Here is a 54,589-nt window from a genome sequence, read left to right as displayed (position 1 = left end):
ATTCATGATTTGGCGCACGACCCCAAGGGAATTCAAAGGCTATTGTCTGCCCACAAGCTTTCATTGGTGAGTTACACGATCGATACGGTGAAGATTCCTCGTAGGCGACTTTCGATGAAAGTGCCAGAAAAGCTGAAAGTTGAGCTCCAACGTCTTGAGAGTGAAAGCGAACTGAACACAACAGATTTATTGAAGTCGGTTGTGTTTGACATTCAGCGTGACGTATTGCAGAAACCCAAACCACTCAAAATTAAGGCCTTACAGTACTTGGCGATGGTTGCTGGTTAGGGTTTATTGGCCAATACCGGGCACAACACCAGGCTTGATTTTTCCAGTGGGTGTTCGTTCAGTACCCTGAACCAGCCTTCTTGCCAGGCCCAGTAAGGCTTGTCTTCGCGTATGGCAGTTTCAGCCGCATCGCAATTCAATTCACGCACCTGTGCTTCAGCGGGAATGCCTTCGCTGCCTTTTATGGTTTCGGGTTGTAATTCAATCAAACCCTCCGATGCCATGTAGTTCATGTTGAAGGTCCAGGCTTGGGCATCCTCGTGGGTGTAGGTCCATTCGGCTTTGTTCAGGGTCCAGTTTTGCGCGGGCAGGCCACCCTCAAATTGTTGGGCAGAAAATGCGGCCTGGTGTGTTTCAGGCAAGTCATCTCGACGCACATAGGTACGAAGGTTTTCACCATGCAACTTGATAAAAGGCGCACCTTCACCGTTGTTGGCCTGCGCAAGGCGCAACACCAGCAGGTCTTGCTCGGCAGTGCCGGTCCATGGGAAGCCGTTCCATTGGCCGTCAATGTCTACTTTGAATTGTTTGAGTGAAACTTCGCGCATGGGGCCAGCCTCGGTTTGCGCATTCATGGCGATGTACAGTTGCTTGTTTTCCTGCGGGGTTTTAATACCCAGGCGCCAACCCAGGTTGAACTGATTGTCTGGAGTGTTGTTGCCCACTTTAAACTTGAACTGCTCCAGTTTGCCGCTCAGCTCTTGTTGGGCTTCAGTGTTGTTCACCATGAACTGTGCCTGTTCAAGTTCCAGTGAATTCAAAGCAAGTTCGGGTGTAAAAAAACCGGGGTTGGCCACTTGCGTGCTTTGCCAGGCCCGTGCGGCCAGCGCCACTGGCAGCACGGGTGTACAGCTCAAGCTGGGTTGGCCGCAGTCGGCTTCTTTCTCGGCTCGAGCAGCCAGGCCTTTGATGGTCAGAGACTCAACTTGAATTCGGCCTTGCTTGATCGACTCGACGGCGTTCATGCCCAGCCTGATCAAGGCCAGTTGAAGGTTTTCCTTGCGGGTGGGGTCATCCACTTCTATTTCAGAAATGATCAATTGCGGTTTCAGGGAAAGCGCAAGCACCACACGTTTTACATCAATACGCTGGTCGGGGTACTGATTGCGAACACTGTTCAGCTTGGGTTCCCAGATGAAGCGCGGCACTACAACGCCATGAGAAAAAATAACGCCGGTAAGAACGATCACAAAGGCAAGAATTGACCACTTCAGGGCTTTGGACATGGTTGGTGCAGCGAGTGAATACTGACATTACCGTAGCACAAAAAGACGACAAGCAAAAAACAAGGCCCCGAAGGGCCTTTGTTTTAAACCAGGCTTGCAGCTTGTTTAAACATTGAACAGGAAGTTCAGCACGTCGCCGTCTTTCACCACATACTCTTTGCCTTCAGCGCGCATTTTTCCAGCTTCCTTGGCACCGTTTTCGCCCTTGAACTGAATGTAGTCATCGAACGCAATGGTTTGGGCACGAATAAAGCCGCGCTCAAAATCGGTATGAATCACGCCAGCGGCTTTGGGTGCAGTGTCGCCAATGTGAATAGTCCACGCACGCACTTCCTTTGGGCCTGCGGTGAAGTAGGTTTGCAGGCCCAGCAATTTGAAGCCCGCACGAATTACTCGGTTCAGGCCAGGCTCGGTCATGCCCATGTCGGCCAGGAATTCCATTTTGTCGGCGTCTTCCAGGTCGGCTATTTCAGCTTCAATGGCGGCGCACACGGCAACCACCGGGGCATTCTGCTTTGCTGCGTATTCCTGCAAACGCTCAAGGAACGGGTTGTTCTCGAAACCAGTCTCGGCCACGTTGGCCACGTACATGGCTGGCTTTGCAGTGATCAAGCCAAAGCTTTTGATGGCGAACAGTTCTTCTTCATCCAGGCCCAATGCGCGCACGGGTTTGGCTTCGTTCAGTTGCGCCTCACAACGCTGCAAAATGGCCAGAATTTTTGCTGCTTCTTTGTCATTTGCACGCGCCTGTTTGGCATAGCGGTGTACGGCCTTTTCAACGGTGCCCATGTCAGCCAAACACAATTCGGTTTCAATGGTTTCAATGTCGGAAAGAGGGTCAACCCGTCCATTGACGTGAATGACGTTGTCGTCTTCAAAACACCGAACCACATTCACAATCGCATCGGTTTCGCGAATGTGAGCCAGAAACTGGTTGCCCAAACCTTCGCCTTTCGAGGCACCTGCCACCAGGCCTGCAATGTCTACAAATTCAACGGTGGCGGGCAAAATACGTTCGGGTTTTACAACATCAGCCAGCTGTTGCAAACGTGCGTCGGGCACTTCGACCATGCCCACATTGGGTTCGATTGTGCAAAAGGGATAATTTTCAGCCGCAATGCCCGCTTTGGTCAGCGCGTTGAACAGGGTGGATTTACCGACGTTGGGAAGGCCAACGATGCCGCATTTGAGGGTCATGAGAATTCGCTAAGTGCTTAATTGAATGGGGTGAATTGTACCGCGCCTAGCGATTCACGTTCGCAAGCCAGGTTGAAAAGTCTTCTGCCATGCGTTCGCTTTCGCGAATAGCCGCTTGCCACAGCGGTATGCGAATGCGGTGATCAAAGTTGTAGCGCTTAAAATCACTGCGGTCTGGAATTTTCTTCGCGGGCAAACGCTTTACAAATTCTGGCGAAGGGCACACCAGAATCACATTACTCATCCAATCCGGGTTGGCTTTGCGCAGTTTTAAAAACTTGTCCAGCCAACCTGGTGTAACCGTAGGCGCAAAGTGGGGGTAAAGTACCAGGCCATCGAGTCGGTGATAGGGCAAGGCCAAGTGGTAGTCGGTCAAGCCGCCATCCCAGAACGGGCCCTCGTGGTATTTCACTTCTGGGTGATCTTCGCGCAGGGCATGGGCTATTTTGTGTACCGGGTTCAGCACAAACGGAATACTGCCACTGGCCAGCAAGGCGTCGTGAACGTTCAATGCATCCAGGTCTTCGATCCTGGTGGGAATTCGATCAAAGGGCTGCTTGAGCCAATCGGTATGCGCCCCCGGGCTTTGAAATACCCATCGCTCGAAGTAGCTGGAAAGGCGATTGCGGTTTACGCTATTGGCCAATACCGCACTGGCGAAACCACGCTTGCGGGCACGCTGCTGTTGCGCATGGTGCAGCGGGGTCAACCCTTTGTTCACCCACACCAGCAATTCTTTGCCCAAAGGTTTCACCATATGTTGTGCTTCATCGGCCACCACGGCCTGCACCATGTTTTTGCATACACGGCTAATCTCGAATCTGTCCACACCTTTGTCGTAGTTTTGCGCTTCCACATATTGTTGGGCAAGGCGCTTTAAGGTGGCTGCCGGGTTACTGCTCGCGGCTGCGGCCATGCGCCAGGCACCGATTGAGGCACCAATCAGTTGCAGTGGCTTCACCCCCTGTTCAGCTCGTTTTTGTAGATGATCAGGCCCCAGCCAGTCGTTGAACAAATACTGATCAAGCCCCTGCAAAATCAAACCTTTCGGGCCGCCTGCGGCGGCGGGAATGGCGCAAATGTCTTCCGGCTTTAGGCCTTTGTTGGCAATGTGCGCTTTGGCGCGATCGCCCAAAATAATTTGTATGCTGCTTCTCATGCGCACTCCGTGTGAATGTGCGTGGTGGCCTGGCCAATTTGACCCTTCAAAATCAGCTCGGTGTGTTTCAGCAACACGTCGATTGACTTGTCGATGATTTGCTGTTGCTCGTTGCTGGGGCGGTGCAATACAAAGTCGGCCACACCTTGTTGCAGGTTCAGGCTGCGAGGGTGGCCAATGCCAATGCGTGCGCGCCAGAATTCGTTGCTGCCCATGTGTGCATGAATGTCTTTCAAACCATTGTGGCCGGCATGGCCGCCACCTTTTTTCATTTTGATTTGACCGGGTAGCAAGTCCAGTTCATCGTGCGCGACTAGAATTTCTTCAGGCTTGATTTTGAAGAATTTTGCCAAAGCGCCAACAGCCTGACCAGAGCGGTTCATGAAGGTAGTGGGGAACAGCAGCCACACGTCTTCACCTGCAAACTTGATGCGCGCCAGGTCGCCAAAAAAACGCTTGTCGCTTTGTAAAAACACATTGTGTTTGCGTGCCAATGCTTCCAGATACCAAACGCCCGCGTTGTGGCGTGTGTCTGCATACTGCGGGCCAGGGTTGCCAAGGCCAACGATCAGCTTGATGGGGGTGTTGCTGGACATGAAGTAAAATACAGCCCTGTGGATCACAAGGCTGTATTTTCGCTGATAGTTCGGCTGATTCCAAACAATCGCAGTGATTATTTCAATTCGACTGGCATGGGCGTTTCAACCCTGCGCCATGCACTGACCAGCGCCATCAAGCTGGCGGTGGTGATGTTGTCGTGAAAGCCCACACCAAATTTGCTGCCAGGCACATTGGGCACGCTTACTTCAATAATCGCCATAGCCTTTGATTTTGCGCCTTGGCCTACGCTGCGCTCCTCGAAGCCAACTATGTCCATGGGCACACCAAGGGCTTGCACCGCGGCATCCAGCGGGCCATTGCCCACGCCTTCAAGGCGCATAATTTCGCCGTGTTGCTGTACTGTAATCTCAATGCCTTGGCCGCCTTCGGCATCAAACACTTTGTGGCTGATGTAGCGCGGCTGGCTGTCGTCGTTTTGCAAATAGGTTTGCTCAAACAAAGCCCATAGGGCGGGCGATGTCATTTCAGCAGCCGTGCTGTCGCTCACCTTTTGCACAACGCTTGAAAACTCCACTTGCATGCGGCGTGGCATGACCACGCCATGTTCGCGTTCCAGAATGTAGGCAATGCCTCCTTTGCCAGACTGGCTGTTCACACGGATCACGCTGTCGTAGGTGCGGCCTACATCAACAGGGTCGATTGGCAGGTAGGGCACTTCCCAAATGGCATCGGGCTTTTGAATGTCAAAACCTTTCTTGATGGCATCCTGATGTGATCCGGAAAACGCGGTGTACACCAAATCGCCCACATACGGGTGGCGTGGGTGAATGGGCAGTTGCGTACAACTTTCCACCACTCGGGCCACAGCATTGATGTCGGAAAAATCAAGGTTCGGGTGCACACCTTGGGTGTACATGTTCAAGGCCAGCGTCACGATGTCGACGTTGCCACAGCGTTCGCCATTGCCGAACAAGCAGCCTTCAACACGTTGCGCACCAGCCATCATGGCCAGTTCGGCGGTGGCCACACCCGTGCCACGGTCATTGTGTGGGTGCACGGACAGCACCACATGTTCACGACGATTCAGGCGCCTGTTCATCCACTCGATTTGATCGGCGAACACATTGGGTGTGCTCCATTCCACCGTGGTGGGCAGGTTGATGATGATCTTTCTACCTGGCCCGGCTTCCCAGGCTTCAATGGCGGTGTTGCAAGCCTGCAAAGCCACGTCCAGTTCAGTCATGTTGAAACACTCGGGCGAGTACTGCAAAACCCACTGGGTTTCAGGGTGTGCATCGGTGAGTTCTTTCACTTTTTGCACGCGCTTTTTCACCATGTCGATCACTTCAGGCACAGTCATGCGGAACACCGTATTTCTCCACACGGGTGCGGTGGAGTTGTAGATGTGGACGATGGCGCTTTTGGCACCAATCACCGATTCCACTGTTCGCTCGATAAGATCATCACGAGCCTGGGTCATGACCATGGGGGTGACATCGTTCGGAATTAAATCGTTGTCGATCAAATGCCGAACCACGTCGAAGTCGATTTGAGAGGCAGCCGGAAAGCCTACCTCAATTTCCTTAAAGCCAATGCGCACCAATTCCTTGAAGAAGTCCAGTTTGGTGGCCACACTCATGGGTTCAAAAATCGCTTGGTTGCCGTCGCGCAAATCGGTGCTTAACCAGATTGGCGCATGTTCAATGGCCTTGTTGGGCCATGTTCTGTCGGGCAGGTCCACTTTGTAAGCGGGGCGATATTTGGTGGCGGGGTTCTTCAACATACTGCGTTGGCCTGAAAGGTGGATCGATTGAAAATAGTGTAGGTGTTTTGGGGTGAAAGATGATTGCGTTTATTGCTTGGATAATCTTGTTAATTGGCAGATAATTGCGAAAATAGTTTATTTAAAGGCATTGAAAGCCAAATGCAAGAACTGGACCGCTACGACAAACGAATTCTGACCCTGTTGCAAGCCGATGGGCGAATGAGTAACCAAGACCTGGCCGATGCCATTGGATTGTCGCCTTCGCCGTGTTTGCGCCGAGTGAAAGCCCTTGAAGACGCGGGCTTGATTACCGGTTACCGCGCCTTGGTGGATGCGAAAAAACTGGGGTACAGCCTGATGGCGCTAATTTATATTTCCATGGATCAGCACACGCCGGAACGCTTCGCCAGTTTTGAAGGCGCGATTGAAGCAATTCCCGAGGTGCTGGAGTGTTTGCTGATTACCGGTCAGCAGGCCGATTACCAGTTAAAGGTGATTGTTGCCGACATGGACGGCTACCAGAATTTGCTGTTGAACAAAATTACCCGCATTAAAGGTGTAACTGGGGTGCACACCAGTTTTGTATTGCGCAGGGTGGTGGATAAAACGGAGGTGCCAGTAGATTAACTTGCAAACTCAGTTTTGCAACATGTTTTGAATCATCATGCCGCCGCCGCCGATCAGTACGCCGAAGTACACAATTGAGGCCACATTGGCCAAATGCCCCAGCAGCACGGCTGCGCCGTCGCGTTGAATCAGGCCCACTGCCAGAAAAAGCAGGGCGATACCCGGCACGGTGTTGGAGAACGGAATGAAGCCAAAGGGTGCCATCAGCAACACGGCGCCCAGAATCAGGCCACCATCATTGATGATGTTCATGCCTCGGCCTGTGGTCAGCCAAGCCATGCGGTGGGGTTTGCTGATTTTTTCAAGGCGTGGAATCCACACCAAGCCTTTTTCAAGTGCATTGCGCAGCTTGTCTGCTGGCAGGGCGCGTTCTTTGAAGCGCTTGGGTAGCCACAAGGTTCGACCGAAAATTCTGCTGACGCCAATCAGTAAAATGGCTGCGCCAAAAATGGTGCTGACCCCCGGAATTGATACTGGCACCATGAACACCAGTGTGAGAAATGCCACCAATAGCAGCATGCCGTCGCGGCCCACCAGGTCTAGAATTTCACCAAGGCTGACCGTGCTTGTGGGCAGTTGTGCGATCACTTGTTTGATTTGATCGCCCAATGGCAATTCATCGAAATTGGGTGTGTTGTTCACTTCGGGTTTTGTGCTTGATTGATGAATGAGCCCACATTGTGCCCATAAAAAAAGCCGCTGAACTTCAGTGCAGCGGCTTTTTCGGTACTAAATGGACTTCGAGAGTTTACTCGTCGCCGCCCTTAGCCGCACCAGCCTTGATTTTCACTGTAACCAGTGACAGGTCTTGCTGACCGTGGTTGGGGATGCTTACACCTTCAGGGAACTGCAGATCAGTCACGTGGATTGAGCGCTTGGTCACGTCCAGCACGCTGCAATCGACGGCGATGAATTCTGGCAGGTCTTTGGGCAAGCATTCGATTTCGATCTGGTTGGCCACGAAGGTAACCTGACCGGCATACAGCTTGACTGCTGGGCTTTCCAGGTGACCTGAATAGTGCAAAGGCACGTTCATGTGGATCTTCTGGTTACCGTCGATGCGCTGGAAATCGATGTGCAGCAACTGTGGCTTGTAAGGGTGTGACTGGAAGTCGCGCAGCAACACTTGCTGTGACTTGCCGTCAATTTCCAGATCCAGAATACTGGAGTGGAATTTTTCCTTTTGAATTGCGTGCCACAGGGGGTTGTGTTCAATTGACACAGCCTGAGCTTCCTGATTTGCGCCATAAACAATGCCAGGTACCTGGCCAGCACGACGCAGGCGGCGGCTCGCTCCGGAACCCTGCTCTGTGCGGGATGTTGCAACTACTTTCATGTTGATTCTCCAAATTTGACTTCACCGCGACCAGTGAAACCAAGTTATGCGGCACTTGAAGGCGTCCGCAAAAAAGCCCAAAACAACTTGTTACCTAAAACTTAATCAATAAACAGCGAGCTGACCGAGTCAGAGCGAACGATGCGGCGAATTGTTTCGGCCAGCAGTTCATCAACACTCAGAACACGAATGGTTTTGCTGTTGTTGGCTTCCTCAGACAAAGGAATGGTGTCGGTCACTACCAGTTCGTCCAGATCAGATTCTTCTACACGTTGAATGGCACCACCCGACAACACGGGGTGGGTACAGTAAGCAACTACTTTTTTCGCGCCGTTGGCTTTCAGGGCCGCGGCGGCTTTGCACAGGGTGTTGGCGGTGTCGACCATGTCGTCCATGATCACGCAGGTGCGGTCTTTCACATCGCCAATAATATTCATCACTTCTGCCACGTTGGCGCGGGGGCGACGCTTGTCGATAATGGCCAAATCGCAATTCAGGCGCTTGGCCAGCGCGCGGGCACGAACCACGCCGCCTACATCGGGCGACACAACCATCAGGTTGTCGAGGTTTTGCTTCCAAACATCGCCCAGCAACACTGGCGATGCATAAATATTGTCTACGGGAATGTCAAAGAAACCCTGAATTTGGTCGGCGTGCAGGTCCATGGTCAGCACGCGGTCAACGCCTACAACCTGCAGCATGTTGGCCACTACTTTGGCAGTGATTGCCACACGTGAAGAGCGCACGCGGCGATCTTGACGGGCATAGCCGAAGTAAGGAATGGCTGCGGTAATACGGCCAGCTGATGCGCGCTTGAGCGCGTCGATCATGACCATCATTTCCATGAGGTTGTCGTTGGTGGGGGCGCATGTGGATTGCAGTACAAACACGTCTTTGCCGCGCACGTTCTCGTTGATCTCGACCATGACTTCACCGTCTGAGAAACGACCTACGGTAGCCTTGCCCAGCGGAATGTTCAGCTGTTTGGCCACTGATTCGGCCAATGCAGGGTTCGCATTGCCGGTGAAGATCATTAGACTGCTGTCGGTTGCCATTGTTTACCCCAGGGCTTGACGTGTGCGTTGGCGAAATAAAAAAAGGGCCAACCGGTGGCTGGCCCTTTGGTTTTGGCAGAGGAGGAAGGATTCGAACCTTCGAATGCCGGAATCAAAATCCGGTGCCTTAACCAACTTGGCGACTCCCCTAAAACTTTTATCGATTCAGCTTGGTTTGATTTTGCATTCAAACAACTGCCCACGCTGTAATTCAGGCGCATCGGCGACTGCTGCCACTGCGGTGCTAAGTTGGCTTGGGCTGGCAAACAAAGCAAACATGGCGGAGCCGGAACCTGACATTCGAATCAATTGCGGGTTGAGCTTTGCAACACAGTTTGAAAAAACACCAAACTGCTGTTCCCATTCCGGGTAGTTGCGTGACACAACAGCTTGCAAAGCATTCTGTGTGTTGGCTTGCAGGCAAGCCATCAACTCACTATTCATTCGGCGGGCCGAATCGAAGACCGCTATTTTGACGTCACTTGAGTTGCGTGTCAATTGCGGATCGCTAAATATTTTGGGCGTGGGGCAAGAAAGTGGCGGTTTGTAGACAATTAAATGCCCTGAAATGCCCTGAATTGGTGTGATTGCCTCGCCAATGCCTTCGACAAAAGCACTGCTGTCCTGAAGAAAGAAGGGCACATCAGCCCCAAGCGTCAGGCCGATCGCAGCCAGTTGTTCAGGTTCAATCGGGTTTTGGTGGTGCTGTTGTAGCAGGCGCAGTACAGTGGCAGCGTTGCTGCTGCCGCCACCCAAACCCGCCTGTTCCGGAACTTGCTTGTCGACATGAATGGTCACTGCGTAGCCCATTCCAATGTTGGCGTGGGCATAAAAGGCCTTGCAGGCGCGAACTGTCAGGTCAATTTGTTCAGGAATGTGAACAAGGTCACCACTTCGCTGAATGACCAATTCACGGCTTGAATTGGTTTGCACTGACACGGATAGTTGATCACCCAGCGTGATTGGGCAAAAAATACTTTGGAGCAGGTGGTAACCATCAGCCCTTCGGCCTGTGATGTGCAAAAACAGATTGATTTTTGCAGGCGAAAAGGCCGAGAGTTTGGCCGGGCTGGGAACGTTCACGCTTTATTTGCCCAGGGTGCCTTGCGGAATCAGGTCGATACGGCCTGACGTGTTGTTCTCAATAAACACCACGCGGTATCGGCCATTCTGGTTTTCCCAAGCCCAGTTGGTGGGCAGTGTGGGTAATTCATTGGGGTTCGGGTTTTCCATCCACTGCACCAAGGCTTCAGCAGGCAGTTCAACCGGAAACATCAAATCGAACAGGCTTTGCCAGTCTTTGGCCAGATACACCCGGCCATCTGCGGCCCGGACTTCGTAAAAATTACCCAAGCGTTTTGCGCTGCCCAGCGAAGGGCCCAATGTGGAGCTGACTTCCAGGTAGGCAATTTCAGGGGCTTGGCTTGGCCCAGTGCGGCCCGAACGCCATTCATAGGTGCCCGAAATAGAATCAGCTTCAATTTTCCCGTCGGCTTGTTCAACTTTCCAAATCAACCCAAAACGTCCGTAGTGGCAGCTTGACTGGATCGACTTGCAATCCACTTCAGTGCTTGGGTTTTGACCCAAAGTGCTGCAGGCAGCCAGGCTTGCGCCGATCAAGCCGATACAGGCCAGGCGCAATGTTGATAAAGCCATGAACTTAAATTCCCTCAAGCTGTTGAACCAGTTTTTTCAATGCTTTGCTGTCTGGGTAACGAACGGTCAAGCTGTTTCCGAGTTGACGTGCTTCTTCTTTTTTTCCGGACTTGAGCAACACTTCAAGCAGGTGCAGACCGATTTCTTCGTCCTGGCGCAGACCAAACGCTTTTTGCAACGTTGCTTCAGCACTGTCCAGCTTGCCCAAGCGGTAATGTACCCAGCCCAGTGAATCGAGAATGAAGGGGTCGTTGGGAGCCAGTTCCACTGCCTTTTTAATCAACTCGTAAGCTTCTTCCAGCCGAATATTATTCTCGGCCCAGGTGTAGCCCAAAGCGTTGTAGCCGTGTGGGTTTTCAGGGCGAACTGCGATAAGGCGCTTTAGGAACTGCTCCACACGCGGCAGGTCGTCTTGCCGCTCAGCCACCATGGCACGCTCGTAAAGCAGGTCGGGTTGGTCCGGGAAGTTCAGCAAGGCCAGTTCAAGTTCGGTGGCGGCTTCAGCAGGTGCTTTTTGCGATTCCGCCAATTGCGATTTCGCCAGTGCCAGTCGCACAGACTCATCTTCATTCTTGGGTTTGAATTGATTCAGTACCCGCTTGGCGGACAATGCATTGCCCTGTTTTTCGAACAAGGCTGACTTTTTCAGTTGTACATCCAGATTGTCGGCTGCATTGGGCGTGGTGTCCAACCACTTCAGGGCGGCCACATAGTCTTTGCGTTCAAGTGCCATGTCAGACAGCGTGGCGTGTATCAGCGATTCGTTCTGGCGTTCTGCCGGTGTGGTTTTGTCCAGATAAATCTTGAAGTGCTGCTCGGCGGCTTTGTAGTCTTTGAGCTGTGTAAGTACAAAGCCCTGGCTGGAATACAGGGGAATGTTGTCGGGTTGAAGCTCGATCATTTCCGCAAACCGTTGCCGTGCTTGCGCCCACTGCCCAAGCTGCGTGTGGTTGCGAGCCAGGTAAAGGCGCGCACCAAACCAGTTGGGGTGCAGTAGCGCCTGCTCGTTTACCAGTTGCATGGCGGCATCCAGGTTGCCGTCGCGTTTTTCCATGAACTGAGCCATCAGCACATAAAAACGTTCTTGTGGCGATTTGCGCAATACGTTTTCCATGTGGCCCACAGCCTGTGGGTACAACTCGGAATTGTTGGCAAGCTGGGCGAGCAAGGTTTGTGCTTCCAGATCATCGGCATTGTTGCCGAACAGCTCGATACCGGTTTGGTACGCTTTGTTTTTGTCGGGAATGCGCTGAAGCATGTCCAGCGCAACTTTCTCGGTGCTGGAACCCCCAAGCCCCGGGTTTGCGGTCTCGGCGGTTTGCACATCGGCCAAGAAAGCCTTGAGTGCAGGCATTGCCTGATCGACCCGGTTGGTGCCCAGTTGCAGCAGCATGATGGAGCGGCTGGCCTGTTTGTCGCCGGGTGACAATTCTGACCACACTTGGGCTGCGCTCAAGGCCAGGTCCAATTGGCCTTCAGCCAGGCTGATTTCGACCGCCCTTTTTGCAAGATCGGGATCGCGCTGTTGTTTTGCCGCCTCGGTGTATGCCAGCGTGGCAGAATACGTGTCGCCGCGTTGGCTGGCAATTTCAGCGGTAAGCAGGGCAAACAGTGGGTCTTGTTTTACCATGTCGGCCACACGGGCCTCATAGGCTTTTTGCTCGGCAGACATTTTCTGTTGCGCCGGTTCGCCCTGTTCAGCCGGCACGGTGGCGCAGCCTGTGGTGAGGCTGGCTGCCAGAAAAAATACCGGGCCTGCGATGGTCCATTTAAAACAAGTCATACTGTTGAACCCAATGAAAAACTGGTGAATCCACGTTTATTTTTATCACATTAACAGATGCGCGTGCGCGCTTTAGCTTATGCCTGAATTACCCGAGGTAGAAATCACCAAAAGAGGCGTAGACCTGCATTTCACAGGGCAGCGCCTGTTGGCTTGCACCGTGCGGCAACCCCGTTTGCGTTGGCCCGTGCCGGTTCAAGTGCAAAGTTGTGTAAAGCAGATATTGCAAGGCGTGGAGCGCCGCTCGAAATACATGTTGATGGATTTCGGTGGGCAAGTGTTGGTGGTGCATTTGGGCATGTCGGGTTCCATGAAAATTGTGAGCGCCAGCACTCCGTGGGACAAGCACGATCACATTGAATGGAATTTTGGGGAGAAGGTTCTGCGTTACAACGACCCGCGCCGCTTTGGCAGTGTGGAGTACGTCGAAAAAGCGCCGGGTTGGGAAAACAGTTTTATACGGTTTGCAAAACTGGGGCCTGAGCCTTTCAGTGAGGCATTCACACCCGAATCGTTTTTCAAGGCCACGCGCGGCAAAAAAGTGTCGATCAAGGCCTTGCTGTTAAGTGGGCTTGCTGTAGTTGGTGTGGGTAATATTTATGCGTGCGAGGCGCTGTTTCGCAGTGCAATCCGACCCGGTAAAGCCGCGGGGCGGCTGAGTAGGGCAAATACGCAGGCCTTGCATGCAGCGGTGGTTGCTGTTTTAACTGAGGCGATTGAGCGGGGTGGTTCAACCCTGCGTAATTTTCAAGCCATTGATGGCGAGTGGGGACATTTTCAGTTGCATTGTGATGTGTATGGCCGCGAGGGGCAGCCTTGCAAGCGCTGTGGGGGCGCTGTGAAACGCCGTGTAATGAACCAGCGCAGCACGTTTTATTGCGCGCAATGTCAGGAATGAAGCAACCATGAGCCCTTTGACCGGAGAGGCATTTGGCGAGGTGCTCGTGCGGTGGCAAAAGCGGCACGGCCGGCAAAGCCTGCCCTGGCAGCACACAGGCGATGCCTACAAGGTGTGGCTAAGCGAAGTGATGTTGCAGCAAACCCAAGTAACAACGGTGCTGGGCTATTACACCCGTTTTTTGCAGGCTTACCCAACGGTTTCCGATTTGGCCGCCGCCCCGGAACAGGATGTGATGCAGTTGTGGGCAGGTTTGGGTTATTACACCCGCGCGCGTAATTTGCACGCCTGTGCCAAGCAGGTTGTGGCCCGTTTTGACGGGCAATTTCCGCGCACGGTGAGCGAGCTTGAAAGTTTGCCCGGCATTGGTCAGTCCACTGCAGGTGCAATCGCATCACTGGCTTATGGAGTGCCGGCCCCCATTCTGGACGGCAATGTGAAACGTGTGTTTTGCAGGTACTACGGCATCGAGGGATACCCCGAGCAAACCACCATCAAGAAAACCCTGTGGGAAATTGCGGATGCCAATGTGCCAGCACAGCAGCCCGGCGTGTACAACCAGGCCTTGATGGACCTTGGGGCCACCTGCTGCGTACCGCGCAACCCAGCCTGCTCGGCCTGCCCCTTGATGCAAAGTTGTGTGGCTTTGGGAAAAGGCATGGTGGGTTTGTTGCCTACACCAAAGCCTAAAAAGGCTCGACCCGAATTGTATTTCGTCAGCTTGATTGTGGAAGACGAGGGGGGTGGAGTGCTGCTTGAACTGCAAACGGACAAAGCTGTTTGGCAGGGCCTGTGGACCACGCCATTTGAAGCTTGCGATAGTCAGCCAGATTTTGCAGGCTTAACCCGAATTGCAACTGCCTGGGTTGAACACTATGGCTTGCAGGCGCACCGTGCTGACATTGAGCAACAGTTGCCTGGTTTGCAAGGCCAACCTTGGCTGGTACATGAATTAACCCACCGCAAAATGCATTTCAAGGTGTTGCGCCTGAAAGTGCCCGGCGCATGGGCAGCTTGCCACTCGGTTGGTGACAAACCGGTGCCCAAAATTGTTCACAAACTGCTTGGCCAAGTGCGGGTGTTAACCCAGGCTGCGGTGCCGCAACAAAACACTCTCGATCTGAGGTAGGGGTTCGCTGGTAAAACGCTTTGCCAGCGTTTCGGCCACATACACCGAGCGATGCTGGCCACCCGTGCAACCAATTGCCACGGTCACATAGCTGCGTTGTTCATTCAAATAAGACGGCAACCAATTTCTCAAATAGGTTTCGATGTCGCTAATCAGCGGGTCGCTGCGATTGTCGGCCTGAATGTAGCGTTGAACCTCCACGTCTTTGCCAGTCAGAGGGCGCAGGCTTTTGTCGTAGTAGGGGTTGCTCAGGCAGCGCACATCAAACACCAGGTCGGCATCTGAAGGCAGGCCCTTTTTGAAACCGAAAGTTTCAAACACCAGGGTAAGTTTGGCCGATTCTTCTTCCACAGTTTCAAGCACCCATCTGCGCAGCACGTTGGGTTGCAGGGCTGAGGTGTCAATACAGCTTGCAATGTTTCTCAGCGGCTCGAGCGCTTCTCGTTCCGCATCAACACATTCTTGCACCGTGGCCTGTTCGCCAAGGCGTGCGCTCATGGGGTGACGTCGGCGGCTTTCCGAGTAGCGGGTGATCAGGGTTTCATCGTCGGCATCCAGAAACAGGATGCGAACATCGGTTCCTTTGGCCTTCATGTCTTGAATGATTTGCGGCACATCAATGATGTCGCGCCCTGTGCGTGCATCGGCAGCAATGGCAATTTGGGTGATACCTTCGGAGGACAAGCGCTGGATGACTTGCGGAATGAAGGAAGGCGGCAAGTTGTCAACGCAATAAAAGTGGGAGTCTTCCAGCGCACGAATTGCGACTGATTTACCCGAGCCTGAGAGGCCGGTGACCAATACCACCTTCATGTTAATCATGGCCGATGTCCGTTTCGGTGTCGGGGTCAACCTGGAGGTGGTCGATGCCGCCCAGCTCACTGAGCATGGCCTTTTGTTGACGCACCATGAACTCGTCCAGTGTATTGATGCCCCGCATTTGCAAAATGGTGTTGCGCACTGCGGCTTCAAGAAGCACGGCCAAGTTACGGCCTGCTGCCACTGGCAAAATGGCTTTGCGAATGGGCAGGCCCAGCACTTCCTGGAATTGCTGCTCGGTCACCAGGCGTTCCTGGTGCAATTCAAGCGAGGCCTTGCGCACCAGGTGCACAATCAGTTTCAAGCGCATTTTTCGGCGTACGGCCGTTTCACCAAAAATAGCCTTGATGTCGAGCAGGCCTACGCCGCGCACTTCCATCAGGTTGCGAATCAGTTCCGGGCAGCGGCCCTCGATGTAGTTGGGGGCCACGCGCGAGAACTCCACCACGTCGTCAGCCACCAGGCCATGCCCGCGTGAAATCAATTCCAGGCCCAGTTCGCTTTTGCCCAAACCTGATTCGCCACAAATAAGCACGCCCATGCCCAGCACATCCATGAAAACGCCATGCATCATGGTGGTGGGGGCGAGCCATTTGTTGATATACACGCGCAGAAAGTCGATGATTTCGGCGGCCGACAGGGGTGTGGCGAGCAGGGGAATGTTGGATTCGTCGCAGGCGGCTTTCAAAAGTGGGTGCGGTTGAAATGATTCAGCCACGATGACAGCGGGCGGATCGCCTTCAATCAGTTTGTCGATTTGGTGTTTTTTGCGTTCGTCGCTGATGCGGGCGAAATATTCGATTTCCTGTCGACCAAACACCTGGATGCGACCCGGGTGAATGGTGTTGAGGTGACCTACCAGATCAGAGGAAGCAAAACACTGAAGATCCAGGTGGCGGTCACCGCCATTTAAACCGGCCAGCCAGTCAAGCTTGAGTTTGTTGCGGTTGGCTTCGATCAGTTCTTTCAGTTGCTTCACAGGCTTAACTCGCGGGTTGGTAAGGCTCCCAGTTGGCGATCAGTTGGTGAGTGGCGCCGGGATCGGATTCTGTCATGAGTTTCTCACGGAAATCTTTGTCAGACAGCATTTGAGCCAGTTCTGACAGTATATCCAGATGATGCTGGTTTGCGCTTTCTGGCACCAGCAAAAACATGAGCAGCTTGACGGGTTGGCCGTCTGGGGCATCAAAAGGGATTGGGTCTTGCACACGCACCAGCGAGGCGATAGGTTCGCGCAGGCCCTTGATGCGGCCATGCGGTACGGCCACTTGCTGGCCTAAGCCAGTGGAGCCCAAACGTTCACGCGCAAACAGGCTGTCGAACACCTTGGATCTTGCGATGCCTTGGTTGTTTTCAAAGACCAGACCGGCTTGTTCAAACACGCGCTTTTTGCTGGTGACCTGTGTGTCCAACAATATGTTGGATGGTGGAAGTAGATTTGCGATCAAGTTCATCGCTGTTGATTCCTGAGACCCGCTTCTAATCGTGGGGCCGATTATACGCCATAAAAACAGAAAAGGCGGATGGAAGTCCGCCTTTTGATTTTCCCTGAAATTACAGAGGTTTATTCAGCTTCTTCGACCACCTGGTGTTTCATGGGGGTGTGGTTGTGGTTGGTTAGTTTGTCTTTGTGACGCAGTACCTGGCGATCCAGTTTGTCGGCCAGCGCATCAATGGCTGCGTAGAGGTTTTCATGACTTGCTTCAGCGTGAATGTCTTTGCCGCGAACGTGCAGTGTGACATCTGCCCTTTGAACCAGCTTGACCACCGAGATGGTCACCGATGCATCAATGACGTGATCAAAATGCCTTTTCACCCGATCCAGTTTTTCGATGACGTAGTTTCGAATCGCTGGGGTAACTTCCAGATGATGACCATTGATGTTCAAGTTCATAAGGTATCTCCTTTCGTTGCTGCGGGGGGAAGCTTTAACAGTTAAAGCGACTTGCGCATGTTCACCGGGGGTATTTTCAGTGATTCCCGGTATTTAGCGACCGTGCGTCTTGCGACCACGATGCCCTGTTGACCGAGTAGGTCGGCGATTTGGCTGTCAGATATCGGCTGCTTGGCGTCCTCCGCAGAAATCAGTTGCTTGATGAGTGCACGGATGGCCGTGCTGGAAGCCTGACCACCTGAGTCGGTGGAAACATGGCTTCCGAAGAAATACTTTAGCTCAACCAACCCATAGGGCGTCAACATATATTTTTGCGTGGTGACCCTTGACACGGTCGATTCATGCAGACCCAGCAAGTCGGCAATTTCCCGCAGAACCAAGGGCTGCATTGCGATTTCGCCGTGATTGAAGTAGCCGATTTGACGTTCTACGATGGCTTGGCTAACCCGTAAAATAGTGTCAAATCGCTGCTGAACGTTTTTTAACAACCAGCGGGCCTCTTGCAGTTGTGCGCTGAGTTGGGCGCTTTGGCCGCGGTGAGATCGCAAAATGGAGGCATACATTTCATTGATGCGAATTTTTGGCATCACATCCGGGTTCAGTTGCACATGCCACTGACCACTGAGTTTTTTCACGATCACGTCGGGCACCACATGGTCGTCGTCAATGCGGCGAAAGCGCGCACCGGGAAATGGCTCAAGTGAGCGAATAATCTGGTGACAGATTTTCAGTATGTCTTCGTCCACATTCAGCGCTTTTTTCAGCTTGGTGAAGTCGCGCTGGGCCAGTAAGCCCAAGTGATCACGAACAATGTGCTGGCAGTGGGTGTACAGGCTTTGCTGGCAGGTGATGTCTTTGCGCTGGGCCAGTTGCAGCAGCAGGCATTCGGCTGCATTGCGGGCACCCACGCCGGGTGGGTCAAAACTTTGCAGCAGGCGCAAGGCCGCGCTGAGTTCTTCAAACTCCAGGTCGGGCTCGTCCTGCAGGGTTTCCCACAGGTCTTCAAGTTCAACAGTCAGGTAGCCATCGTCGCTGAGGTAGTCAATCAGCCAAAGCACCAGGTTTTTGTCACGTTCGCTGGCCTGTGTCATGCGCAGCTGGTCGATCAGGTGCTGGTGCAGGCTGCTGTCGGGCGCAGCCAGTTGCAGGCCGGGTTTTTCTTCATCGCCATCGGCACCTGCGCCGCTGTTGTCGCGCCAGTCGCCTTCCCAGTTGTCCTGGATGGAGTCGATGGTCTCGCGCTGAACAATTTCTTCGCTTTGATTGTCTTGTTCAGCTTGCTGATCGCTGACCGGTTCGCTGGCTTTGCGGGGGTCGGGATCGGCCTCAAAGCTGTCGCCCTGTGGCTCGTGCAGTTCGCCATTGCTGCTGTCCAGGCTCAGGGTGCGCTCGCCTTCCACGGCCTCTTCGTCAGCCAACTCCAGCAGTGGGTTTTCAGCCAGCGCTTGTTGAATTTCCTGCTGCAACTCCAGTGTGGACAATTGCAGCAAGCGAATGGATTGCTGCAACTGAGGCGTGAGCGTGAGGTTTTGCGAGACTTTAAGCTGAAGGGATTGTTTCATGGAGATTCAGCTTTACATCCGGAAGTGTTCGCCGAGGTACACGCGGCGTACATCGTCGTTTTTCACAATTTGCTCGGGACTGCCCGAGGCCAGCACGCGGCCCGCGCTGATGATGTAGGCACGATCACAAATGCCCAGGGTTTCCCGTACATTGTGGTCGGTGATCAGCACGCCGATACCTTTGGATTTCAAAAAGGCAACGATGCGTTGAATTTCCAGTACCGCAATGGGGTCAACGCCTGCGAAGGGCTCGTCCAGCAAAATGAAGCGCGGCTGGCTGCCCAGCGCACGGGCAATTTCAAGTCGGCGGCGTTCGCCACCCGAGAGGGACGCCGCCAGCGAGGTGCGAATGTGCGCAATTTGAAGGTCGTTCAGCAAATCTTCGACAGCCTGATCCACCGTTTTGTCTCTGGGTGGATTGATTTCAAGCACTGCGCGAATGTTGTCTTCCACAGTCAGTTTGCGAAACACGGAGGCTTCCTGAGGAAGATAAGAAAGCCCTGCGCGTGCGCGCTCGTGAATGGGTTGCAAGGTGATGTCGCGGCCTTCCAGGCAAATGTTGCCTTCGTCGGCACTGACCAAACCCACAATCATGTAAAAGCAGGTGGTTTTGCCAGCGCCGTTGGGGCCCAGCAGGCCGACCACCTCGCCTGTGTCCACGTGCAGCGACACATCTTCAATCACGCGTTTGCTGCGGTAGGCTTTGCGTAGGCTAAGCGCTTGAAGCCGTCCTTGTCCTGTCAGGGTGTGTGCGGGGGTGTTGCTCACTTGCTGCCCCCTTTTGGCGCGGGCTCAGTCTCTTGGGTTTTTGGTTTGATCACTGCCTGTACGCGTGAGGAACCACTGCTGTTGGGTGTTCCCACCACATTCAGGAATTCTGTATTTTGCTCGTACGTAATTTTGGTACCCGAGATCGATTCAGTGAGCTGACCATTGGTGCTTTTTTGAATGCTGGCTGCACCGGTCAATGTCACGATCGATTTATTACCGTCGAATTCAATGGTGTTGCCAGTGCCGTTGATCAGCAGTACTTCATTGGGCTTCTCTGAATCACGCTGCTGTTTGAAGCGGGCAGGTTTTCCTTCCACAGTGGCGAACTGGGTACCGTCGCTGCGTTCGGTCAATGTCAATTTGTCGCCGCGAATCACCAAACTTCCACGCGTCAACAGCACATTGCCGGTGAACACGTTCACGTTTGACTTTTCGTTGTAAGTCATCTGGTTGGCGTCAATGGTCGTGGGTTGTTGTTTGTCAGATTCCAGTGCTTGCGCGCAAACCCCTAGTGCCAGTGCAGGCGCAGCCAGTGCGAGGGAAATCCAGGTGGAGCGTTTCATCGTTTGGCCTCTATGCGAAACTTGATTGACCCTTGGGCAGTCAACTCGCCAGTGTCGTTGTTCAGTGTGGCACCCTGTGCTTCAAACCGTTGGCCCGGGCGGGTCACCAGCACATTCTTGTCGGTTGAAATTTCGTTGGTGATATTGTCGATCCGTATTTCTTCAGATTTCATGGTGGTCAGTAGCCCTTCGTTTTGACTGGTCACCACCACGTTGTCCCGCAAGAAAATTTCGTCGGTGTCGAGCAGGTAAACGCCTTTTTGGGCGTTGCCTTTTACCATGCCGTTGCCTGATTCAAACTGTTCCAGTTCGGGCTCGGTGATGTTCCAGACGTTGCCTTGTGGGATGTGTTCGGCTTCCTTGCTGCGAATGATCGAATATTTGTTTTCGGCCAGGTCATGGCTTTGTACCGAGAAATTGCGCAAGTAATAGTCGCTGCTGGTGGGGTCGCTTTTGCCGCTGGCACTAAACAGGCTCAGTTCAGACTGAATGGCAAACCAATACGAGGTGGCGGCGAGTGCGAACGTCAGCAGCAGCGGTATGAACTGCGAAAGCAGATTGAAAAAAGCACTCACTGGTTTCACGATGCTTCCCAGGGGTTTTGATAGTCGGCTTGATGACTCAAAATGAAGTCACACAATTCCCGGGCAGCACCATCGCCGGGGGGGCGTGTATTAATCCAGTTGGCTGCGTTTTTCATGGCCGCCGGGGAGTGCTGGGTGGTGGCAGCCAGGGCAACCTGTTGAAGCACCGGGTAATCGGGCCAATCGTCTCCAAAAAAGCCGCATTCGCTCCAGTCCAATCCAAGCAGTTGGCGAATTTCATCATAGGCTTGCAGCTTGGTTTTACAGCCTTGAACCAACTGGTAGATGCCAAGGTCTTTGGCGCGTTTTTCTACAATGGTGCTCGAGCGCGCAGTAATCCAGATCACCTTGATGCCATGGTCCATCAGCAGTCGAAGGCCTTGGCCATCAAACACACTGAAGCGTTTCATAACCTCGCCTTCATTGCCGAAGTACAGCCCGCCATCGGTCAGGGTTCCATCCACATCAAAGCCCATCAGTTTGATTTGTGCTGCGGCTTGGGCAGCAGTGGGTTCGCGGTCGGTCGATTGATCCATTACACCACCTTGGCTTCAAACAGGTCATGGAAATTCAGGGCGCCAACAATATGACCTTGCTCGTCCGTGACCACCACCTGGCTGATGTGGCTGACCTCCATCATGCGAACTGCCTCTACGGCCAGCTTGTCAGGTGAAATACATTTGGGCGCACTGTTCATGACTTCACTCACCAGCAAGCCCCGCAAATCCAGACCCTGTTCGATCAGGCGGCGCAGGTCACCGTCGGTAAAAACGCCCAGCAGCTTGTTGTTGGCCCCGACCACGGCAGTCATTCCCAAGCCTTTTTTGGTAATTTCCAGAATGGCATTGGAAATGCTGGCTGATGGCGCCACGGTGGGAATTCGGTCGCCTTTGCGCATGACATCGCTGACATGGGTCAACAATTTGCGACCCAGGCTGCCACCAGGATGCGACAGTGCGAAGTCTTCTTCGCTGAAACCTCGCGCCTTCAACACCACCACGGCAAGGGCATCACCCAGGGCCAATGCCGCTGTTGTACTGGCGGTTGGGGCCAAATTCAGGGGGCAGGCTTCCTTTTCAACGCCGCAGTCCAGTACCAAATCGGCCTGACGGGCGAGTGCTGAATCGAGTTTGCCGGTCATGGCGACTATTTTTGCCCCGCGGCGCGCGATGGCTGGCAATACCGCCACCAGTTCCTCGGTGTTTCCTGAGTTAGACAGGGCAATAACAACGTCTTCTTGGGTGATCATGCCCAAATCGCCGTGGGATGCCTCAGTGGCATGTACGAAAAAGGAGGGAGTACCGGTACTGGCAAAAGTGGCTGCAATTTTTTTGGCAATCAGGCCCGACTTGCCCACGCCGACCAAAATGACTCGACCCTTGCAATTCAATATTGCGGTGGTTGCCTGGCTGAACTGATCATTCAAGCGCTCGGACAGAGCCAAGACCGCTTGGGCTTCAATGGCCAGCGCTTCCCTGGCCATGGCCAGAAAATCGTGTTTGTCATTATTCGACGGTGTTTTTGACATGGTAGACCCTGATAGACTTAAGCAACGAAGGTGCTTGAGGCTGTGTTCTTTTCAGGGCAGTATAGCAAAGCGCGTGCCAATTCTCTCCACTTCCTAAGCATTAAACGTGCCTAACGCTCTAGAGCTGTCTTTGATTCTCATGCTGGTCGCCGTGTTGGCGGTCTCGCTGTTCCGTCACTGGAAGCTGCCCGCCATGCTGGGCTATCTGTTTGCGGGCACGCTGATTGGTCCATATTCGTTCGGCATCGTGCCCGACACACCCGAAACCCGCCACTTGGCTGAATTTGGCGTTGTTTTTCTGATGTTTTCAATTGGTCTTGAGTTCAGTTTGCCGAAATTGCATGCTATGCGCCGTGTGGTGTTTGGCCTGGGGTTGGCGCAAGTGGGGCTGACCATGCTGGGCGTGATGGGCCTGGGTGTGCTGGCTGGTTACTTTCTGGAAGTTCCACTGAGTACTGCCTTTGTGCTGGCGGGGGCAGCAGCCATGTCTTCCACTGCAATTGTCAGCAAATTGTTGTCCGAGCGGCTTGAACTGGATTCCCCCCATGGACGCCAGATCATGGGAATTTTGTTATTCCAGGATTTGGCCGTGGTGCCGCTGCTCATTATCATTCCCGCGCTGGGGCAGGGGGCCGAGAACCTTACTGTGACTTTGAGCCTGGCGGTGGTGAAAGCGGCGCTGGTGCTGGGGCTGATGTTGGTGTTTGGCCAGCGCATGATGAACTGGTGGATGACTTTCGTGGCCCGAAGCAAGTCGCAGGAATTGTTTGTGCTGAATGTGCTGCTGATTACCCTGGGCCTGGCTTGGCTGACCGAACTGGCTGAACTGTCGTTGGCACTTGGTGCGTTTGTGGCGGGTATTCTGATTGCAGAGACCCAGTACAAACACCAGGTGGAAGAAGACATCAAACCCTTCCGGGATGTGCTGTTGGGCCTGTTCTTCGTGACCACTGGCATGCTGCTGAATCCGGAAGTGGTCATGCAGAATTGGTACTGGGTTATTTTGCTGGCCGTACTTCCCGTGTTGGCCAAGCTGGTGTTGATTGCCGCACTGGCTCGAATTTTCGGTGCCAATATGGGCACCGCCATGAGAACCGGTATTTACCTGGCGCAGGCCGGTGAATTTGGTTTCGTGTTGCTGGCCAACACGGGCTCGGCTGGTTTTGCTTTGGTACCTGACCCCTGGTTACAAACCATTACGGCAAGCATGGTGCTTTCCATGTTGGCGGCACCCTTCATGATTCAACACGCAGACCGAATCGTATTGCGCTTTTCCAGCCAGGAATGGTTGCAAAAGTCGCTTGAGTTGCACCAAATTGCCCAGAAAAGCCTTGCGACGACCAAACACGTGCTGATTTGCGGTTTCGGCCGCAGTGGACAGCACCTGGCGAGGTTGCTGGACCGTGAAGATCTGGATTATGTGGCCTTGGACCTGGATCCAGACCGTATTCGTGAAGCCACTGCTGCTGGCGATTCGGTGGTGTTTGGCGATGCTGCGAAACGTGAAACACTGGTTGCTGCCGGTTTGCTGCGGGCCTCTTGTGTCGTGGTTACCTTTGCGGAATTCAAGTCTGCTGAAAAAGTGTTGACCGCGGTACGTGCTTTGGCGCCCAACGTGCCGGTGGTGGTGCGCACCTACGATGAAAGTGATTTGGAAAAACTGACCGCGGCTGGCGCCACCGAAGTGGTGCCTGAAATTCTTGAAGGCAGTTTGATGTTGGGTTCTCAGGCCTTGATGCTGTTGGGTGTGCCTGTTTCGCGGGTTGTCAAGCAAATTCGAGCCATTCGTGAATCGCGTTATCAAATGTTTCGGGGGGTGTTTCGTGGCGTAGACGACGAGGCGGACACACCCGAGAACCAATGGGTCCGTTTGCATTCCGTGTTCGTGGAACCAGGGGCCAGTGGCGTGGGCAAAAGCCTGGCCGAGTTGGGTATTCTCGATCTGGATATTGAAGTCAGTGCGATTCGCAGGCGCGGCATTCGAGGTGGGGACCCTTCCCCCGACACGCAGTTAGAGTCGGGAGATATCCTGGTGCTGAAAGGTCAGCCGGATGCATTGAGCCTGGCGGAGGCCATCATTCTTGGCCGCAAGTCCATGGGGCGTTAAGCTGGTTTTTTAACGAATAATGTAGAGCGCCGCGCAATCAGCGCCTTGGGCTTCGTCCCACTGCCCGGCTCCGGTCGTGCACAGATCTTCTTCGCCACGGAGCACTTGCACAGCACCGCGCAAGGGGTTGCCATCATCGAGTTTGCGATCAATTTCCGCAAGTTGGGCAACCGGGATGGTTTCGCCGATCAGCAAGGCCATTGCATTTTCCCGGGAGTTGGGGCCTTGCAGCTGATTGCTGAGCAGGTATTGGCCACTGAACTGGTTGCCCATGGTGCTGCTTGCAGTGCAGTTGCCCGATTCATCACTGCCGCCAGTGAAATCGCCTTGAATAAAGCCAGACAGCTGAAGATGCGTAAATACATAGCAGGTTTCATCGCCTTCAATCAACCCGTTGCCGTTGCCACCGCTGTTGGAAAGCCCTGCTGCGCTTGCCGCAATAAAGTCGCCGGGCAATGCTGAATAGCGTGCCTGAAAAGCTGACAACGCAGTTTCCAGATTGGCGATGTCGGTGATGGTGGCTTGTACGCGGGCGCTGTTCAACAACTCACGTCCTTTCAGTACTCCGCCAGCGAGTATGGCCAGCACGGCCAGTGCAATGGCCAGTTCCAACAGTGAAAATCCGCGTTGAGGGTGTTTTCGTGGATGTGTCAATTCAATTCTCCTGAATGTGTGGTGTGTCGAGTGCGCCGCGTTTCATCCAAAGCCAGTTCAGGCGTTCAAACGAGAGCCAGACCGGGTTGGTTGCGGGTTGATCGGGATTGATAAAAAATTGTTGGTACCGATTTTGGTTGGCCAGGTCGTGAACTGGATATGCAAGCCAAACCGTGGTGGCGTTCAGCAAGGTGTGCGCGCCGCAACCTGAATTCACGTTGGGTGGAATTGCATGGCCTTGTACAAGCTGACATAGATGAATGGCAGGCAATGGCCCGGTACCGATTGCGTGGTTGGCGGTGTAAGGAGCCATGACAATTTCGGTTAACTGTTGCGGGCTCAGTTGTGCGAAAGGTTGCGCCGAAACCAGCGCATTCCGGGCAGGCTCGCCGGCCTGTTCCAGCGTGGCCACAGCCATTTTCCATTCGCCACTGATTCCCCAGCTTGCCAGCGTGGCAGTAGGAAGCCAGCCTTCTTTGTGGGTGCAGGCGTCGCCACTGCGCAATTCGGCACCGTTGGCAAGCCCTGCCGGGCAGGGTAGCCGGCCCGTGGCCAGCACAAAACCTTCGACGGCCTCAAGAATGCGTTGCCGTGAATCCAGGTGGGTGAGTACTTTGTCTTTCTCGCGCTGACTGGCCAAGAGATGAAGTACCGGCCCAAGAATAATGGCCATGAGTACCACAACAAGTGCGACTTCAATCAGCATGAAACCACGCGCCTTGACGGTGAGGGATTGTGGACGGCAATTCATGGTGTGCCTGTCAGTTTGAAACTGAATTGATTGAGACTGGACAAGGTGTTGTCGGGCCAGGAAAAGTGACAGGTGCAAGCCGTGCTGTTTTGGCTCAGCGGGCACTGGTTGCTGTGGGTGGGGCGACATGATTTGTTGATGGCGGCGATGGGTTCGAAGTGGCTGACTGGCCAAAGGTTTTTCATGCGGGCCGGGCCGTTGAATGTGCAGGGCTGGTTGGCCAGGCTGGTGCAATCCGTTTGTGCGTTTTGGCTTGTGCAGTTTGGATTGTTGTCCATGCATGAAGCTGGCGATATCCAGTTGCCTGCGTTTTGGCAATGGCAACTGCAGCGCGTTTTTGTGCAGCGGCATTGGCAACCTGAGTCAATGGGTTGATACAGCTGAGAAAACGGGTCAGCAAGCACCATGTTTTCATGGGCACCTGTGCTTGCGTTGAATTGCGGGTTGAGTTGTTGCCATGCATTCAGTGTGCTTTTGAGTTGATGCTGTTGAACCCGGTTCATGTGGGTTCGTAATTCACTCAGGTGAAGCAAAACATAAGGGGAGGAAATGTCGTATTGATGTTCTGCGGTGGGTGTAACGCTTTTTGCGACCACCGCGACGATGTTTGTTTTGACGAGATTATTCTCAGCGGGAATTCGAATTTGAATTGTGGGTTTGGCGTAGTTCACCCAACGACTCCAGCCCAAAGCGTTCGGTTGAATCAACTGGCTTGAAACAGCGTACTGCCATTGCATGTTGGTTGATGGCTCCAGTTCGTTGAAGCGCGCATCAAGCCCTGCGTTCAGATAGTTGATGGCAACTTTGCTATGAACGGGCAGGTAGCCCCAGGGCTTGTTCAAACAAGTGGTTTGCGCAGGTTCGCCCGGTTGAATCGCTGGGCAAGGAAGGTGGCCCAAATGACTTTGACTGTGCAAACCCTGGCTGGAAGCGAAGCCCAACAGGCTGGCTCGAATTTGTTCAAGTGTTTGGGTTTCACGGGCCTTTTGTTGAAGCAAAAGCCCTTGCCTGAAAGCTTCATTGTTGCGAAATTCAAGGGCGGCAAATCCCAGCATCAAAATCAGAATTAAAAGTGCAAACAATGAATAGCCCCGCTGTTGGAATCCGATTCTCATGGCAGCCACTTTTTCTGAACAGGATCAAAAGTTTTTTGACCTTGCTGGGTGATGATCCAGCCTTGCACTTTGTAGGCGGGCGCTGAAATTTTCGCTGCGGGTTTTTCAGTTTTTGTTGCAGTTGGCATCGAGGGTGCAACAAAAAGGTTTTTGCCCGGCAGGGTGTTGTTGATCGCAATATTCGATCGAGTGCTGGCGGGCTCTTTGCCAAAGCACAACAGGTAAAACGGTGTGTCAACTTGGGCGGGTTTTGTCTCCACAAGGCATTGCCCTGAATCGGGCTGTTGGGTGTTTATCCAAGTGCTCCAGGTTTGCCACAAGTCGGCTTCGGTATTGAATTGTTGCTCCAGAAAAAGAGTTTTTCGTACTGGCACTGATTGCTGAATTTGCAGGTTTGGCTTCTGATTCAGTTGTTGTTCAATTTCCATGTTGCGCAGGGCGATCAGTGCAAAAAGGGCCGTAAGCAACAACGCCAAATCGATTGCAGGGCGAACCCAGCGAAAGCCAACAATTCTCCGTGTTGTCGTTGTCAGTTTGCTCATTGGTTTGTTGCTCCAACTGAGCATTGCGCTTGGGTGGAATTATTGAGCGAGCAGCCCTTGGGCACTCGTTTTCGCGCCCGGGCCAAATCTGCAGTGGTCAGAATTTCTCCCTGTTCGTCCCACGACATTTTCAGCGAAAGCAGGTTGGCGCGTTCGTCTTGACCAAATTTTCGAATCTGTTCCAACCAACTGGCGAATGGCGCTTCTTTGGCGTTGCGAGGCGCAGCACCGAGCGAATTCTTGAGGTGCTGCAAATTTGCTTTCTCGAGTTTTGATTGTTGTTGGTTTGTATGCCAACTCATCAAAAGAAAAGTACCCAGCACGCAAGCAACTGCGGCACCGCGAACCGCCTGATAATGGCCAGAAGGTTTGACCCACAAGCCCAGATAAAGTTGAAAGCTGCTGCGGAATTGGCTGATACCCGATTTGTTTGAATTCAAGAAATTCTTCAGGTGTTTGAATTCGTGCGTATTCAGAAGTGCCATTTGAACAGCGCGATTGAATTGTGCAGATTTTTCCGAAGAAATAATCCGAACGCTTTGTCCCATGCTGCGCAGTTCGGTCAGCACCTCTTGGTGAAAGGCTGTTGCCGGTGATTCAATAATTCTCGGTGGGTCTTCTGCAATTCCAGCCCAGCGGTGCTCTGCCCACGGTGAGGTCGCAATCTTGTTTTGGAATACATTGAGGTACACAAGTGTGTCTGGCAGGCTGAAGCTGGAAAGTGCAATTGCACTGCCACTAAACTCACTGTAGGGAAGGCGTTGTTCTTCCGCCCATTGCTGGTCTTGTTTCCGAAACAGAATTGCGTGCCCCTGCTCAATCACCCACACATCAGCATGCATTGGTGTAGTTGTCATGACAGGCCAGTCAGGTTGTTGTACAGCGGTGCCAATGTGAACTGATAGGCCAGCGCAAGGGTAAGTGCGGCAATGGCCAAGGCCATTGAAGGCAAGGTGTTTTGCAGGCGTTGTTGGGTTTCCCTTGCCCGCATTTCGTACACTTTTGAGGCCAGGAAAAAGCAGTAAGCCAGGTTGCCGGTTTGCTCGGCCAGTTGACTTTGACGAACCAGAAAACCAGGTGCGCCGGCTGCCTGCATCGACTGGCTTAGTGACATGCCCAATTTTAACTGTTGTTGAATGCCCAGCATCAGCTTGTTAAGCCTGTGCAGGGTTTTCGTTGACAGGTAAGTGCCACCCCACCAGGTTGCTGTGGGCAGGATGCGGTGGCGTAGGCAGTGCATCAAGTCCAGGCCAGCATGGAGTTCGCACGCAATCACATGATAAAAATTCGATGTAAGCCAAAGATTGTTTGGCAGTAGTGTCTGTGTTTCAGTTTGAGTTTTGGTGGGTCTGAATTTGAAGTAAGCGGCAATAGGCAACACGACAATACCGATGAAAAGCAGGCTGTCTGACAATGTGAAGGTGGGGGTGGATGTGTTCGTTTTTTGTATTAAATGCGGTGCACTCACGTGATGCAGCAATACCCAGCACGCGCAGGCCAGCGTTAAAACCAGCATTGGATAAACAAGGCTTTTACCCAAGGTGTGTTGTGCATCGCTGGTGGTTTTCCAGCGATCCAGTTGGGTTTGTAAGGCCAAGCCAAGATCACCGCTGGCTTGTGCACACACCAGTGCAATTTCCAGGTGCATGGGCACTTTGCCAAATGCGGCACGAAAGGCGGTTTGAATGTTCTGCCCTTCTTGGAGAAAGCGCGATGCCCGGGATAAGCCCAAGTTTAAAAGTTTTCCTCGTGAATGGCCATTTTGCAGTTCACTGCTCAGTGAAAGTGCATCAAGCGCGGGCATGCCAGACTGCAACAATTCAGCCCATTGGCCCAACCAGGTACGCCAGGTGGCGGGCTTTATTCTGTCGCCAAGTGGCTTAGTTTTCATGGCTTGGGTTCAAGGTTGACGACGATGGAAACGGAAGGTGATTTGCCGATGAGAAAAGTTGCATCAGTTCATCAATGCTCTTGCAACTGAGTACTCCTTTGCGGGGCATGTTTTTCAGGTTGACAATTTCAGCCCACAATTGGCGTTGTTCATCTTGTTCTGCGGGTTTCAAGCGCAAGGTGACAATACCGTTCAAGCAGTTCATCAGGCTGCCCAGGCGCACATTCAGTTCGGTAAGCCGGCTGATGGCCCCAAGGCAATCCGGTGCATGAACCGATGCGAAAACCCGGTGCCCTGTCAGGGCAGCATTCAAGGTAAGTTCGGCGGTCTCTTCATCTCTGACTTCGCCAACCAGAATGGTGTCCGGGTCCTGGCGCATCAATGAACGCAAGCCCGAGGCAAAGTTCAGGTGAGGTAGCCGCGACAAGTCGGTTTGAACTGCCTCGGGATTGATGATTTCTACTGGGTCTTCAAGTGTTGCAATCCGACCTGCACATGCACCCAGGTTGTTGAGCATCGCATGCAGCGTGGTTGTTTTCCCGCTGCCAGTGGCGCCGGCTACCAATGTGAGTCCGTGCTCGTGGGCAAGCAGTTGCTGAATATGCGTCAAGGCGGCCTGACTCAAGCCAAGCCGATTCAAGGGCATGCGGCTGTGCGTATTCAACAGCCGGATCACGAGGTTTTCTCCGTGCAAGCTAGGGTGGGTCGCCAGTCGAAGATCAAGGTTGTTGCGAGTTAGCCGTGCGTCTTGTGGGCGGCGCGTTTCAGCAATATTCATTTTGCTTTCGGCCTTGAATGCTTGAATAAGCGACCTGCCTGCGTCGCTCGGAATGCCCAGCGCCTGCCCCAGTTTTCCGTTGACGCGCAATCGCACCCAGAAGTTCATGGGTGAGGGTGTAATGTGTATGTCCGATGCATTTGCAGCGCTGGCATAGGCAATCGTGTTGTCAATGTTCTTGAAGGCAGTGTCCGGCTGTATTTGCTTCATTGAAGTTTTGCCTGAATCAATGAACGTACCGTAAGCAGGGGTAGTGAACATTCGTGTAGCGCACATTGCGCCTCGGCTTGCGACAAGTAGGCGAGGGCATTGGTGAAGTGTCCAAGGCTGCTTTGATGAAGTGCCATGTTGTAGAAGGGCTCAGGTGTGTGCGGGAAGCGTTCGATTAAAAGCTCAAGTAGCGCGTTCAGGGCTTTGTTTTGTCCAGCCTGATACATGGTCAGGCCGGCAGCCAGGGCTTTGTTGAGCTCATCCAATTCCTTGTTGGTTTGGGGTTGATTTGCCGTCGCACTCTCCAGCACAGTCGCTTTGAGCAACACCACCAGTTCAATGTGGCTCTCACCGCGGTTTTCGCTTTGAGTGATCAGGTCGATAGATTCCGGGGTACCGGGGATACCTCGGTTCAGGCTGCTGTTTTCTTTTTGGCGCAATCCACCCAGCAAGGCCATTTCACCGCTTTTCAATCGGAGTATCGATTCCAGTTCGCGGGTTTGTACCTCGGGTACCCGACTAATAATGTTGAGTTGTTGCAGGGCTGGGTTGGGGTCTTGCACAAAACCCACGATGCGACTGAGTGTGGGGCGAACCCGCAACTGAATTGCATTGTTGTCTGCAATTTGCGGTGTCACCGTCATCAGGAAACCCACCGGTACGGTTTGAACCTGAGTAGTGAATGTGGAAAAAGCGGGGCTGTTTTGTGTGGGCGCGCTGGTTTGAACATCGGTTGTAAAATACACCCGGTTGTCGATTACCTTCAGCACGGCGGCCTGTTGGTTCATGGTCACGACACGCGGCGACGAAAGCACTTCGGTTTTTCCGAATTCCTCCAGCAGACGCAAGGCCACATTGGTGTCGGTGTTGCTGGTGGTTCGCAGGGCATTCACAGTGAACGCGGGGTTACCAAGATTCAGCCCCTGCACAGCCAGGCCTGCGGTAATTCCGTTTTGACGAAGCACGTTCCAGTCAATTCCACGCTCATAGCGATCGTTTAACGAGATCTCGGTGATGACCGCTTCAATCACGATTTGTCGATCAACCCTGCGTTGGATTTGCTCAAGCCATTGGGCTACCCTGCGGTGCTGGCTGGGTTTCGCAATCACCGACACGGTTCCTGATTCCGGGTTGGCGATGACTCGCCCTGAGCGTGTTTCCTTGCGCGTTGTCGTGATGTCCCGTTTCTCGGTGGACACCGCCGTTGTACTTCTCAGATTGGGTTGTGCGCGGCGAGGTGAAATGTTGCGTGTACTTGCATAGGCTCGGTCTTCATCTTCATCAATGACGCGCTCCCGGGTTGAGAGTTCGATCGGTTTTACCTGCACCTGAATGATCTGTTCAATTTGACTTGAGATGTCTTGCCACAAATCGTGTTGTTGTGAGTTGTTCAGAATCAGTTCTGAGCGATTGCCTGTCTCCCGGCGATCCGTTAACTCGCGCGGGCCGCCAGCGATTGCCGAACTCAGGCTCGATGAATCATTCATTTGCCGCGCAATTGACAGGTAGTCGAGGGTATACACCCTCAGTTCATCAACCTCGCACCGCATGGACAGCTGTTTTGCTTCAAAGCGCACGCTGGCCCCTGCTTGAAGTTCCAGGCTTTCAATGACCTGTTGAAGTGGCATGTCTTTTCCCACCAGGCTGACCGGAGAGTCGCCACAGCCATCCATTTCATAGCCAAGTTCTATTTCGCGGGAGATCAGTTCAAGCACGTGACTGGCAGGTATGTTTTCGAGCCGAAAGGTGAATGTTTGTTGATGTCTCTGCCAGGCGTTGCTGCTGTGTTGAACCTTATCTGCCCAAAAAATGGCATTCAACTCGAGTGTTTGCCCAAACTCGGATGTCGCAATTCCAATGCTTTGTTGGGGTGGCATGGCCACGCAAGCGCTCAGGATCGAGGTGAGGCCGATTAAAAACGCACGCAGTGATGGCACGGGCAGACTTTTCAGGGTTTAAGTGCTGCGGATCATACTTTGATGAAACCATTTCCACGCTTCGTGGTCATGCCTTGTGGGTGAGCCTGTCACCATTTGGATGGTGAGTGCATGCCCTTCGGGGTACAATAGCTCCCAAATTCGTATTCGCTTATTAAGGAGCCCCCATGGGCTTTGTTGCTCAATTAAAAAACGTGGATTTCGGCTATGCCGATCGCCTCATTCTGGAAAACATTTCGCTGGACATTCCCAAGGGCAAAGTGGTTTCTGTCATGGGTGGCTCCGGTTCGGGCAAAACTACTTTGCTGCGTCTCATGTGCGGCCAGTACCCGGTGAATCGGGGTGAAGTTCAAGTGCTCGGCCAAAATGTGGTGACTGCAAGCACGCAGCAACTGTATGCATTTCGCAAAAAAATCGGTGTGCTTTTTCAGTTTGGTGCCTTGTTCACCGACTTGAACGTTTTCGAGAATGTGGCCTTTCCGCTGCGCGAACACACCAACCTTCCCGAGGCGGCCATTCGCGATTTGGTGCTATTGAAGTTGCAGGCGGTGGGTCTTCGAGGAGCCAGCAATCTTTTTCCATCAGAAATTTCCGGTGGTATGAGTCGGCGAGTGGCCTTGGCGCGCGCAATTGCTCTGGATCCAGAACTGATTTTTTACGACGAGCCTTTTGCCGGGCTTGACCCGATTTCATTGGGTATTACGGCGAATCTCATTCGCACGCTAAATGATGCTTTGGGTGCCACCTCGGTGGTGGTCACACACGATATTCACGAGTCATTTGCAATCAGCGACCATGTCATCGTGATTGCAAACGGCAAAGTGCTGGCACAGGGTACACCTGCTGAAGTGGAGGCCAATCAGGATCCGTATGTTCAACAGTTCATCAAGGGCTTGCCTGAGGGGCCAGTGAAGTTTCATTACCCCGCACGCAACTTACAGGAGGACTTTGCATGAATCCGGTCCTCTTGGTTTCCCGTCTGGGTGCAGGTGTTATTGCCACAATCGCTGGCTTGGGGATTTTCGCGCGTTTCGTGGGCACCTTGTTCATGTTGCTTCCCAAAGCCCTGTTGCGCCCCCGCCTCATCATTGATCAGGTTCATTTCATCGGCAATTACTCTCTGGTCATCATTGTGGTCTCAGGGCTTTTTGTCGGTTTCGTTTTGGGCTTGCAGGGTTATTACACCTTGAACAGGTATGGTGCCGAACAGGCCTTGGGTCTCTTGGTTGCTTTGTCACTGGTGCGTGAATTGGGTCCGGTGGTCTCTGCCTTGTTGTTCGCAGGCCGGGCTGGTACGTCGCTAACTGCTGAAATTGGTCTGATGAAAGCAGGGGAGCAGCTGACTGCCATGGAAATGATGGCAGTTGATCCGAAGGCGCGTATTGTCTCGCCTCGCTGGATCGCGGGCCTCATTTCCCTGCCGCTGCTGGCGGGTTTGTTCAGTGCCGTGGGTATTTTTGGTGGTTATGTGGTGGGTGTGCTGCTGATTGGCGTGGATGCTGGTGCATTCTGGTCTCAAATGCAGGCGGGCGTCGATGTGCGCGATGACATTCTCAACGGCGTGATCAAAAGCGTGGTGTTTGGTGTGGCTGTAAGCTCAATTGCCCTGTTTCAGGGCTACGCCTGCCAGCCCACGCCTGAGGGTGTTTCCAGGGCGACTACCCGAACAGTGGTGATTTCTTCCCTGACCATTTTGGGTCTCGATTTCGTGCTTACAGCACTCATGTTCAGTATTTAACGGATTGAAGGTATGAAAAAGAACACGGCAGTGGATTTTTGGGTGGGCCTGTTTGTGCTGATTGGTGCACTTGCTCTGGTATTTCTCGCCTTGAAGGCAGGCAACCTGAGTTCTTTCACCACAGGTGACCAATACCGGGTGACAGCTGAATTTGACAATATCGGTGGTCTGAAGCCCCGTGCGCCGGTCAAAAGTGCGGGCGTTACCGTGGGGCGCGTGGCCAACATCAATCTTGATCCAGTCACATTCCGAGCAGTCGTGTCCCTGGATTTGGAGGAGGGCTTCGAGTTTCCCAAGGACTCTTCAGCTAGAATTCTCACTTCAGGCTTGCTGGGCGAGCAATATGTGGGTATTGAAGCAGGTGGCGACCTGGAAAACCTGGCGGGTGGCGAGAAGTTTGCGCGTACTCAGTCTGCGGTGGTACTCGAAAACCTGATTAGCCAGTTTCTGTTTAGCAAAGCCTCGGAAGGCGACTCCGAAAAGTGATGAAGGGGATTTGAAGTGTTAATGTCCATTCGAAAAGTGATTTTGCTGCTAGGCGTGCTTGGCTTGTCCAGCGCATGCACCAGCATGCGCGCCCCTTCTGAGTCAGACCCCTTGGAAGGATTCAACCGTTCTGTTGACGGATTTAACCAAGTGGTTGACAAGGCGGTGGTGAAGCCACTGGCGCAGGGTTACGACAAGGTAACGCCGCCAGAAATCAAAACCGTGATCGGAAATTTCTTTTCCAATCTGGATGACATCAGCGTAGCAGTCAACAACTTGCTGCAAGGCAAGCCCAAGGCAGCAGGCAGCGACATCACGCGTTTTGCCCTGAATACAACCATCGGAATTGTGGGCTTGGCCGACGTGGCCACAGAACTGGGGTTCCAGAAAAACGACGAGGATTTTGGTCAAACCTTGGGCGTGTGGGGTGTGGGTTCAGGCCCTTACCTGGTGTTGCCTCTCTTGGGGCCCAGCACCTTGCGTGACGCACCTGCCCGGCTTGTCGATGCGCCGCTTGATCCGCTTTATCACTATGACGACGTCAGGGTGCGTAACAGTTTGCTGGTTGTGAACGTGGTGAACACCCGTGCGCGACTGTTGCCAGCTACTGACCTGGTAGAACGCGTGGCACTGGACCAATACGCTTTTGTGCGCGACGCCTACTTGAAGCGCCGTGCCAGTTTGGTGCGAGATGGTGCCCCTGACCCCGACGAGCAAGGCTACGAGGATTTCGAGGAAGAGTCGCGTAGCCACATTCCCGAGTCCTTTCCACCCTTCAAGGCTGCGTTGATGCAGATTGAACCAGGCAGTGCGGCTTCGAATGCACAGCCCGACTCAAATTCACCCATTGGCTTGCCAATCGACCTGCAGCAAAGCGAGCGGGCCAAGTCTGGCTTGGGTTTGTTGAACTGATTGGCTTTGGGGTGGTCAACCCTTGGGTAGGTATTGCGTTTTTAGACTAACCACAAGCATTTTGGAAGAATCATGAATATTGCAGTGAACAAGTTATTTCAATGGGTTGCGGCCGCAGCTTTGGGTTTTGGCCTGATTGCCCAGCCAGCCATGGCGCAGGACATGCCTGCCAATGAGTTTGTTGAAAAGTTCAGCAATGAAGTGCTGGCTGAGATCAAGGCACGCAAGCAGGAACTGTTGGCTGACCCCAAAAAGCTGGATGCCCTGATTGACCAGAAAGTGATGCCCAACGTGAACTTTCGGAAAATGACCCAGTTGGTGGTGGGTCGGCCTTGGCGCGAAGCCACGCCAGAGCAGCGCGAGCAAATTACCAAAGAGTTTCGCACCCTTCTGGTGAAAACCTATTCCGGCGCTTTGGCGCAGGTGGGTGATCAAACCCTGCAGGTAGACCGTCTGCGAGCTCGCCCGGAAGACACGGATGTGATCGTGAATAGCCGCGTTATTCAGAAAGGCGCTCCGCCAGTGGATTTGGCTTACCGTGTCGAAAAGAAAGACGGCAAATGGCTGATTTATGACCTGAGTGTGTTGGGTCTGTGGTTGGTTGATTCCTACAAAGCCCAGTTCGGCACTGTGCTTTCCAACTCAGGGGTAGATGGTTTGATTCAAACCTTGAAAACCCTGAACGCGAAGGGTTGATATGAAGGTGTCGGCTGATCAAATTACCGTTCGCAACGGAGACCAAGTGATCGCCGAGGTCGCCAAGGCATTTGCCTTGGGCGACCATGTCATCGACTTTTCAGCAGTCAGGCACGTGGACTCCACCGCATTGGCCGTTATTCTCGCGGCCAAGCGAGTGCTTAAATCAGACAAAACCCTTGAACTCCAACATCCTCCTGCGCAGCTGAACAGTTTGATTGCTGCCTACGGAGTACAATCTCTCTTCTCCTAAAACCTGTAGCACCTTTCATGGGTGCGAGAAGTCATGTCGTTTGCACTAGAGCTAAGCTCGGTATCCAAATATTTTGGTGAATTCCGTTCCTTGAACAATGTGTCGCTCACAGTTCAGGAAGGGGAATTTTTCGCCTTGCTCGGCCCCAATGGCGCCGGCAAAACCACACTGATTAATATTATTGCGGGTCTAAGCCGGGCCAGTGCGGGCGCAGCCAAGGTCATGGGTTTTGACGTGGTGGATCAGTTTCGCGATGCGCGCCGAAGCATTGGCATCGTGCCCCAGGAACTGGTTTTTGACCCGTTTTTTTCGGTGCGGGAAACCTTGCGTTTTCAGTCAGGCTACTTTGGCTTGAAAAAGAACGACGACTGGATTGACGAACTATTGCATTCGCTGAGCCTGATGGACAAGGCCGACAACAACATGCGCACCTTGTCGGGTGGCATGAAGCGCCGTGTGATGGTTGCCCAGGCCCTGGTTCACAAGCCGCCGGTGATTGTGCTGGACGAGCCTACTGCAGGTGTTGATGTGGAACTGCGTCAAACGCTTTGGAAATTCATTGCTGGCCTGAATCAAAAGGGACACACAATTCTGCTGACCACGCATTACCTTGAGGAGGCAGAAACCTTGTGCAACCGCATCGCCATGTTGAAAAAGGGCGAGGTACTGACTGTGGACACCACGCCTAACCTGCTGAAAAAGCATGCCAATCAAACCCTGAACATGCAGTTGAATGGTGTACTGCCCGCCAGCCTGCAAGCCAAGGTATTGAAAGCCAATGTGAGCGAGGGGCGTTATACGCTGGCATTGAATGGCCCTGCCGAAATCGAGCAAATACTGGCTCAATGCCGCAAAGACCACTTGGACGTATTGGAGTGCAGCATCGAAAAGCCAGATCTTGAAGAGGTATTTGTGCAACTGATGAGCGGGGGTGCCAAATGACTGGTTGGCAAACCCTGTTCAAGAAAGAAATTCTGCGCTTCTGGAAAGTCAGCTTTCAAACTGTGCTGGCCCCGGTGGTTACAGCCTTGCTGTACCTCATGATTTTCTCGCATGTACTGGATGGCAAGGTAGAACCTTACCCCGGCGTCAGTTACGCAGCCTTTCTGGTGCCCGGCCTGGTCATGATGTCGGTGCTTCAGAATGCGTTTGCGAACTCATCCTCCAGCCTCATTCAATCAAAAATTACTGGCAACCTGGTGTTTGTGTTGTTGCCGCCATTGTCCCATCTCGAGTTTTTCTCGGCGTATGTTCTGGCCTCCATGGCCCGTGGCATTGCTGTTGGCTTGGGGGTTTTGCTGGTCACGGTGGCGTTTGTCGGCCTGCATGTGTCCAACCCGGTGTGGATTCTCGTGCATGCATTGGTAGGTTCAGCCTTGCTGGGCACCATGGGTGTAATTGCAGGCATTTGGGCTGAAAAATTTGACCAGTTGGCGGCCTTCCAGAACTTCATCATTATGCCGGCCACTTTTTTGTCGGGTGTTTTTTATTCCATCCACTCCTTGCCCGCTGTGTGGCAAACCGTGTCGCATTTCAATCCGTTTTTCTACCTCATCGACGGTTTTCGCTATGGTTTTTTTGGGGTAAGCGATGTCAGCCCCTGGTTTAGTCTGGCCATTGGCTTGTCTGCCTGGGCTGTTTTGACCGTGATTGCGATGCGCATGGTGACCTCTGGTTACAAATTGAGGGGATAATAGTGCTGTTGAATCAAAAGGATAGGAAAAATCATGTTGTTGCCTGAAACCGTTCGCGGCTATATTGCGCAGGGCTTGGAATGTGAGCACCTCACCGTGTCTGGTGACGGTCAGCATTTTGAGGCGGTCATCGTGGCCAGTGCGTTTGAAGGACTGCGTGCCATTCAGCGCCATCAAAAAGTGTATGCAGTACTGGGTGACAGAATGCGTGCAGAGATTCACGCCCTGTCGATGAAAACATTGACGCCCGCGGAATGGGCTCAACAACAAGTGTAAAAAGGACTGCCCTTCAATGGATTCATTTTTGGTTCGTGGCGGAAAGCCGCTTCACGGAGAAGTGTCGATTTCTGGCGCGAAGAATGCGGCCTTGCCCATTTTGTGCGCAAGTTTGCTGACCGCCGAACCGGTCACCATTACCAATGTGCCGCGTCTTCGCGACATCAACACCTGCCTGCGCTTGCTGGGCTCCATGGGTGTTCAGTGTTTTTGGCATGGTGAAAACCAACTGGCCTTGCGTGCAGAAGAAATTTCTGAGCCCATCGCCAGTTACGATCTGGTGAAAACCATGCGCGCCAGTATTCTGGTGCTGGGTCCCTTGGTGGCCCGTTTCGGTGAGGCCAGCGTCAGTTTGCCGGGTGGTTGCGCCATCGGCCAGCGCCCTGTTGATCAACACATCAAGGGTCTTCAGGCCATGGGTGCCGAAATTACCATTGAAAAGGGCTACATTCACGCCAAGGCCAAGCGTTTGAAGGGCGCGCGCATTGTGACCGACATGGTGACTGTGACCGGGACCGAGAACCTGATGATGGCAGCCGCTTTGGCAGAAGGCACTACCATTATCGAAAACGCCGCCCGCGAGCCCGAAGTGGTGGATCTGGCCAAGATGCTGGTAAAAATGGGTGCAAAAATTGAAGGTATTGGCACAGACACCATTACCGTTCATGGCGTTGAAAAGCTGCATGGTTGCGAATACCAAGTGATGCCTGATCGAATTGAGGCGGGCACCTTTCTGTGTGCGGTGGCAGCCTGCGGTGGCAACATTACCTTGAACAACACCGACGCAGACAGCATGGACGCAACCATTGAAAAGCTGCGCACGGCGGGTGTGAGCATTGAAGTGGACGGCACAAAAATTCACGCCAGCATGAACACACGTCCCAAGGCTGTGGGCGCGCGCACAGCGCCATTTCCCGGCTTTGCAACCGACATGCAGGCCCAGTTAATGGCGGTGAACTGTGTGGCTGATGGCACCGCAGTGGTCAATGAAACCATTTTTGAGAACCGCTTCATGCATGTTCAGGAAATGGTGCGATTGGGTGCCAATATTGAAATTGAAGGCCACACGGCGATTATCAAAGGCGTTGAGCGGCTGGATGGTGCCACAGTGATGGCCACCGACCTGCGCGCCTCTGCTGGCCTGGTGATTGCTGGCCTGGCGGCCAGCGATGAAACGCGAATTGACCGCATTTATCACCTGGATCGTGGGTATGACAGAATGGAAGAGAAGCTGCGCAAACTGGGCGCAGATGTGACGAGAGTAGCCCAATGATTACACTGGCCCTGTCCAAGGGACGCATTTTTGAGGAAACGCTGCCCCTGCTGGAGAAAGCGGGCATTGTGCCGTCCGAGGACCCCGAAAAATCGCGCAAGCTCATTATTGGTACCAACCGTGCCGATGTGCAAATCATCATCGTGCGCGCAACCGATGTACCCACCTATGTGCAGCACGGGGCCGCCGATTTGGGCGTGGCCGGAAAAGACGTGCTGATTGAACATTCCGGTGCGGGCTTGTACCAGCCGCTTGACCTGAATATTGCCAAATGCCGATTGTGCGTGGCAGCCCCTGAGGGCTTTGACTATGCCAGCGCAGTCAAGCAGGGTGCGCGTTTGCGCATCGCCACCAAGTATGTCAACAGTGCCCGCGAGCACTTCGCCAATCGCGGTGTGCATGTGGACTTGATCAAGTTGTATGGCTCCATGGAACTGGCACCACTGGTGGGCCTGGCCGATGCCATCGTCGATTTGGTCAGCACCGGTTCAACCTTGCGCGCCAACAAGCTGGTCGAGGTTGAGGAAATTTGTGAAATATCTTCCCGTTTGGTGGTCAACCAGGCGGCATTGAAAATGAAGTACGAGGCTTTGCAGCCGATTCTGGATGTGTTCACCCAAGCAGTAGCGTGAAATTTTAAAGGTAGTAAACAATGTCTTCCCAAATTCGTCGATTGTCTACAGAAGATGCCAACTTTGCCGAGCAGTTTCGTGCATTGCTCGCCTATGAAGAACAACGCGATCCGCATGTAGAAGGTGCGGTGGCAGACATTATTCATGCAGTGCGAAAACGTGGCGATGAAGCCTTGCTTGAGTTCACCGAGAAGTTTGATCGAGTGAAGGCCAATAGCGCAGCTGAGCTTGAAATTGGGCAAGCCGAATTGAAGCAAGCCTTCGATACCCTCGATTCTGCCCAGCGCGAGGCTTTGAAAGTGGCTGCCCAGCGCGTGCGTGCATTTCACGAGCGCCAGGTGGCAGAAAGCTGGGAATTCACCGAGGCCGATGGCACCCGCCTGGGGCAACGTGTCACGCCGCTTGATCGCGCCGGTTTGTATGTGCCCGGTGGCAAGGCGGCGTACCCGTCTTCCGTGCTGATGAATGCCGTACCCGCCAAAGTGGCTGGCGTAAAAGAAGTGATCATGGTGGTGCCCACACCCAGTGGCGTGAAAAACCAAATGGTGTTGGCCGCTGCGCACTTGGCCGGTGTTGACCGCGTATTCACCATTGGAGGGGCCCAGGCGGTGGCTGCATTGGCCTATGGCACGCAAACCGTGCCGCGTGTGGACAAAATTGTGGGCCCGGGCAATGCCTATGTGGCCGAAGCAAAGCGCCGCGTGTTTGGTGCAGTCGGCATCGACATGATTGCTGGTCCCTCTGAAATTCTCGTGATTTGCGACGGCAGCACCAATGCGGACTGGATCGCCATGGACCTGTTTAGCCAGGCTGAACACGACGAAATGGCACAGTCCATTTTGTTGAGCCCCAGCAAGGAATTTCTCGACAATGTTCAGGCCAGTATCAAACGCCTCATGGACACCATGCTGCGCGCCACTGTGATTGCTACATCGCTGAAGAATCGCGGTGCCTTGATACAAGTGCGAGACATGGACGAAGCCTGCGAGCTGAGCAATCAAATTGCGCCCGAACACCTGGAATTGAGTGTGCAAGACCCGGACGCCTGGGTCGGAAAGTTACGCCACGCCGGTGCCATTTTCATGGGGCCTTACAGCAGCGAATCGCTGGGCGATTATTGCGCAGGCCCCAACCACGTGTTGCCCACTGCGGGCACGGCACGGTTCAGCTCACCCTTGGGTGTGTACGACTTTCAGAAGCGCAGCAGCATTATTTTTGCCAGCCGTGAAGGTGCCAGTACACTGGGCGAAGTAGCCGCAGAACTGGCCTATGGTGAAGGCCTGCCAGCCCACGCGCGCTCTGCAGAGTATCGCGTAGGCCCGAAATTCAGAAAGGCAGACTAAGCGCACCATGAGCCTACTTCAAAAAACAATTCGTGCTGATGTGCAGGCCACCAATGCTTACGTGGTGGCTCCTTCGGCCGGCATGTTGAAGCTGGATGCCATGGAGAACCCCCAGGGCATGCCTGCAGCTTTGCTGGATAAGCTTGCGCAGCAATTAAAAACTGCGGAGCTGAATCGATACCCCGCGCCCAAAGCACTGGAGCTGGAAGCAGCCTTGCGCGCCTGCACGGCCATTCCCAAAGCGGCGCATGTGTTGTTTGGAAATGGCTCGGATGAACTGATCGATCTGATTATTCGTGCCTGCTGCATGCCTGGTGATGCGGTGCTTTCACCCGTGCCCACCTTCGTGATGTATGCCGTGTACAGCCAATGGAGCCACGCCCGTTTTGTGGGAGTCGACCTGAACCCCGACTTCACGCTGAACATGCCGGCCATGCTGAAAGCGATTGCGACCAATCAGCCCAAAGTGGTGTTTTTGGCTTACCCCAACAACCCCACCGGCGTGGCGTTGCGCGAAGCTGAAATTGTGCAGATTATTGAGGCCACGCCTGGCTTGGTGGTGGTGGATGAGGCCTATGAGGCTTTCGCCGATGCATCCTTCATGGCCCGGGTCCTTGAATTTCCCAACGTTCTGGTGCTGCGCACTTTCTCGAAGCTTGGTTTGGCCGGTGCGCGTTTGGGTTATGCCGTGGCCAGCCCCGCCTGGGTTGAGCAAATCGACAAAGTACGCCCGCCGTACAACGTGAATGTACTGACTCGAATTGCGGTTCAGTTTGCGCTCGAGCATTTTGAAGCCTTTGAGACCCAGGCCAGTCTGCTGCGCGATCAGCGCGATGTGCTGACCGAATCATTGAAAAACCTGAAAACATCCAATGGCGACGTTGAAGTGTTTGATTCTTACGCCAATTTTGTACTTTTCCGCATCCCGAATGCGCTTGAAGTCTTTGAAGCCCTGAAAAACAAGGGTATCTTGGTGAAATACGTGGGCAAGGCCCACCCCTTGTTGCAAAACTGCTTGCGCGTTACCGTGAGCACTGAGCAAGAGAATCAGCAGTTTTTGGTGGCTGTGCAACAATCCATCGACGAAGTGGCCACCAAGGCCGCATAACATTTTAGACAATCATGAGAACCGCAGAAGTTACCCGCAATACCCTGGAAACCCAGATCACCGTGAAAATCAATCTGGACGGTACAGGTGAACGCCACCTCGACACGGGTGTGCCATTTTTGGACCACATGCTGGAACAAATTTCGCGCCACGGCCTGTTCGATCTTCACATTGTGGCCAAGGGTGACCTGCACATTGATGCTCACCACACTGTGGAAGACACCGGCATTACGCTGGGCATGGCATTCACGAAAGCCTTGGGCGACAAAAAAGGAATTGTTCGTTACGGCCACAGCTATGTGCCGCTGGACGAAGCCCTGTCGCGCGTGGTGGTCGACCTCTCCGGGCGTCCCGGTTTGCATCAGGATATTCCGTTCACCAGGGCCAGCATTGGCGCCTTCGATGTGGATTTGGTGTTTGAATTTTTCCAGGGTTTTGTGAACCACGCCCTGTGCACCTTGCACATTGACAACCTGAAAGGTGTGAACTCACACCACCAGTGTGAAACTGTGTTCAAGGCTTTTGGACGTGCCCTGCGCATGGCGGTGGCCATCGATGAACGTCAACAGGGTGCCATTCCCAGTACCAAAGGTGCTTTGTGAGTCTAGTTGCCGTTGTTGATTACGGCATGGGCAACCTGCGTTCAGTGGCCCAAGCGTTGCAACATGTAAAGCTCGACAATCAGGAAATCCAGATCACCGACGACCCCGCTCTGATTGATCGGGCCAGCCGGGTGGTGTTGCCTGGGCAGGGCGCCATGCCCGATTGCATGAAAGCGCTTCGGGAGTCGGGTTTGATGCAAGCCGTGTACCGCGCTGCTGAATCGAAACCCTTGTTTGGCGTGTGCGTTGGCGAGCAAATGATGATGGAGCGCAGCGCCGAGGGTCCTGCCGAATGCCTTTCCCTGTTTGCGGGTGACGTGGTGAAGTTTGACCCCCGCCTGACTGTGGAGTGTGGCTTGAAGGTGCCCCACATGGGCTGGAACCAGGTGAACCAGCGCACAAAGCACCCCATGTGGGCTGGCATTGAAAACGGCGCATGGTTTTATTTTGTTCACAGTTATCACGTCAATCCTGTCAACCCGGACCACGTTGCGGGTGAAACAGACTACGGTGTTCGCTTTACCTGCGCCATTGCACGGGATAACATCTTTGCAACACAGTTTCATCCTGAAAAAAGTGCGGAGGACGGCTTAAGGCTGTATTCCAATTTTTTAAGATGGAACCCCTGAGTTTTTATCGATTATTTTTTCCACTCACTTGAATAGTTAACAACACAGTCTCATGTTACTCATTCCAGCAATCGACCTGAAAGACGGTCAATGTGTTCGCCTGAAGCAAGGCAATATGGACGATGCCACCATTTTCTCGGCAGACCCGGTCGAAATGGCCATGAAATGGGTTGAAAGTGGCGCGCGCCGCTTGCACCTGGTCGATTTGAATGGTGCGATTGCGGGCAAACCCGTGAACGAGGGTGTCATTATTGACATTCTGGATGCTGTGGGCGGCGCTATTCCAGTGCAATTGGGTGGCGGTATTCGTGACCTGGACACCATTGAACGTTACCTGGACGATGGCTTGAGCTACGTCATCATTGGAACGGCTGCGGTGAAAAACCCTGGTTTTCTGCATGACGCGTGCGGTGCGTTCCCCGGTCAAATTATTGTGGGCCTGGATGCCAAGGAAGGCAAAGTGGCCACAGACGGCTGGAGCAAAATTTCCGGCCATGATGTGGTTGACCTTGCCAAGAAGTACGAAGGCTATGGCGTAGAGGCCATTATTTACACTGACATTGGCCGAGATGGCATGTTGGGTGGTGTCAACATTGAAGCCACGGTTCGCCTGGCCAATGCATTGACCATTCCGGTGATTGCCTCTGGTGGCATTACCAACCTGGACGATGTGAAGCAGCTGTGTGCGGTTGAGCATGAGGGCGTGATGGGTGCCATTTGTGGTCGCTCCATTTACGAAGGCACGCTCGATTTCGCCAAGGGCCAGTCTCTGGCTGATGAATTGAACGGAAAAGCCTACTAATGCTTGCAAGCCGTATCATCCCCTGCCTGGATGTAACCGCAGGTCGGGTGGTCAAAGGCGTCAATTTTGTGGAACTGCGCGATGCGGGTGACCCCGTTGAAATTGCTCGTCGCTATGATGAGCAGGGCGCAGATGAACTCACATTCCTTGACATTACAGCCTCATCCGATGACCGTGACCTGATTCTGCATGTGATCGAAGCTGTCGCCAGCCAGGTGTTTATTCCCTTGACTGTGGGGGGCGGTGTGCGCAAGGTAGAAGACGTGCGCCGATTATTGAATGCGGGTGCTGACAAAATCAGCATCAATACTTCGGCAGTGACCAACCCCGACTTGGTGGGAGAGGCCACTGCGAAGTATGGTTCACAGTGCATTGTGGTGGCCATTGATGCCAAGGCCAAAAGCAATGGCGAACCAGGCTGGGAGGTGTACACCCATGGTGGCCGAAAACCCACTGGGCTAGATGCCGTTGAATGGGCGCGCAAAATGCAGGCCTTGGGTGCTGGTGAGTTGCTATTGACCAGCATGGACCGCGACGGCACCAAAATCGGTTTCAATCTGGAATTGACTCGCGCAGTGTCCGATGCGGTTTCCATTCCCGTGATCGCCAGCGGCGGTGTGGGCAACCTCGACCATCTGGTGGATGGCGTCATCAAAGGCAAAGCCAGCGCTGTGCTGGCGGCCAGCATATTTCACTACGGTGAGTACACTGTACAGCAGGCCAAAGCCCACATGGCCAAGGCCGGCATTACAGTTCGGCTGTAAAGGGGCATTCGCCATGAGCAAGGATGTAGTAATTACAGAAAATTGGCTGGACAGTGTCAGTTTTGATGACAAGGGTTTGGTGAGTGTGGTTGCACAAGACCACCTCAGCAAACGCGTGTTGATGGTCGCCTGGATGAACCGCGAGGCACTCGAAATTACAGCCAGCACTGGTTTTGCAACGTATTTTTCACGTTCGCGCGGTAAACTGTGGCACAAAGGTGAGGAATCGGGCAACCAGCAGAAGGTGAAGGAGATTCGCCTGGACTGTGATGGTGATGTGCTGGTGCTGATGGTGGAGCAAGTAGGCGGTATTGCTTGCCACACGGGCCGTGAAAGCTGCTTTTATTACGCGCTGGAAGGTGTGCAGGGTGAAAAGCCCAAGTGGGTTGCCAAAGACCCTGTGCTGAAAAACCCTTCCGACATGTACGGCAAAAATAAGGAATGAACAAGCATGGCTGACCTTGAAAAAGCGTCTGGAGATTTGCTCGAGCGTTTGACCCAGGTGCTGGAAGCACGCAAGCAAGCCAGCCCTGAGCAATCCTATGTGGCGAAGTTGCACCACAAGGGGCAGGACGCGATCCTGAAAAAGATCGGTGAGGAGTCTTGCGAACTGGTGATGGCGTCTAAAGATCAAGACTCCGCCAAAGTGATCGCTGAAACAGCCGATTTGTGGTTTCACAGCCTGGTCTTGCTGGGTTGGCACGGTTTGACTGCTGCCGATGTGCTGGCCGAACTGGACCGTCGCATGGGTTTGTCTGGTTTGGTTGAGAAGGCCAATCGGCCCCAGTAAATTCACGCGAAAGGAACAAGAAATGTCAGACTGCATTTTCTGCAAAATTGTCGCTGGGGAAATCCCTAGCAGAAAAGTATACGAAGACGAGGATATCCTCGCGTTTCACGACATCAAGCCGGCTGCGCCAGTGCACTTTCTGATTATTCCGAAAAAGCACATTCCCACGCTGGCCGATGCCACCGAAGAAGACATTCCCGTGATGGGAAAAATAATGACCATTGCGGGTCAATTGGCCAGGCAAGAAGGGTGTCATGACGGTTTTAGAACCATCGTGAACACTGGAAGGGTAGGTTGCCAAGAGGTGTATCATGTTCATGCGCACATACTTGGTGGTGATAAACCATTGGGCGTTATGCTCGGCATGCCTGCCTTGTAACGCAACGAGACACGAAAAACATATCAGGAGTAAGTCATGGGTTCATTTAGCATTTGGCACTGGGTGATAGTGCTGGTCATCGTGATGTTGGTGTTTGGCACCAAGAAATTGCGCAACATCGGTTCCGATCTGGGTGGTGCAGTGAAAGGTTTCAAGGATGGCATGAAAGAGGGTGGTTCGGAAGGTGAGCAAAATGCCGCCAAATTGGCCGACGACAGCAGCAAGAAGTCGGACACGATCGACGTCGAAGCCAAAGAGAAATCTTCCAGTTAATTTCCCCTTTTTGCGGCGCGCAGCATGTTCGACATTGCTTTCTCGGAAATGCTTATCATCGCAGTGATCGCGCTGCTGGTGATAGGTCCTGAAAAACTGCCCAAGGTGGCCAAAACGGTTGGTCATTTGTTGGGCAAGGCCCAACGTTACGTCAGTGACGTGAAGTCTGAGATCAATCGGGAAATGGAAATCGACGAGTTGCGCAAGCTGCAGGCAGAAATGCAGACTGCTGCCCGTAAGGTTGAGGGTGACGTTCAAACCACCTTGCGAGACACTGAGGCGGATTTGAACAAATCCGTGAAATCAATCGAAGATGACATTGCGGAGCTTGAGAGTAGCAAGCCGGCCGCCGTGGCTACCGTCAATTCAAACACACAATCTCCGCCCAAGGCGGAAGAGCCAGCGCCAGCGCAACCCGTGGGGCCTGCCCCCAAGGTAGAGGCCAAATAACAAGGTGCATGGGTAATGAGTCAGCAAGAAAATTTTGTCAGTCACCTGGTCGAACTGCGCGATCGTTTGTTGCGCGCAGTGGTTGGTTTTTTGATTGTGTTTGTGGCCTTGATGGCCTACCCGGGTGCAGCTTACATTTTTGATTTGTTGGCCTTGCCCATTCAAAGCGCTCTGCCCGAAGGCACCAAGATGATTGCCACGGGCGTGATCACACCCTTCATGGTGCCCGTGAAATTAACTGCCATGGTGGCCTTTGTCATTTCTCTGCCCATCTTGTTGTATCAAGCCTGGGCCTTCATTGCGCCTGGTTTGTATCAACACGAGAAAAAAATGGCTTTGCCCATTATTTTTTCCAGCACAGTGCTGTTTCTCGTGGGCATTGCTTTTTGTCATTTCATTGTGTTTGGCAAGGTGTTTGCCTTCATCAACGATTTCGCCCCGCAAAGCATCACGCCAGCACCTGACATTGAAGCCTACATGAGCTTCGTGCTGACCATGTTCATGGCTTTCGGCATGACCTTCGAGGTGCCCATTGTGGTGGTGGTGTTGGTGTACCTGGGTGTGGTTACCGTAGAAAAACTGGTGGAAATTCGTGGGTATGTGATTGTGGCGGCTTTTGTAATTGCTGCCATCGTGACACCGCCCGATGTGATGTCACAGCTGTTTCTTGCCATTCCCATTTGTATTTTGTACGAGGTGGGTATTCTGTTTGCCAAAATTATCGGCAAACAACGTCAGCAAATTCTGGAATAAATCAGAGCATAAGCCAGGCGGGTTGGCCTTGATGATGTATCAAGGCCGTTTCAAAAAGTCACCAGGCTTTGGGCGCACGCCAATCTCAATCATGACGGTCTCGGTTTTGCCGTCACGCAACAATTCCACTGATTTTTTGTCACCTGGTGCGTAAGCCGCAATCTGGTTCAACATCTGTGTGGTGTCAGTAATTTTTTTGTCGTCCAGCTTCAGCAGAATATCGCCCACTTTCAGGCCAGCCTTGTCCGCGGGGCCATCTTTCACAATACCCGCAATAATCACACCGTCTTTTTGCGGTAAATCAAATGCCGAGGCCAGTTCTTCGGTGATGTTTTGTTGCTCCACACCAATGTAACCACGAGTCACCGTGCCGGTGCGCACAATCTGGTTCAACACGCCTTGAACGGTTTTGGCCGGGATGGCAAAGCCAATACCCAATGAGCCTCCCGAGCGACTGTAAATGGCCGTGTTGATCCCCAGCAGATTGCCTGCGGTATCCACAAGCGCTCCGCCGGAGTTGCCGGGGTTAATGGCTGCATCGGTTTGAATGAAGTTCTCGAACGTGTTAATGCCGACGTGGTTTCGACCCAGCGCACTCACAATGCCCATGGTCACGGTTTGGCCCACACCGAAAGGATTGCCCATGGCCAGCACCACATCGCCCACCCGCACTGTTTCATCGGCGGCAAATTTCAGGCTGGGCAGGTTATCGAGTTTGATTCGAAGCACGGCAAGATCGGTTTCAGGGTCAGTTCCCACCAGCTCAGCTTTGGTTGTTCTTCCGTCGTTCAGACTGACTTCAATTTCATCAGCTGCTTCAACCACGTGCTGGTTGGTCACAATCAAACCGTCGCTGTTCACAATGACGCCCGAGCCCAGGCTAGAGGCTTGCTCTTCTTGCTCAAACTGTTCCTCTAGTTCATCGCCGAAAAATTTACGAATTTCCGGGTCTTCGAAAAATGGGTGCTTGGGCAAGTTGTTTGCGCGTTTGCTGGTAAAAATATTCACCACGGCTGGCATGGCGGTGTCCACGGCATGGCGGTAGCCAGCCACACCTTCGGGCTGGGCTGTTTGATAAGCCGGCTTTTGCAGCCAGTTGGGTACCCACTCTGGGCGTAGTACTTCGGTGATGAAATACAATGCAAGAAGTACGGTTAAGGCCTGAGCAAAGGTCAGCCAGAGTTTTTTCAACATATCAAGAATGCAGGGGTGCGCCGTTGGCTTCAGTGGATCGGAATGTGCTGGAACATGATTTGCGGGAATTGCTGGATCAGGCTCGCATGTCAGATTATTGCCCAAATGGGCTGCAGTTGGAAGGCAGGCCCCGTATTCAACGGCTGTTGACGGGTGTCACCGCATCCAGGGAGCTGATTGAGCTGGCGGTTGAGCTGAATGCCGATGCGATTTTGGTACACCATGGCCTGATGTGGAAAGGTGACCCCCAAGTGGTGACAGGGTTTCGCAAAGAACGCCTGCAGTTGGCGCTGGCTCATGATTTGAACGTGTTTGCTTACCACTTGCCGCTGGACAAACACCCAGAGCTGGGCAACAACGCCCAATTGGGCAAAATGTTGGGTTGGCCCAGCACCCGTGTGGTGGGCGACAAGGGTTTGGTTCATCTGGGTGTGCTCCCGAAGCCTCAGCCTCTGAGTGAACTGGTTCAGCAGGTAAGCAGTGTATTGGGCCACCATGTTCAAGTGGAAGGGAACAGCGACCCTGAGCGCAAGGTGACGACCGTGGCCTGGTGCACTGGCGGGGCACCCGGTTATGTAGAGGAGGCGGCTTTGCAGGGCGCCGATTTGTACTTGACTGGTGAGTTGTCCGAGCCTGCCGTGCATGTGGCCCGTGAATGCAATGTCAGCTTGCTGGGTGCCGGTCACCATGCCACGGAACGTTGCGGTGTAAAGGCCCTGGGCGAATGGATTGCACAACGCTATGGTATTGAAGTGATTTTCCGTGATTTGTTCGTTGCGGTTTAGATGTTTTCTAATGTATGGCCGCAAATGTTTCTGTCCACTCAGCATTTGATGGAAATTCTCCCCAAAACTGTTCCTTGTTTTAAGCTTGGTGGGGTACAATCTCCGGTTGCATGGATCACTGGATTTTACTTTCGGGGTTATTTTGATGAGCAATAATCAACCTGTAGACAAAGAACGTCGCGTATGGATGATCGCTTGCGGCGCAGCGGGTGGTGTAGCGGCTGCGGCAACTGGTGGCGCGTTTCTGACTTCAATGGCACCCTCCGAGCGCGCGAAAGCAGCCGGTGCGCCAGTTGAGCTTGATATTTCTGGCATGCAGCCAGGCGACATGAAAACTGTCGAATGGCGTGGAAAGCCAGTTTGGGTTGTTCGTCGCGACTCAGCCGTGGTGGAAGCACTGCCAAAGCTGGATGACCAGTTGGCTGACCCGAATTCCGAGCGCAGCCCCGACCAGTTGACCCCCGAGTACGCACGCAATCCCCACCGCTCCATCAAGCCAGAATATCTGGTTGCAGTGGGCATTTGCTCTCACCTGGGCTGCTCGCCTTCCGCCCGTTTTGAACCCGGTCCCCAGCCAAGCCTGCCCGATGACTGGCAAGGCGGCTTCTTTTGCCCTTGTCATGGTTCAACGTTTGACCTGGCTGGCCGCGTTTACGCTGGAAAACCTGCACCGGACAACCTGGAAGTGCCACCCCACAAATATTTGTCAGACACCAAGTTGTTGATCGGTGTAGACGAGAACAACGCCTGACATCTGAGAGCGAGGAGTAGTAATTATGGCGGCAGACAAAAAAGTCGAAACAACAGGCGTGTTGGGCTGGATTGACCAGCGTTTCCCCCTGACCTCGACCTACAAAGCGCATTTGTCCGAGTACTATGCGCCCAAAAACTTCAACTTCTGGTACTTTTTTGGCTCACTGGCCTTGCTGGTGTTGGTCATCCAGATCGTGACCGGTATTTTCCTGGTCATGCACTACAAACCAGATGCGGCAAAAGCTTTCCAGTCCGTTGAGTACATCATGCGCGATGTACCGTGGGGCTGGCTGGTGCGTTACATGCATTCCACCGGCGCTTCCATGTTCTTCGTGGTGGTTTACCTGCACATGATGCGTGGCCTGTTGTATGGTTCTTATCGCAAGCCCCGTGAGCTGATCTGGATTTTTGGTGTTGCAATTTTCCTGTGTCTGATGGCTGAGGCTTTCTTTGGTTACTTGTTGCCATGGGGCCAAATGAGCTACTGGGGTGCACAGGTGATCGTGAACCTGTTCTCTGCAATTCCGGTGATTGGTCCTGATCTGGCCATCTGGATTCGCGGTGACTATGTGGTTTCCGATGCAACTCTGAACCGTTTCTTCTCCTTCCACGTGATCGCCATTCCTTTGGTGTTGCTGGGTCTGGTGGCTGCGCACTTGGTGGCTTTGCACGAAGTGGGTTCCAACAATCCTGACGGCGTTGAAATCAAGGAAAAGAAGGATGCCAACGGCAAGCCTCTGGACGGCATTCCTTTCCACCCTTACTACACCGTGCATGACATTTTGGGTGTGGGCGTGTTCCTGATGGTGTTTTCTGCCATTGTGTTTTTCGCGCCTGAAATGGGTGGTTACTTCCTGGAATACAACAACTTCATTCCAGCTGACCCGTTGAAAACACCGGCGCACATCGCTCCCGTTTGGTACTTCACACCGTTCTATTCCATTCTTCGTGCCATCACATTCCCGTTCCTGGGTCTGGATGCGAAGTTCTGGGGTGTAGTGGCCATGGGTGGCGCGGTTGTTATCCTGTTCTTCCTGCCATGGCTGGACAAGAGCAAGGTGAAGTCAATCCGTTATCGCCCAGCGCTGCACAAGTGGATATACGCGGTGTTCGTAATCAACTTCATCGTGTTGGGCTATCTGGGTGTGAAGCCACCATCAGACATTGGCCAAATCGTTTCCCAGATTGGTACCCTGTACTACTTCCTGTTCTTCCTGGCAATGCCTTGGTGGTCAAAGCTGGGCACCTTCAAGCCTGTGCCTGACCGTGTTGTGTTTCAACCGCACTAAGCATGCGCACCAAGCTGACTGGACGACGAACTGGAGAAGATAGGATTAAATGATGAAAAAACTACTGGCTTTGTTGGCGCTTGTTCCCTCACTGGTTTTCGGTGCGGGCAGTAATTACCCACTGGACACAGCGCCTGACTTGACGAACGACCTGGCCGCGCTTCAACGCGGTGCCAAGTTGTTTTCCAATTACTGTTTGAATTGCCACTCTGCTGAAAGCATGCGTTACAACCGCTTGCGCGACATTGGTTTGACCGATGAGCAGATCAAGGAAAACCTGATGTTTGCCACCGACAACGTGGGCGACACCATGAATATTTCAATGGATCCAAAAGATGCCAAGAAATGGTTTGGTGCTGCACCGCCCGACCTGTCGCTGATTGCACGTTCACGTGCTTCTGCGAATGGTCCTGGTGCTGATTACATTTACACCTACCTGCGTACTTATTACCGTGACCCCTCCAAGCCAACTGGCTGGAACAACATGGCCTTCCCAAACGTGGGCATGCCCCATGTGTTGTGGGAACTACAGGGTGAGCAAGTAGCCAAGTACGAAGAAGTGCCTGCCGGTTATGGCAAGGAAGGTACGGTTCAGCAGTTTGTTGGCTTTGAGTTGACCAAGCCAGGCACCATGACCCAGGTGGAATACGATCAGGCCATGGCCGATCTCACCAGTTTCCTGGTGTTCATGGCAGAGCCGGTGCGCGAAGACCGCTTCAAGTTGGGCGTAATCGTGTTGTTGTTCTTTGGCGTGTTTACCATTTTTGCGTGGCGCTTGAACGCTGCTTACTGGAAAGACATCAAGTAAGCTTTTTGGCTTAATCATGTACAGGCTGGGGTGTTTGCTCGCCCCGGCCATTTTTTGTTTTGGGATGACAACATTATGATGGTTCTTTACTCTGGAACAACCTGCCCGTTTTCTCAGCGTTGCCGGTTTGTTTTGCATGAAAAAGGCATGGATTTCGAGATCAAGGACATTGACTTGTTCAATCGGCCTGATGACATCAGTGTGATGAACCCCTACAGCCAGGTGCCAATTCTGGTTGAACGCGATTTGATTTTGTACGAGTCAAACATTATCAACGAGTACATTGATGAGCGTTTTCCTCATCCCCAATTGATGCCAGCAGACCCGGTGATGCGCGCACGTACTCGCTTGTTCCTGTTCAATTTTGAGCGTGAACTGTTTCAACATGTGAGCGTGTTGGAAAAAGCAGGTAACCCCAAGGCCATGGACAAAGCCAAGTCGGCAATTCGTGAGCAGCTCACCCAACTGGCCCCGGTGTTTGTGAAAAGCAAATACATGCTGGGCGAAGAGTTCTCGATGCTTGATGTTGCTTTGGCACCCTTGCTGTGGCGTTTGGAGCACTATGGTATTGAACTGCCCAAGTCTGCTGCGCCATTGATGAAGTATGCCGAACGTATTTTCGCGAAGCCTGCATTTATTGATGCATTGACACCTTCAGAAAAGGTAATGCGTCGTTAATTGGATACTCACCGAGTAGCCATCCGGACACGTCGAGGAAAAAGCAGTGACTGAAGTATCTACAAAGCCTTATTTGATTCGAGCCATTCACGAATGGTGTGTCGACAATGGCTACACGCCTTACCTCGCCGTGGCTGTGAATGAGAAAACTCAAGTGCCGAAAGAATTTGTAAAAGCCGGGGAGATTGTGCTGAACACGTCTCCCTTGGCCACCAACAAATTAAGCCTTGGCAATACGGCGATTGAATTTGAAGCCCGATTTGGCGGGGTAGTTCGCGAAATTTTTGTGCCAATTGAACAAATCAGTGCGATTTATGCGCGTGAGAATGGGCATGGCATGGCTTTTGAAGTATCAAAGCCATTGGCAGAAATTGAGGGTGACGGAAACGAGGCGGTGCAATTCATTCTTGATGAAGAGGATGAGCCCGTTTCAACCGATCCTGATGACAAGCCAGCTGGTTTACGTTCGGTTTCGGGCGCCTCTGATGACCCGCAGCCTTTGTCTGTGGCTAAATCAGATAAATCTGATGAAAAAACACCAAAAAAACCCGGGCAGAAGAAAAAAAATCATCTGACTCGAGTAAAATAGCGCTTCTCTTAAGTGCCGCTTTAGCTCAGTTGGTAGAGCAACCGCCTTGTAAGCGGTAGGTCGTCAGTTCGAATCCGACAAGCGGCACCATTCTTCTCCCGGTTTCTCGGGAAATCATCCAAATTTTTTCTGTCGAACACGCGAGATGCGTCTTGCGCTGGCGTCTATTGCCAATTCGACGTGGGTTGCTTGTGTGGCACCGGATCGGTGTGATTTGGGAGCTGAGCTTCAAGGGTCACCGCTGCCCGAAAACT

Annotated in this window: 64 protein-coding genes and 2 tRNA genes (1 of these 66 cut by a window edge); 35 read left to right on the top strand and 31 right to left on the bottom strand. The window is 53.2% G+C overall.

Annotated elements, in window-relative coordinates:
- Positions 1-288, top strand: the end of a protein-coding gene (locus B4C79_RS08440; RefSeq protein WP_291741499.1) for a hypothetical protein. It extends 330 nt beyond the left edge of the window; 288 of the gene's 618 nt are visible here — the last part of the coding sequence; its start codon lies off the left edge, out of view; its stop codon occupies positions 286-288.
- On the opposite strand, the gene B4C79_RS08435 is transcribed toward B4C79_RS08440, so the two are convergent.
- From B4C79_RS08435 to leuA, 5 genes are all read right to left on the bottom strand, one after another.
- Positions 285-1,514: a hypothetical protein gene (locus B4C79_RS08435; RefSeq protein WP_291741495.1), complete on the bottom strand. Its 1,230-nt coding sequence runs from the start codon at positions 1,512-1,514 to the stop codon at positions 285-287. The genes B4C79_RS08440 and B4C79_RS08435 overlap by 4 nt on opposite strands.
- Positions 1,515-1,619: 105 nt before the next feature.
- The gene (gene ychF, locus B4C79_RS08430; protein ID WP_291741492.1) at positions 1,620-2,711 is read right to left on the bottom strand and encodes a redox-regulated ATPase YchF; all 1,092 of its coding nucleotides are present in this window, start codon (positions 2,709-2,711) and stop codon (positions 1,620-1,622) included.
- Positions 2,712-2,757: 46 nt separating this feature from the next.
- Entirely contained in the window at positions 2,758-3,870 is a 1,113-nt protein-coding gene (locus B4C79_RS08425) for a patatin-like phospholipase family protein (RefSeq protein WP_291741490.1), read from the bottom strand.
- The gene (gene pth / locus B4C79_RS08420; RefSeq protein WP_171100794.1) at positions 3,867-4,466 is read right to left on the bottom strand and encodes an aminoacyl-tRNA hydrolase; all 600 of its coding nucleotides are present in this window, start codon (positions 4,464-4,466) and stop codon (positions 3,867-3,869) included. Before pth ends, B4C79_RS08425 begins: the two co-directional genes overlap by 4 nt.
- A gap of 77 nt (positions 4,467-4,543) precedes the next feature.
- On the bottom strand, positions 4,544-6,214 hold the full coding sequence (gene leuA, locus B4C79_RS08415; protein ID WP_291741486.1) for a 2-isopropylmalate synthase: 1,671 nt from the start codon (positions 6,212-6,214) through the stop codon (positions 4,544-4,546).
- A gap of 141 nt (positions 6,215-6,355) precedes the next feature.
- On the opposite strand from leuA, the gene B4C79_RS08410 reads away from it, so the two are divergent.
- Positions 6,356-6,823: an Lrp/AsnC family transcriptional regulator gene (locus B4C79_RS08410; protein WP_291741485.1), complete on the top strand. Its 468-nt coding sequence runs from the start codon at positions 6,356-6,358 to the stop codon at positions 6,821-6,823.
- Between the two features lie 9 nt (positions 6,824-6,832).
- Here B4C79_RS08410 and B4C79_RS08405 read toward each other — a convergent pair whose 3' ends face one another.
- From B4C79_RS08405 to B4C79_RS08375, 7 genes are all read right to left on the bottom strand, one after another.
- Positions 6,833-7,465 carry an exopolysaccharide biosynthesis protein gene (locus B4C79_RS08405; RefSeq protein WP_291741482.1) on the bottom strand — a complete coding sequence of 211 codons (633 nt, stop codon included), beginning with the start codon at positions 7,463-7,465 and terminating at the stop codon, positions 6,833-6,835.
- Between the two features lie 106 nt (positions 7,466-7,571).
- Positions 7,572-8,159, bottom strand: a complete 588-nt coding sequence (locus tag B4C79_RS08400; RefSeq protein ID WP_105027408.1) for a 50S ribosomal protein L25/general stress protein Ctc — start codon at positions 8,157-8,159, stop codon at positions 7,572-7,574.
- Between the two features lie 101 nt (positions 8,160-8,260).
- On the bottom strand, positions 8,261-9,214 hold the full coding sequence (locus B4C79_RS08395; protein WP_105027407.1) for a ribose-phosphate diphosphokinase: 954 nt from the start codon (positions 9,212-9,214) through the stop codon (positions 8,261-8,263).
- A 73-nt stretch (positions 9,215-9,287) separates the two neighbouring features.
- Positions 9,288-9,364 (bottom strand) — tRNA-Gln (locus B4C79_RS08390).
- 15 nt (positions 9,365-9,379) lie between these two features.
- Positions 9,380-10,297, bottom strand: a complete 918-nt coding sequence (ispE, locus tag B4C79_RS08385) for a 4-(cytidine 5'-diphospho)-2-C-methyl-D-erythritol kinase (protein ID WP_171100790.1) — start codon at positions 10,295-10,297, stop codon at positions 9,380-9,382.
- Positions 10,298-10,300: 3 nt separating this feature from the next.
- Entirely contained in the window at positions 10,301-10,870 is a 570-nt protein-coding gene (locus B4C79_RS08380; protein WP_105027405.1) for a hypothetical protein, read from the bottom strand.
- A 4-nt stretch (positions 10,871-10,874) separates the two neighbouring features.
- The gene (locus B4C79_RS08375) at positions 10,875-12,653 is read right to left on the bottom strand and encodes a tetratricopeptide repeat protein (RefSeq protein WP_171100788.1); all 1,779 of its coding nucleotides are present in this window, start codon (positions 12,651-12,653) and stop codon (positions 10,875-10,877) included.
- Positions 12,654-12,732: 79 nt separating this feature from the next.
- Here B4C79_RS08375 and mutM point away from each other — a divergent pair, with 79 nt between their 5' ends.
- Together mutM and mutY are read left to right on the top strand one after the other, a co-directional pair.
- Complete coding sequence (mutM, locus tag B4C79_RS08370; protein ID WP_291741476.1) at positions 12,733-13,551, top strand: bifunctional DNA-formamidopyrimidine glycosylase/DNA-(apurinic or apyrimidinic site) lyase; 819 nt, start codon at positions 12,733-12,735, stop codon at positions 13,549-13,551.
- A 7-nt stretch (positions 13,552-13,558) separates the two neighbouring features.
- Positions 13,559-14,680 (top strand): A/G-specific adenine glycosylase, encoded by a 1,122-nt coding sequence (mutY, locus tag B4C79_RS08365; protein ID WP_291741471.1) that lies wholly within the window; start codon positions 13,559-13,561, stop codon positions 14,678-14,680.
- Here the strand turns inward: mutY and rapZ are convergent.
- From rapZ to B4C79_RS08315, 10 genes are all read right to left on the bottom strand, one after another.
- A complete protein-coding gene (gene rapZ, locus B4C79_RS08360) occupies positions 14,633-15,502 on the bottom strand; it encodes an RNase adapter RapZ (RefSeq protein ID WP_291741468.1) in 870 nt (289 codons plus the stop codon). The genes mutY and rapZ overlap by 48 nt on opposite strands.
- Positions 15,495-16,478, bottom strand: coding sequence for an HPr(Ser) kinase/phosphatase (hprK, locus tag B4C79_RS08355; protein WP_171100782.1), 984 nt, complete (start codon positions 16,476-16,478; stop codon positions 15,495-15,497). The genes rapZ and hprK overlap by 8 nt, the downstream gene beginning before the upstream one ends.
- 4 nt (positions 16,479-16,482) lie before the next feature.
- Positions 16,483-16,953 carry a PTS sugar transporter subunit IIA gene (locus B4C79_RS08350; RefSeq protein ID WP_040512070.1) on the bottom strand — a complete coding sequence of 157 codons (471 nt, stop codon included), beginning with the start codon at positions 16,951-16,953 and terminating at the stop codon, positions 16,483-16,485.
- 110 nt (positions 16,954-17,063) lie between these two features.
- Positions 17,064-17,393, bottom strand: coding sequence for a ribosome hibernation-promoting factor, HPF/YfiA family (hpf, locus tag B4C79_RS08345; protein ID WP_105027399.1), 330 nt, complete (start codon positions 17,391-17,393; stop codon positions 17,064-17,066).
- A gap of 41 nt (positions 17,394-17,434) precedes the next feature.
- Complete coding sequence (locus tag B4C79_RS08340) at positions 17,435-18,955, bottom strand: RNA polymerase factor sigma-54 (RefSeq protein ID WP_291741465.1); 1,521 nt, start codon at positions 18,953-18,955, stop codon at positions 17,435-17,437.
- A gap of 12 nt (positions 18,956-18,967) precedes the next feature.
- Complete coding sequence (gene lptB / locus B4C79_RS08335; RefSeq protein ID WP_008247838.1) at positions 18,968-19,723, bottom strand: LPS export ABC transporter ATP-binding protein; 756 nt, start codon at positions 19,721-19,723, stop codon at positions 18,968-18,970.
- Positions 19,720-20,289: a lipopolysaccharide transport periplasmic protein LptA gene (lptA, locus tag B4C79_RS08330; RefSeq protein WP_105027397.1), complete on the bottom strand. Its 570-nt coding sequence runs from the start codon at positions 20,287-20,289 to the stop codon at positions 19,720-19,722. Before lptA ends, lptB begins: the two co-directional genes overlap by 4 nt.
- Positions 20,286-20,873, bottom strand: a complete 588-nt coding sequence (gene lptC, locus B4C79_RS08325; RefSeq protein WP_171100778.1) for an LPS export ABC transporter periplasmic protein LptC — start codon at positions 20,871-20,873, stop codon at positions 20,286-20,288. Before lptC ends, lptA begins: the two co-directional genes overlap by 4 nt.
- Positions 20,870-21,409, bottom strand: coding sequence for a KdsC family phosphatase (locus tag B4C79_RS08320; protein ID WP_291741461.1), 540 nt, complete (start codon positions 21,407-21,409; stop codon positions 20,870-20,872). Before B4C79_RS08320 ends, lptC begins: the two co-directional genes overlap by 4 nt.
- Positions 21,409-22,401, bottom strand: a complete 993-nt coding sequence (locus B4C79_RS08315; RefSeq protein WP_171100774.1) for a KpsF/GutQ family sugar-phosphate isomerase — start codon at positions 22,399-22,401, stop codon at positions 21,409-21,411. The genes B4C79_RS08320 and B4C79_RS08315 overlap by 1 nt, the downstream gene beginning before the upstream one ends.
- Before the next feature lie 139 nt (positions 22,402-22,540).
- Here B4C79_RS08315 and B4C79_RS08310 point away from each other — a divergent pair, with 139 nt between their 5' ends.
- The gene (locus tag B4C79_RS08310; protein WP_371815442.1) at positions 22,541-24,508 is read left to right on the top strand and encodes a monovalent cation:proton antiporter-2 (CPA2) family protein; all 1,968 of its coding nucleotides are present in this window, start codon (positions 22,541-22,543) and stop codon (positions 24,506-24,508) included.
- Between the two features lie 9 nt (positions 24,509-24,517).
- On the opposite strand, the gene B4C79_RS08305 is transcribed toward B4C79_RS08310, so the two are convergent.
- From B4C79_RS08305 to B4C79_RS08270, 8 genes are read right to left on the bottom strand one after another with little or no spacing between them, the layout of a single operon-like run.
- Positions 24,518-25,162 (bottom strand): type II secretion system protein, encoded by a 645-nt coding sequence (locus tag B4C79_RS08305; protein WP_291741454.1) that lies wholly within the window; start codon positions 25,160-25,162, stop codon positions 24,518-24,520.
- Position 25,163: 1 nt separating this feature from the next.
- Positions 25,164-25,913 (bottom strand): type II secretion system protein, encoded by a 750-nt coding sequence (locus B4C79_RS08300; protein ID WP_291751327.1) that lies wholly within the window; start codon positions 25,911-25,913, stop codon positions 25,164-25,166.
- A complete protein-coding gene (locus B4C79_RS08295) occupies positions 25,910-27,028 on the bottom strand; it encodes a hypothetical protein (protein WP_291741448.1) in 1,119 nt (372 codons plus the stop codon). The genes B4C79_RS08300 and B4C79_RS08295 overlap by 4 nt, the downstream gene beginning before the upstream one ends.
- On the bottom strand, positions 27,025-27,570 hold the full coding sequence (locus B4C79_RS08290) for a hypothetical protein (RefSeq protein ID WP_291741445.1): 546 nt from the start codon (positions 27,568-27,570) through the stop codon (positions 27,025-27,027). The genes B4C79_RS08295 and B4C79_RS08290 overlap by 4 nt, the downstream gene beginning before the upstream one ends.
- On the bottom strand, positions 27,567-28,427 hold the full coding sequence (locus B4C79_RS08285; protein ID WP_291741442.1) for a hypothetical protein: 861 nt from the start codon (positions 28,425-28,427) through the stop codon (positions 27,567-27,569). Before B4C79_RS08285 ends, B4C79_RS08290 begins: the two co-directional genes overlap by 4 nt.
- A complete protein-coding gene (locus tag B4C79_RS08280; RefSeq protein WP_291741439.1) occupies positions 28,424-29,461 on the bottom strand; it encodes a type II secretion system F family protein in 1,038 nt (345 codons plus the stop codon). Before B4C79_RS08280 ends, B4C79_RS08285 begins: the two co-directional genes overlap by 4 nt.
- Complete coding sequence (locus tag B4C79_RS08275) at positions 29,451-30,449, bottom strand: GspE/PulE family protein (RefSeq protein WP_291751329.1); 999 nt, start codon at positions 30,447-30,449, stop codon at positions 29,451-29,453. The genes B4C79_RS08280 and B4C79_RS08275 overlap by 11 nt, the downstream gene beginning before the upstream one ends.
- A complete protein-coding gene (locus B4C79_RS08270) occupies positions 30,446-32,386 on the bottom strand; it encodes a type II secretion system protein GspD (protein WP_291751332.1) in 1,941 nt (646 codons plus the stop codon). The genes B4C79_RS08275 and B4C79_RS08270 overlap by 4 nt, the downstream gene beginning before the upstream one ends.
- A 167-nt stretch (positions 32,387-32,553) precedes the next feature.
- Here B4C79_RS08270 and B4C79_RS08265 point away from each other — a divergent pair, with 167 nt between their 5' ends.
- From B4C79_RS08265 to tatC, 23 genes are all read left to right on the top strand, one after another.
- Positions 32,554-33,342: an ABC transporter ATP-binding protein gene (locus B4C79_RS08265; protein WP_291740865.1), complete on the top strand. Its 789-nt coding sequence runs from the start codon at positions 32,554-32,556 to the stop codon at positions 33,340-33,342.
- Positions 33,339-34,124, top strand: a complete 786-nt coding sequence (gene mlaE, locus B4C79_RS08260; protein ID WP_105027384.1) for a lipid asymmetry maintenance ABC transporter permease subunit MlaE — start codon at positions 33,339-33,341, stop codon at positions 34,122-34,124. The genes B4C79_RS08265 and mlaE overlap by 4 nt, the downstream gene beginning before the upstream one ends.
- Positions 34,125-34,136: 12 nt before the next feature.
- Positions 34,137-34,610 (top strand): outer membrane lipid asymmetry maintenance protein MlaD, encoded by a 474-nt coding sequence (mlaD, locus tag B4C79_RS08255; protein ID WP_105027383.1) that lies wholly within the window; start codon positions 34,137-34,139, stop codon positions 34,608-34,610.
- 21 nt (positions 34,611-34,631) lie between these two features.
- A complete protein-coding gene (locus B4C79_RS08250; protein ID WP_291740862.1) occupies positions 34,632-35,522 on the top strand; it encodes an MlaA family lipoprotein in 891 nt (296 codons plus the stop codon).
- 72 nt (positions 35,523-35,594) lie between these two features.
- Positions 35,595-36,218 carry an MlaC/ttg2D family ABC transporter substrate-binding protein gene (locus tag B4C79_RS08245; protein ID WP_171100749.1) on the top strand — a complete coding sequence of 208 codons (624 nt, stop codon included), beginning with the start codon at positions 35,595-35,597 and terminating at the stop codon, positions 36,216-36,218.
- Position 36,219: 1 nt separating this feature from the next.
- Complete coding sequence (locus tag B4C79_RS08240; RefSeq protein ID WP_171100747.1) at positions 36,220-36,471, top strand: STAS domain-containing protein; 252 nt, start codon at positions 36,220-36,222, stop codon at positions 36,469-36,471.
- 33 nt (positions 36,472-36,504) lie between these two features.
- The gene (locus tag B4C79_RS08235; RefSeq protein ID WP_105027379.1) at positions 36,505-37,413 is read left to right on the top strand and encodes an ABC transporter ATP-binding protein; all 909 of its coding nucleotides are present in this window, start codon (positions 36,505-36,507) and stop codon (positions 37,411-37,413) included.
- Positions 37,410-38,165, top strand: coding sequence for an ABC transporter permease (locus B4C79_RS08230; protein WP_105027378.1), 756 nt, complete (start codon positions 37,410-37,412; stop codon positions 38,163-38,165). The genes B4C79_RS08235 and B4C79_RS08230 overlap by 4 nt, the downstream gene beginning before the upstream one ends.
- 33 nt (positions 38,166-38,198) lie before the next feature.
- Positions 38,199-38,441 (top strand): BolA family protein, encoded by a 243-nt coding sequence (locus tag B4C79_RS08225; RefSeq protein WP_369907255.1) that lies wholly within the window; start codon positions 38,199-38,201, stop codon positions 38,439-38,441.
- A 16-nt stretch (positions 38,442-38,457) separates the two neighbouring features.
- Positions 38,458-39,714, top strand: a complete 1,257-nt coding sequence (gene murA, locus B4C79_RS08220) for a UDP-N-acetylglucosamine 1-carboxyvinyltransferase (RefSeq protein WP_105027376.1) — start codon at positions 38,458-38,460, stop codon at positions 39,712-39,714.
- A complete protein-coding gene (hisG, locus tag B4C79_RS08215) occupies positions 39,711-40,346 on the top strand; it encodes an ATP phosphoribosyltransferase (RefSeq protein WP_008247881.1) in 636 nt (211 codons plus the stop codon). The genes murA and hisG overlap by 4 nt, the downstream gene beginning before the upstream one ends.
- Before the next feature lie 20 nt (positions 40,347-40,366).
- A complete protein-coding gene (hisD, locus tag B4C79_RS08210) occupies positions 40,367-41,689 on the top strand; it encodes a histidinol dehydrogenase (protein WP_291740853.1) in 1,323 nt (440 codons plus the stop codon).
- 7 nt (positions 41,690-41,696) lie between these two features.
- Positions 41,697-42,797: a histidinol-phosphate transaminase gene (gene hisC, locus B4C79_RS08205; RefSeq protein WP_291740852.1), complete on the top strand. Its 1,101-nt coding sequence runs from the start codon at positions 41,697-41,699 to the stop codon at positions 42,795-42,797.
- A 14-nt stretch (positions 42,798-42,811) separates the two neighbouring features.
- Positions 42,812-43,399 (top strand): imidazoleglycerol-phosphate dehydratase HisB, encoded by a 588-nt coding sequence (gene hisB / locus B4C79_RS08200; RefSeq protein ID WP_291740850.1) that lies wholly within the window; start codon positions 42,812-42,814, stop codon positions 43,397-43,399.
- Entirely contained in the window at positions 43,396-44,028 is a 633-nt protein-coding gene (gene hisH / locus B4C79_RS08195) for an imidazole glycerol phosphate synthase subunit HisH (RefSeq protein WP_291740848.1), read from the top strand. The genes hisB and hisH overlap by 4 nt, the downstream gene beginning before the upstream one ends.
- 52 nt (positions 44,029-44,080) lie before the next feature.
- Entirely contained in the window at positions 44,081-44,830 is a 750-nt protein-coding gene (gene hisA / locus B4C79_RS08190) for a 1-(5-phosphoribosyl)-5-[(5-phosphoribosylamino)methylideneamino]imidazole-4-carboxamide isomerase (RefSeq protein ID WP_275270370.1), read from the top strand.
- Positions 44,830-45,594 carry an imidazole glycerol phosphate synthase subunit HisF gene (gene hisF, locus B4C79_RS08185; RefSeq protein WP_291751335.1) on the top strand — a complete coding sequence of 255 codons (765 nt, stop codon included), beginning with the start codon at positions 44,830-44,832 and terminating at the stop codon, positions 45,592-45,594. Before hisA ends, hisF begins: the two co-directional genes overlap by 1 nt.
- A 13-nt stretch (positions 45,595-45,607) precedes the next feature.
- Entirely contained in the window at positions 45,608-46,039 is a 432-nt protein-coding gene (hisI, locus tag B4C79_RS08180; protein WP_291743368.1) for a phosphoribosyl-AMP cyclohydrolase, read from the top strand.
- A gap of 6 nt (positions 46,040-46,045) precedes the next feature.
- The gene (locus B4C79_RS08175) at positions 46,046-46,384 is read left to right on the top strand and encodes a phosphoribosyl-ATP diphosphatase (RefSeq protein ID WP_291743371.1); all 339 of its coding nucleotides are present in this window, start codon (positions 46,046-46,048) and stop codon (positions 46,382-46,384) included.
- A gap of 22 nt (positions 46,385-46,406) precedes the next feature.
- Positions 46,407-46,763, top strand: a complete 357-nt coding sequence (locus tag B4C79_RS08170; protein ID WP_291743372.1) for a histidine triad nucleotide-binding protein — start codon at positions 46,407-46,409, stop codon at positions 46,761-46,763.
- Positions 46,764-46,799: 36 nt separating this feature from the next.
- Entirely contained in the window at positions 46,800-47,036 is a 237-nt protein-coding gene (gene tatA / locus B4C79_RS08165) for a Sec-independent protein translocase subunit TatA (RefSeq protein ID WP_105027370.1), read from the top strand.
- A 24-nt stretch (positions 47,037-47,060) separates the two neighbouring features.
- The gene (tatB, locus tag B4C79_RS08160; protein WP_105027369.1) at positions 47,061-47,486 is read left to right on the top strand and encodes a Sec-independent protein translocase protein TatB; all 426 of its coding nucleotides are present in this window, start codon (positions 47,061-47,063) and stop codon (positions 47,484-47,486) included.
- A 15-nt stretch (positions 47,487-47,501) separates the two neighbouring features.
- A complete protein-coding gene (gene tatC / locus B4C79_RS08155; RefSeq protein WP_171100737.1) occupies positions 47,502-48,239 on the top strand; it encodes a twin-arginine translocase subunit TatC in 738 nt (245 codons plus the stop codon).
- A 39-nt stretch (positions 48,240-48,278) separates the two neighbouring features.
- Here tatC and B4C79_RS08150 read toward each other — a convergent pair whose 3' ends face one another.
- Positions 48,279-49,433 (bottom strand): S1C family serine protease, encoded by a 1,155-nt coding sequence (locus tag B4C79_RS08150; protein ID WP_105027368.1) that lies wholly within the window; start codon positions 49,431-49,433, stop codon positions 48,279-48,281.
- A gap of 32 nt (positions 49,434-49,465) precedes the next feature.
- Here B4C79_RS08150 and B4C79_RS08145 point away from each other — a divergent pair, with 32 nt between their 5' ends.
- The 7 genes from B4C79_RS08145 (at position 49,466) to B4C79_RS08115 (ending at position 54,425) form a co-directional block, all read left to right on the top strand.
- The gene (locus B4C79_RS08145) at positions 49,466-50,218 is read left to right on the top strand and encodes a Nif3-like dinuclear metal center hexameric protein (RefSeq protein WP_291743386.1); all 753 of its coding nucleotides are present in this window, start codon (positions 49,466-49,468) and stop codon (positions 50,216-50,218) included.
- Between the two features lie 145 nt (positions 50,219-50,363).
- Entirely contained in the window at positions 50,364-50,969 is a 606-nt protein-coding gene (gene petA / locus B4C79_RS08140) for a ubiquinol-cytochrome c reductase iron-sulfur subunit (RefSeq protein WP_291743377.1), read from the top strand.
- Between the two features lie 25 nt (positions 50,970-50,994).
- Positions 50,995-52,260, top strand: a complete 1,266-nt coding sequence (locus B4C79_RS08135) for a cytochrome b (protein ID WP_105027366.1) — start codon at positions 50,995-50,997, stop codon at positions 52,258-52,260.
- A 52-nt stretch (positions 52,261-52,312) separates the two neighbouring features.
- Positions 52,313-53,068, top strand: coding sequence for a cytochrome c1 (locus tag B4C79_RS08130; RefSeq protein ID WP_105029705.1), 756 nt, complete (start codon positions 52,313-52,315; stop codon positions 53,066-53,068).
- A gap of 75 nt (positions 53,069-53,143) precedes the next feature.
- Entirely contained in the window at positions 53,144-53,746 is a 603-nt protein-coding gene (locus B4C79_RS08125; protein WP_105029704.1) for a glutathione S-transferase N-terminal domain-containing protein, read from the top strand.
- A 46-nt stretch (positions 53,747-53,792) separates the two neighbouring features.
- Positions 53,793-54,335 carry a ClpXP protease specificity-enhancing factor gene (locus B4C79_RS08120; RefSeq protein ID WP_291743380.1) on the top strand — a complete coding sequence of 181 codons (543 nt, stop codon included), beginning with the start codon at positions 53,793-53,795 and terminating at the stop codon, positions 54,333-54,335.
- A 14-nt stretch (positions 54,336-54,349) separates the two neighbouring features.
- A tRNA-Thr gene (locus tag B4C79_RS08115) sits at positions 54,350-54,425 on the top strand.
- Positions 54,426-54,589: the final 164 nt, after the last annotated feature.

Origin of the sequence: Limnobacter sp. UBA7229 (genome assembly GCF_002473065.1) — a bacterium.
In the GTDB taxonomy this organism is placed as follows: Bacteria; Pseudomonadota; Gammaproteobacteria; order Burkholderiales; family Burkholderiaceae_B; genus Limnobacter; species Limnobacter profundi.
This window is presented reverse-complemented; position numbering and strand designations above follow the sequence as displayed.

Bases quoted from the DNA above. Each gene is read 5' to 3' on its own strand.
- B4C79_RS08435 (WP_291741495.1), bottom strand. From the start codon at position 1,514: ATGTCCAAAGCCCTGAAGTGGTCAATTCTTGCCTTTGTGATCGTTCTT.
- ychF (WP_291741492.1), bottom strand. From the start codon at position 2,711: ATGACCCTCAAATGCGGCATCGTTGGCCTTCCCAACGTCGGTAAATCC.
- B4C79_RS08425 (WP_291741490.1), bottom strand. From the start codon at position 3,870: ATGAGAAGCAGCATACAAATTATTTTGGGCGATCGCGCCAAAGCGCAC.
- pth (WP_171100794.1), bottom strand. From the start codon at position 4,466: ATGTCCAGCAACACCCCCATCAAGCTGATCGTTGGCCTTGGCAACCCT.
- leuA (WP_291741486.1), bottom strand. From the start codon at position 6,214: ATGTTGAAGAACCCCGCCACCAAATATCGCCCCGCTTACAAAGTGGAC.
- B4C79_RS08410 (WP_291741485.1), top strand. From the start codon at position 6,356: ATGCAAGAACTGGACCGCTACGACAAACGAATTCTGACCCTGTTGCAA.
- B4C79_RS08400 (WP_105027408.1), bottom strand. From the start codon at position 8,159: ATGAAAGTAGTTGCAACATCCCGCACAGAGCAGGGTTCCGGAGCGAGC.
- B4C79_RS08395 (WP_105027407.1), bottom strand. From the start codon at position 9,214: ATGGCAACCGACAGCAGTCTAATGATCTTCACCGGCAATGCGAACCCT.
- B4C79_RS08380 (WP_105027405.1), bottom strand. From the start codon at position 10,870: ATGGCTTTATCAACATTGCGCCTGGCCTGTATCGGCTTGATCGGCGCA.
- B4C79_RS08375 (WP_171100788.1), bottom strand. From the start codon at position 12,653: ATGACTTGTTTTAAATGGACCATCGCAGGCCCGGTATTTTTTCTGGCA.
- mutM (WP_291741476.1), top strand. From the start codon at position 12,733: ATGCCTGAATTACCCGAGGTAGAAATCACCAAAAGAGGCGTAGACCTG.
- mutY (WP_291741471.1), top strand. From the start codon at position 13,559: ATGAGCCCTTTGACCGGAGAGGCATTTGGCGAGGTGCTCGTGCGGTGG.
- rapZ (WP_291741468.1), bottom strand. From the start codon at position 15,502: ATGATTAACATGAAGGTGGTATTGGTCACCGGCCTCTCAGGCTCGGGT.
- B4C79_RS08350 (WP_040512070.1), bottom strand. From the start codon at position 16,953: ATGAACTTGATCGCAAATCTACTTCCACCATCCAACATATTGTTGGAC.
- hpf (WP_105027399.1), bottom strand. From the start codon at position 17,393: ATGAACTTGAACATCAATGGTCATCATCTGGAAGTTACCCCAGCGATT.
- B4C79_RS08340 (WP_291741465.1), bottom strand. From the start codon at position 18,955: ATGAAACAATCCCTTCAGCTTAAAGTCTCGCAAAACCTCACGCTCACG.
- lptA (WP_105027397.1), bottom strand. From the start codon at position 20,289: ATGAAACGCTCCACCTGGATTTCCCTCGCACTGGCTGCGCCTGCACTG.
- B4C79_RS08320 (WP_291741461.1), bottom strand. From the start codon at position 21,409: ATGGATCAATCGACCGACCGCGAACCCACTGCTGCCCAAGCCGCAGCA.
- B4C79_RS08315 (WP_171100774.1), bottom strand. From the start codon at position 22,401: ATGTCAAAAACACCGTCGAATAATGACAAACACGATTTTCTGGCCATG.
- B4C79_RS08310 (WP_371815442.1), top strand. From the start codon at position 22,541: ATGCTGGTCGCCGTGTTGGCGGTCTCGCTGTTCCGTCACTGGAAGCTG.
- B4C79_RS08300 (WP_291751327.1), bottom strand. From the start codon at position 25,913: ATGAATTGCCGTCCACAATCCCTCACCGTCAAGGCGCGTGGTTTCATG.
- B4C79_RS08295 (WP_291741448.1), bottom strand. From the start codon at position 27,028: ATGAGAATCGGATTCCAACAGCGGGGCTATTCATTGTTTGCACTTTTA.
- B4C79_RS08290 (WP_291741445.1), bottom strand. From the start codon at position 27,570: ATGAGCAAACTGACAACGACAACACGGAGAATTGTTGGCTTTCGCTGG.
- B4C79_RS08285 (WP_291741442.1), bottom strand. From the start codon at position 28,427: ATGACAACTACACCAATGCATGCTGATGTGTGGGTGATTGAGCAGGGG.
- B4C79_RS08280 (WP_291741439.1), bottom strand. From the start codon at position 29,461: ATGAAAACTAAGCCACTTGGCGACAGAATAAAGCCCGCCACCTGGCGT.
- B4C79_RS08275 (WP_291751329.1), bottom strand. From the start codon at position 30,449: ATGAAGCAAATACAGCCGGACACTGCCTTCAAGAACATTGACAACACG.
- B4C79_RS08265 (WP_291740865.1), top strand. From the start codon at position 32,554: ATGGGCTTTGTTGCTCAATTAAAAAACGTGGATTTCGGCTATGCCGAT.
- mlaE (WP_105027384.1), top strand. From the start codon at position 33,339: ATGAATCCGGTCCTCTTGGTTTCCCGTCTGGGTGCAGGTGTTATTGCC.
- mlaD (WP_105027383.1), top strand. From the start codon at position 34,137: ATGAAAAAGAACACGGCAGTGGATTTTTGGGTGGGCCTGTTTGTGCTG.
- B4C79_RS08250 (WP_291740862.1), top strand. From the start codon at position 34,632: ATGTCCATTCGAAAAGTGATTTTGCTGCTAGGCGTGCTTGGCTTGTCC.
- B4C79_RS08245 (WP_171100749.1), top strand. From the start codon at position 35,595: ATGAATATTGCAGTGAACAAGTTATTTCAATGGGTTGCGGCCGCAGCT.
- B4C79_RS08240 (WP_171100747.1), top strand. From the start codon at position 36,220: ATGAAGGTGTCGGCTGATCAAATTACCGTTCGCAACGGAGACCAAGTG.
- B4C79_RS08235 (WP_105027379.1), top strand. From the start codon at position 36,505: ATGTCGTTTGCACTAGAGCTAAGCTCGGTATCCAAATATTTTGGTGAA.
- B4C79_RS08230 (WP_105027378.1), top strand. From the start codon at position 37,410: ATGACTGGTTGGCAAACCCTGTTCAAGAAAGAAATTCTGCGCTTCTGG.
- B4C79_RS08225 (WP_369907255.1), top strand. From the start codon at position 38,199: ATGTTGTTGCCTGAAACCGTTCGCGGCTATATTGCGCAGGGCTTGGAA.
- murA (WP_105027376.1), top strand. From the start codon at position 38,458: ATGGATTCATTTTTGGTTCGTGGCGGAAAGCCGCTTCACGGAGAAGTG.
- hisG (WP_008247881.1), top strand. From the start codon at position 39,711: ATGATTACACTGGCCCTGTCCAAGGGACGCATTTTTGAGGAAACGCTG.
- hisD (WP_291740853.1), top strand. From the start codon at position 40,367: ATGTCTTCCCAAATTCGTCGATTGTCTACAGAAGATGCCAACTTTGCC.
- hisC (WP_291740852.1), top strand. From the start codon at position 41,697: ATGAGCCTACTTCAAAAAACAATTCGTGCTGATGTGCAGGCCACCAAT.
- hisB (WP_291740850.1), top strand. From the start codon at position 42,812: ATGAGAACCGCAGAAGTTACCCGCAATACCCTGGAAACCCAGATCACC.
- hisA (WP_275270370.1), top strand. From the start codon at position 44,081: ATGTTACTCATTCCAGCAATCGACCTGAAAGACGGTCAATGTGTTCGC.
- hisF (WP_291751335.1), top strand. From the start codon at position 44,830: ATGCTTGCAAGCCGTATCATCCCCTGCCTGGATGTAACCGCAGGTCGG.
- hisI (WP_291743368.1), top strand. From the start codon at position 45,608: ATGAGCAAGGATGTAGTAATTACAGAAAATTGGCTGGACAGTGTCAGT.
- B4C79_RS08175 (WP_291743371.1), top strand. From the start codon at position 46,046: ATGGCTGACCTTGAAAAAGCGTCTGGAGATTTGCTCGAGCGTTTGACC.
- B4C79_RS08170 (WP_291743372.1), top strand. From the start codon at position 46,407: ATGTCAGACTGCATTTTCTGCAAAATTGTCGCTGGGGAAATCCCTAGC.
- tatA (WP_105027370.1), top strand. From the start codon at position 46,800: ATGGGTTCATTTAGCATTTGGCACTGGGTGATAGTGCTGGTCATCGTG.
- tatB (WP_105027369.1), top strand. From the start codon at position 47,061: ATGTTCGACATTGCTTTCTCGGAAATGCTTATCATCGCAGTGATCGCG.
- tatC (WP_171100737.1), top strand. From the start codon at position 47,502: ATGAGTCAGCAAGAAAATTTTGTCAGTCACCTGGTCGAACTGCGCGAT.
- B4C79_RS08150 (WP_105027368.1), bottom strand. From the start codon at position 49,433: ATGTTGAAAAAACTCTGGCTGACCTTTGCTCAGGCCTTAACCGTACTT.
- petA (WP_291743377.1), top strand. From the start codon at position 50,364: ATGAGCAATAATCAACCTGTAGACAAAGAACGTCGCGTATGGATGATC.
- B4C79_RS08135 (WP_105027366.1), top strand. From the start codon at position 50,995: ATGGCGGCAGACAAAAAAGTCGAAACAACAGGCGTGTTGGGCTGGATT.
- B4C79_RS08130 (WP_105029705.1), top strand. From the start codon at position 52,313: ATGAAAAAACTACTGGCTTTGTTGGCGCTTGTTCCCTCACTGGTTTTC.
- B4C79_RS08125 (WP_105029704.1), top strand. From the start codon at position 53,144: ATGATGGTTCTTTACTCTGGAACAACCTGCCCGTTTTCTCAGCGTTGC.